50 protein-coding genes (1 of these 50 cut by a window edge) are annotated in these 56,492 nt (G+C 70.9%); 33 read left to right on the forward strand and 17 right to left on the reverse strand.

The genetic code is table 11. The annotated features are described in order from the left end of the window. The 8 genes from ACIA3K_RS21515 to ACIA3K_RS21550 form a co-directional block, all read left to right on the forward strand. Positions 1 to 851: the 3' portion of a peptidase inhibitor family I36 protein gene (locus ACIA3K_RS21515; protein WP_396803191.1), read on the forward strand. The gene continues 34 nt to the left of window position 1, outside the view; the window shows 851 of its 885 coding nt (coding positions 35-885); the start codon falls outside the window, past its left edge; it ends in the stop codon at positions 849 to 851. Between the two features lie 6 nt (positions 852 to 857). Continuing rightward, positions 858 to 1,781 (forward strand): peptidase inhibitor family I36 protein, encoded by a 924-nt coding sequence (locus ACIA3K_RS21520; RefSeq protein ID WP_396803193.1) that lies wholly within the window; start codon positions 858 to 860, stop codon positions 1,779 to 1,781. A gap of 143 nt (positions 1,782 to 1,924) precedes the next feature. After that, the gene (locus tag ACIA3K_RS21525) at positions 1,925 to 2,581 is read left to right on the forward strand and encodes a GntR family transcriptional regulator (RefSeq protein ID WP_396803310.1); all 657 of its coding nucleotides are present in this window, start codon (positions 1,925 to 1,927) and stop codon (positions 2,579 to 2,581) included. Between the two features lie 90 nt (positions 2,582 to 2,671). Then, positions 2,672 to 4,468, forward strand: a complete 1,797-nt coding sequence (gene atzF / locus ACIA3K_RS21530) for an allophanate hydrolase (protein ID WP_396803195.1) — start codon at positions 2,672 to 2,674, stop codon at positions 4,466 to 4,468. A gap of 38 nt (positions 4,469 to 4,506) precedes the next feature. Beyond that, entirely contained in the window at positions 4,507 to 5,196 is a 690-nt protein-coding gene (locus ACIA3K_RS21535; protein WP_396803197.1) for a cysteine hydrolase family protein, read from the forward strand. Positions 5,197 to 5,204: 8 nt separating this feature from the next. Then, entirely contained in the window at positions 5,205 to 5,897 is a 693-nt protein-coding gene (locus ACIA3K_RS21540) for a cysteine hydrolase family protein (protein ID WP_396803199.1), read from the forward strand. Between the two features lie 12 nt (positions 5,898 to 5,909). After that, positions 5,910 to 7,529 (forward strand): regulator, encoded by a 1,620-nt coding sequence (locus ACIA3K_RS21545; RefSeq protein ID WP_396803201.1) that lies wholly within the window; start codon positions 5,910 to 5,912, stop codon positions 7,527 to 7,529. 40 nt (positions 7,530 to 7,569) lie between these two features. Further along, on the forward strand, positions 7,570 to 7,956 hold the full coding sequence (locus ACIA3K_RS21550; protein WP_396803203.1) for an AtzH-like domain-containing protein: 387 nt from the start codon (positions 7,570 to 7,572) through the stop codon (positions 7,954 to 7,956). Positions 7,957 to 8,064: 108 nt separating this feature from the next. Here ACIA3K_RS21550 and ACIA3K_RS21555 read toward each other — a convergent pair whose 3' ends face one another. Both ACIA3K_RS21555 and ACIA3K_RS21560 read right to left on the reverse strand, forming a co-directional pair. Beyond that, positions 8,065 to 8,346 carry a hypothetical protein gene (locus ACIA3K_RS21555; protein WP_396803205.1) on the reverse strand — a complete coding sequence of 94 codons (282 nt, stop codon included), beginning with the start codon at positions 8,344 to 8,346 and terminating at the stop codon, positions 8,065 to 8,067. Positions 8,347 to 8,358: 12 nt separating this feature from the next. Further along, positions 8,359 to 9,168 (reverse strand): hypothetical protein, encoded by an 810-nt coding sequence (locus ACIA3K_RS21560; protein ID WP_396803206.1) that lies wholly within the window; start codon positions 9,166 to 9,168, stop codon positions 8,359 to 8,361. Between the two features lie 600 nt (positions 9,169 to 9,768). Here ACIA3K_RS21560 and ACIA3K_RS21565 point away from each other — a divergent pair. The 3 genes from ACIA3K_RS21565 to ACIA3K_RS21575 all read left to right on the forward strand — a co-directional run bounded on the left by ACIA3K_RS21565 (position 9,769) and on the right by ACIA3K_RS21575 (position 14,298). Beyond that, complete coding sequence (locus ACIA3K_RS21565; RefSeq protein WP_396803207.1) at positions 9,769 to 11,232, forward strand: endo-1,4-beta-xylanase; 1,464 nt, start codon at positions 9,769 to 9,771, stop codon at positions 11,230 to 11,232. Between the two features lie 168 nt (positions 11,233 to 11,400). Further along, entirely contained in the window at positions 11,401 to 13,185 is a 1,785-nt protein-coding gene (locus ACIA3K_RS21570) for a hypothetical protein (RefSeq protein WP_396803208.1), read from the forward strand. A gap of 39 nt (positions 13,186 to 13,224) precedes the next feature. Further along, positions 13,225 to 14,298 (forward strand): glycosyltransferase family 2 protein, encoded by a 1,074-nt coding sequence (locus ACIA3K_RS21575; protein ID WP_396803210.1) that lies wholly within the window; start codon positions 13,225 to 13,227, stop codon positions 14,296 to 14,298. A 16-nt stretch (positions 14,299 to 14,314) separates the two neighbouring features. On the opposite strand, the gene ACIA3K_RS21580 is transcribed toward ACIA3K_RS21575, so the two are convergent. Next, entirely contained in the window at positions 14,315 to 15,250 is a 936-nt protein-coding gene (locus ACIA3K_RS21580) for a hypothetical protein (protein WP_396803211.1), read from the reverse strand. Between the two features lie 103 nt (positions 15,251 to 15,353). Further along, positions 15,354 to 17,102 (reverse strand): cellulose binding domain-containing protein, encoded by a 1,749-nt coding sequence (locus tag ACIA3K_RS21585; protein WP_396803212.1) that lies wholly within the window; start codon positions 17,100 to 17,102, stop codon positions 15,354 to 15,356. A 22-nt stretch (positions 17,103 to 17,124) separates the two neighbouring features. On the opposite strand from ACIA3K_RS21585, the gene ACIA3K_RS21590 reads away from it, so the two are divergent. The 5 genes from ACIA3K_RS21590 (at position 17,125) to ACIA3K_RS21610 (ending at position 22,027) form a co-directional block, all read left to right on the forward strand. After that, a complete protein-coding gene (locus ACIA3K_RS21590; RefSeq protein WP_396803214.1) occupies positions 17,125 to 17,391 on the forward strand; it encodes a hypothetical protein in 267 nt (88 codons plus the stop codon). A 574-nt stretch (positions 17,392 to 17,965) separates the two neighbouring features. Further along, positions 17,966 to 19,531, forward strand: a complete 1,566-nt coding sequence (locus ACIA3K_RS21595; protein ID WP_396803215.1) for a polysaccharide lyase family 1 protein — start codon at positions 17,966 to 17,968, stop codon at positions 19,529 to 19,531. 203 nt (positions 19,532 to 19,734) lie between these two features. Further along, positions 19,735 to 20,424, forward strand: a complete 690-nt coding sequence (locus ACIA3K_RS21600) for a TMEM175 family protein (protein ID WP_396803217.1) — start codon at positions 19,735 to 19,737, stop codon at positions 20,422 to 20,424. Positions 20,425 to 20,506: 82 nt separating this feature from the next. Further along, positions 20,507 to 21,271: a GNAT family N-acetyltransferase gene (locus ACIA3K_RS21605; RefSeq protein ID WP_396803219.1), complete on the forward strand. Its 765-nt coding sequence runs from the start codon at positions 20,507 to 20,509 to the stop codon at positions 21,269 to 21,271. Between the two features lie 27 nt (positions 21,272 to 21,298). Next, positions 21,299 to 22,027 carry a tetratricopeptide repeat protein gene (locus ACIA3K_RS21610; protein WP_396803220.1) on the forward strand — a complete coding sequence of 243 codons (729 nt, stop codon included), beginning with the start codon at positions 21,299 to 21,301 and terminating at the stop codon, positions 22,025 to 22,027. A 15-nt stretch (positions 22,028 to 22,042) separates the two neighbouring features. On the opposite strand, the gene ACIA3K_RS21615 is transcribed toward ACIA3K_RS21610, so the two are convergent. From ACIA3K_RS21615 to ACIA3K_RS21625, 3 genes are read right to left on the reverse strand one after another with little or no spacing between them, the layout of a single operon-like run. Then, entirely contained in the window at positions 22,043 to 22,741 is a 699-nt protein-coding gene (locus tag ACIA3K_RS21615) for an NADPH-dependent F420 reductase (RefSeq protein WP_396803221.1), read from the reverse strand. Between the two features lie 28 nt (positions 22,742 to 22,769). Next, positions 22,770 to 23,801, reverse strand: a complete 1,032-nt coding sequence (locus ACIA3K_RS21620; RefSeq protein WP_396803222.1) for an LLM class flavin-dependent oxidoreductase — start codon at positions 23,799 to 23,801, stop codon at positions 22,770 to 22,772. Then, complete coding sequence (locus ACIA3K_RS21625; protein ID WP_396803224.1) at positions 23,794 to 24,843, reverse strand: LLM class flavin-dependent oxidoreductase; 1,050 nt, start codon at positions 24,841 to 24,843, stop codon at positions 23,794 to 23,796. Before ACIA3K_RS21625 ends, ACIA3K_RS21620 begins: the two co-directional genes overlap by 8 nt. 109 nt (positions 24,844 to 24,952) lie before the next feature. Here ACIA3K_RS21625 and ACIA3K_RS21630 point away from each other — a divergent pair, with 109 nt between their 5' ends. The 4 genes from ACIA3K_RS21630 to ACIA3K_RS21645 all read left to right on the forward strand — a co-directional run bounded on the left by ACIA3K_RS21630 (position 24,953) and on the right by ACIA3K_RS21645 (position 30,782). Beyond that, on the forward strand, positions 24,953 to 25,444 hold the full coding sequence (locus tag ACIA3K_RS21630) for a MarR family winged helix-turn-helix transcriptional regulator (protein WP_396803225.1): 492 nt from the start codon (positions 24,953 to 24,955) through the stop codon (positions 25,442 to 25,444). 83 nt (positions 25,445 to 25,527) lie between these two features. Then, positions 25,528 to 26,718 (forward strand): MFS transporter, encoded by a 1,191-nt coding sequence (locus ACIA3K_RS21635; RefSeq protein ID WP_396803227.1) that lies wholly within the window; start codon positions 25,528 to 25,530, stop codon positions 26,716 to 26,718. A gap of 80 nt (positions 26,719 to 26,798) precedes the next feature. Continuing rightward, positions 26,799 to 27,416, forward strand: a complete 618-nt coding sequence (locus tag ACIA3K_RS21640) for a VOC family protein (protein ID WP_396803229.1) — start codon at positions 26,799 to 26,801, stop codon at positions 27,414 to 27,416. 366 nt (positions 27,417 to 27,782) lie between these two features. Continuing rightward, positions 27,783 to 30,782, forward strand: a complete 3,000-nt coding sequence (locus tag ACIA3K_RS21645; protein ID WP_396803230.1) for a glycosyl hydrolase family 95 catalytic domain-containing protein — start codon at positions 27,783 to 27,785, stop codon at positions 30,780 to 30,782. Between the two features lie 35 nt (positions 30,783 to 30,817). On the opposite strand, the gene ACIA3K_RS21650 is transcribed toward ACIA3K_RS21645, so the two are convergent. After that, complete coding sequence (locus ACIA3K_RS21650) at positions 30,818 to 31,480, reverse strand: response regulator (protein ID WP_396803232.1); 663 nt, start codon at positions 31,478 to 31,480, stop codon at positions 30,818 to 30,820. A 16-nt stretch (positions 31,481 to 31,496) separates the two neighbouring features. After that, on the reverse strand, positions 31,497 to 32,624 hold the full coding sequence (locus ACIA3K_RS21655; protein ID WP_396803234.1) for a sensor histidine kinase: 1,128 nt from the start codon (positions 32,622 to 32,624) through the stop codon (positions 31,497 to 31,499). 144 nt (positions 32,625 to 32,768) lie between these two features. Here ACIA3K_RS21655 and ACIA3K_RS21660 point away from each other — a divergent pair, with 144 nt between their 5' ends. The 3 genes from ACIA3K_RS21660 to ACIA3K_RS21670 are packed head-to-tail and all read left to right on the forward strand — an operon-like array spanning position 32,769 to position 35,956. Further along, on the forward strand, positions 32,769 to 33,758 hold the full coding sequence (locus ACIA3K_RS21660; RefSeq protein ID WP_396803235.1) for a carboxymuconolactone decarboxylase family protein: 990 nt from the start codon (positions 32,769 to 32,771) through the stop codon (positions 33,756 to 33,758). 9 nt (positions 33,759 to 33,767) lie between these two features. Beyond that, the gene (locus ACIA3K_RS21665) at positions 33,768 to 34,220 is read left to right on the forward strand and encodes a DUF6220 domain-containing protein (protein WP_396803237.1); all 453 of its coding nucleotides are present in this window, start codon (positions 33,768 to 33,770) and stop codon (positions 34,218 to 34,220) included. Next, on the forward strand, positions 34,217 to 35,956 hold the full coding sequence (locus tag ACIA3K_RS21670) for a multicopper oxidase family protein (protein WP_396803238.1): 1,740 nt from the start codon (positions 34,217 to 34,219) through the stop codon (positions 35,954 to 35,956). Before ACIA3K_RS21665 ends, ACIA3K_RS21670 begins: the two co-directional genes overlap by 4 nt. A gap of 66 nt (positions 35,957 to 36,022) precedes the next feature. Here ACIA3K_RS21670 and ACIA3K_RS21675 read toward each other — a convergent pair whose 3' ends face one another. Further along, positions 36,023 to 37,069: a glycoside hydrolase family 11 protein gene (locus tag ACIA3K_RS21675; protein ID WP_396803240.1), complete on the reverse strand. Its 1,047-nt coding sequence runs from the start codon at positions 37,067 to 37,069 to the stop codon at positions 36,023 to 36,025. Between the two features lie 453 nt (positions 37,070 to 37,522). Here ACIA3K_RS21675 and ACIA3K_RS21680 point away from each other — a divergent pair, with 453 nt between their 5' ends. Together ACIA3K_RS21680 and katG are read left to right on the forward strand one after the other, a co-directional pair. Beyond that, positions 37,523 to 37,975 carry a Fur family transcriptional regulator gene (locus ACIA3K_RS21680; protein ID WP_396803241.1) on the forward strand — a complete coding sequence of 151 codons (453 nt, stop codon included), beginning with the start codon at positions 37,523 to 37,525 and terminating at the stop codon, positions 37,973 to 37,975. After that, positions 37,972 to 40,248, forward strand: a complete 2,277-nt coding sequence (gene katG / locus ACIA3K_RS21685; RefSeq protein WP_396803242.1) for a catalase/peroxidase HPI — start codon at positions 37,972 to 37,974, stop codon at positions 40,246 to 40,248. Before ACIA3K_RS21680 ends, katG begins: the two co-directional genes overlap by 4 nt. Before the next feature lie 99 nt (positions 40,249 to 40,347). Here katG and ACIA3K_RS21690 read toward each other — a convergent pair whose 3' ends face one another. Beyond that, a complete protein-coding gene (locus ACIA3K_RS21690) occupies positions 40,348 to 40,545 on the reverse strand; it encodes a DUF397 domain-containing protein (RefSeq protein WP_357125562.1) in 198 nt (65 codons plus the stop codon). Beyond that, a complete protein-coding gene (locus ACIA3K_RS21695) occupies positions 40,536 to 41,339 on the reverse strand; it encodes a helix-turn-helix transcriptional regulator (protein WP_396803243.1) in 804 nt (267 codons plus the stop codon). The genes ACIA3K_RS21690 and ACIA3K_RS21695 overlap by 10 nt, the downstream gene beginning before the upstream one ends. A gap of 438 nt (positions 41,340 to 41,777) precedes the next feature. Between ACIA3K_RS21695 and ACIA3K_RS21700 the strand changes: the two genes are divergently transcribed. Together ACIA3K_RS21700 and ACIA3K_RS21705 are read left to right on the forward strand one after the other, a co-directional pair. Next, positions 41,778 to 42,107, forward strand: coding sequence for a hypothetical protein (locus ACIA3K_RS21700; RefSeq protein ID WP_396803311.1), 330 nt, complete (start codon positions 41,778 to 41,780; stop codon positions 42,105 to 42,107). Positions 42,108 to 42,260: 153 nt separating this feature from the next. Beyond that, positions 42,261 to 42,875, forward strand: coding sequence for a dihydrofolate reductase family protein (locus ACIA3K_RS21705; protein WP_396803245.1), 615 nt, complete (start codon positions 42,261 to 42,263; stop codon positions 42,873 to 42,875). 67 nt (positions 42,876 to 42,942) lie between these two features. Here the strand turns inward: ACIA3K_RS21705 and ACIA3K_RS21710 are convergent, their stop codons facing one another. Then, entirely contained in the window at positions 42,943 to 44,331 is a 1,389-nt protein-coding gene (locus tag ACIA3K_RS21710) for a PHB depolymerase family esterase (protein ID WP_396803246.1), read from the reverse strand. 276 nt (positions 44,332 to 44,607) lie between these two features. On the opposite strand from ACIA3K_RS21710, the gene ACIA3K_RS21715 reads away from it, so the two are divergent. Together ACIA3K_RS21715 and ACIA3K_RS21720 are read left to right on the forward strand one after the other, a co-directional pair. Beyond that, a complete protein-coding gene (locus ACIA3K_RS21715) occupies positions 44,608 to 45,600 on the forward strand; it encodes a PaaX family transcriptional regulator C-terminal domain-containing protein (protein ID WP_396803247.1) in 993 nt (330 codons plus the stop codon). A 76-nt stretch (positions 45,601 to 45,676) separates the two neighbouring features. After that, entirely contained in the window at positions 45,677 to 46,573 is an 897-nt protein-coding gene (locus tag ACIA3K_RS21720; protein WP_396803248.1) for an SAM-dependent methyltransferase, read from the forward strand. A gap of 34 nt (positions 46,574 to 46,607) precedes the next feature. On the opposite strand, the gene ACIA3K_RS21725 is transcribed toward ACIA3K_RS21720, so the two are convergent. Next, the gene (locus tag ACIA3K_RS21725; RefSeq protein ID WP_396803249.1) at positions 46,608 to 46,979 is read right to left on the reverse strand and encodes an ArsR/SmtB family transcription factor; all 372 of its coding nucleotides are present in this window, start codon (positions 46,977 to 46,979) and stop codon (positions 46,608 to 46,610) included. 96 nt (positions 46,980 to 47,075) lie between these two features. After that, positions 47,076 to 48,539, reverse strand: coding sequence for a PepSY-associated TM helix domain-containing protein (locus ACIA3K_RS21730; protein ID WP_396803251.1), 1,464 nt, complete (start codon positions 48,537 to 48,539; stop codon positions 47,076 to 47,078). A gap of 273 nt (positions 48,540 to 48,812) precedes the next feature. On the opposite strand from ACIA3K_RS21730, the gene ACIA3K_RS21735 reads away from it, so the two are divergent. Continuing rightward, positions 48,813 to 49,505: a GAF and ANTAR domain-containing protein gene (locus ACIA3K_RS21735; protein ID WP_396803253.1), complete on the forward strand. Its 693-nt coding sequence runs from the start codon at positions 48,813 to 48,815 to the stop codon at positions 49,503 to 49,505. Between the two features lie 43 nt (positions 49,506 to 49,548). On the opposite strand, the gene ACIA3K_RS21740 is transcribed toward ACIA3K_RS21735, so the two are convergent. Then, entirely contained in the window at positions 49,549 to 49,950 is a 402-nt protein-coding gene (locus ACIA3K_RS21740) for an STAS domain-containing protein (RefSeq protein ID WP_396803254.1), read from the reverse strand. A gap of 264 nt (positions 49,951 to 50,214) precedes the next feature. After that, positions 50,215 to 51,258: a polysaccharide deacetylase family protein gene (locus ACIA3K_RS21745; RefSeq protein WP_396803256.1), complete on the reverse strand. Its 1,044-nt coding sequence runs from the start codon at positions 51,256 to 51,258 to the stop codon at positions 50,215 to 50,217. A 1,040-nt stretch (positions 51,259 to 52,298) separates the two neighbouring features. Here ACIA3K_RS21745 and ACIA3K_RS21750 point away from each other — a divergent pair. From ACIA3K_RS21750 to ACIA3K_RS21760, 3 genes are all read left to right on the forward strand, one after another. Beyond that, complete coding sequence (locus ACIA3K_RS21750; protein WP_396803257.1) at positions 52,299 to 54,365, forward strand: PQQ-dependent sugar dehydrogenase; 2,067 nt, start codon at positions 52,299 to 52,301, stop codon at positions 54,363 to 54,365. Positions 54,366 to 54,541: 176 nt separating this feature from the next. Continuing rightward, entirely contained in the window at positions 54,542 to 55,615 is a 1,074-nt protein-coding gene (locus tag ACIA3K_RS21755) for a glycerophosphodiester phosphodiesterase family protein (RefSeq protein ID WP_396803258.1), read from the forward strand. Positions 55,616 to 55,701: 86 nt separating this feature from the next. After that, on the forward strand, positions 55,702 to 56,424 hold the full coding sequence (locus tag ACIA3K_RS21760) for a hypothetical protein (protein WP_396803260.1): 723 nt from the start codon (positions 55,702 to 55,704) through the stop codon (positions 56,422 to 56,424). The last annotated feature ends 68 nt before the right edge of the window (positions 56,425 to 56,492 follow it).

The following is a 56,492-nucleotide window of genomic DNA, read 5'->3' on the forward strand; positions in this document are numbered from 1 at the left end:
TCGCGCTGGCCGCGACCACCTCGATCCTCAGCGTCGCATCGCCCGCCTCGGCGGCGGCCCGGGACGGGATCTGCGACAGCGGCGAGTTCTGCTACTACTACAACAGCGACAACGCGGGATCGATCTCGGACTTCACCGGTTCGCTCGACGACTACGGCACCGAGCAGCCCTCGTGCTACGACTTCAAGGGCGCGGGCGCCGGCAAGGGCCTGTGCATCAAGAACGAGGCCGCCTCGGTCTGGAACCGCAGCACCAAGACGGTGCGCGTCTACTACAACAGCGGCTACGCCGGTTCGTACCAGGACTTCGCGGCCGGTGCGAAGACCAACCTCAACGCCACGCTGAAGAACAACAACGCCTCGCACCAGTTCTCGCCGTCGACGCGCACGAACCTGTCGTACGCCCTGTACCAGGCCAGCGGCGGCAGTGTCACCTGCGGCTTCGACGGTTACACCACCACGCCCGGCCGGCACGAGGGCATCGACATCGCCCGCAGCGTCGGTTCGGACGTGCGCGCCCTGGTCTCCGGAACGGTCACCTACGTCGCGCAGGGCAGCACCGGCAGCGGCGGCCTGTCCACGATCTCGGTCTACAACTCCTCGTCCAACAAGACCGTGATCTACCTGCACACCGCGCCGAGGTCCGGCGTGAGCGTGGGCGACTCCATCAGCAAGGGCCAGATCATCGCCGACGAGTCGTGGCACGGAGTGTCCTCCAGCTCGGGCGCGCACACCCACGTCGAGGTCCGGGCCGGTCGGCAGACCCACGCGGCCGTCAGCGTCGGCGATCCCACCCTGGACAACGCCGACCCGACCGCGTTCTGGAACTCCCAGGGCTACAACGAGAAGTAGGCAATCGTGAATCTCCGCAAGGGCCTCGCCGCCGTCGGCGCCGTCCTCGCCATGTCCGCCTCCATCCTGAGCGTCGCCTCGCCGGCAGCGGCGGCCGAACGGGACGGAACCTGCGACAGCGGCGAGTTCTGCTACTACTACAACAGCAACCGGGCCGGCTCGGTCTCCGACTTCACCGACTCGCTGGACGACTACGGCACGACCCAGCCGACCTGCTACGACTTCAAGGGCGCGGGCGCCGGCAAGGGCCTGTGCGTCAAGAACAACGCGGCGTCGGTGTGGAACCGGACCGGCAAGACGGTGCGGGTCTACTTCAACAGCAACTTCGCCGGCTCATACCAGGACTTCGCGGCCGGCGCGACTGGCAACCTCAACGCCACGTTGAAGAACAACAACGCCTCGCACGAACTGCTGAGCGGGCCGACGGGCTGTAGCACCGACGGCACCAACAGCAAGCTGCCGAGCACCATCCTCGTCTACCGGGTCGGTCTCGGGCGCGTCGACCGGGTCGACTTCAAGACGTACGTCAAGAACGTCCTCCCGAACGAGTGGATCACGAGCTGGCCGGCCGCCTCGCTGGACGCCGGCGCGATGGCCGTGAAGAGCTACGGCTGGTACTGGGCGCTGCACTCGACCCGCAAGACGTCCGGCGGGCAGTGCTACGACGTCCGGGACGACACGGGCGATCAGGTCTACCGGCCGTCGTCGGCGCAGACCTCGACGTCGGCGGCGGTGGACCGGACCTGGTCGACCCGGATGACCCGCAGCGGCAACATCATGCAGGCGCACTACTGCGCGACCACCACCGCGTGCGGCGCCTGGGTGGACGGGGACTGGATGTCGCAGTACGGCTCGCGTGATCTCGCCAACTCGGGCAGCGGCTACCAGGCGATCCTGCGCCACTACTACCGCGACGTGGTCATCTCCTGACGTCCCGCGTCAACCGCGCCGCCCGCCGCACACCCCGCGGCGGGCGGCGCGCCCGTGGGCAGCCCGGACGGGTCGTCCGGCCGCCGGGACGCGCCGACGCCGCTCCGACGGCGACAGGTGGCAGACTCGGCGGAGTGAACGACATGGCCGCACCGACGATGGACGGTGAGCTGGAGAGCGTCAGTCTGGTGGACCTCGCCGTCGCCCGGTTGACCCGGGAACTCCTCAGCGGCAGGAGCGATCCGGGGGAACGCCTCGTCGAGGAGCAGCTCACCCGCCGGCTCGGGATCAGCCGGGCGCCGTTGCGGGAGGCGCTGCGATTGCTGGCCCAGCAGGGGCTGGTCGAGCACGTGCCCCGCCGAGGCGTACGGGTGGCCACCCTCTCCGACCGTGACGTGCGGGAGCTGTACGAGCTGCGGGACGTCCTCGAACGATTCGCGGTGCGGGCGGGGATCCCGGTCGGCCGCGAGGGCGACCTGGCGGGGTTGCGGGCGACGCTCGACGCGATGCGGGAGGCGACCCGGGCCGGCGACCGGATGGCGGTCGCCGAGTCGCACCGGGCGTTCCACGTCGCGCTCGTCGCGCTCGCCGGCAATCGCCAGCTGTCCGACGTGTACGGCTCGATCCTGGTGAAGTTGCAGCTCTACATGGCGATCAACCTGCGGCGTGAGGCGGAGGTGGCGCAGCCCTTGGACGGGGTCCACCGGCACAAGCGGTTGTTCGAGGCGGTCGCCGGGGGAGACCCCGAGGAGGTCCTCGCCGTGCTGTCCGGGCACGGGGCACGCTCCTACCTGGACTGACCGGCGGCTTGCGCGCCCGCCCCGCGCGCCGTCATGTCCCCGTTACAGAGCGAGCCACCCGCTGTAACAGAACGGTCGACAATCGACTGTATGCCAGAGCCAGTCGGATCCATCTCGGACCTGCGAACGGCGTACCGCGACGGTCGTCTGACGCCGGCGGACCAGGTCGAACGCGTCCTCGACGGGCTCGCGGGAAGCGGCGACGGGCCGGTCTGGATCAGCACCGTGCCGGCCGACGAGCTACGGGCCCGCGCCGAGTCGCTGACCCGCCACGGCGACCCCACGTCCCCGCTGTACGGGATCCCGTTCGCGGTCAAGGACAACATCGACGTGGCCGGCATGGTCACCACGGCCGGCTGCCCCGACTTCGGATACGAGGCCGTCGAGGATGCGCCGGTCGTGCGCCGACTGCTCGACGCCGGCGCGCTGCTCGTCGGCAAGACCAATCTGGACCAGTTCGCCACGGGCCTGACCGGCTCCCGCTCGCCGTACGGCAGGTGCGAGAGCGTCTTCGGCGGCGGCCTCATCTCCGGCGGCTCCAGCTCCGGCTCCGCGCTCGCGGTGGCGGCCGGCCAGGTCAGCTTCGCCCTCGGTACGGACACCGCGGGCTCCGGCCGGGTGCCGGCGGCGCTCAACGGGATCGTCGGCCTCAAGCCCACCCGTGGTCTGCTCAGCACGGCCGGCGTGGTGCCCGCCTGCCGCTCGCTCGACTGCGTGTCGGTCTTCACGCCCGACGTGGCGGGCGCCGTCGACGTGCTGCACGCCGCCCGTGGCGTCACCACGGCCGACCCGTGGGGCCGTCCGTTACCGGCGGAGCGGGTGGTCGCCCGCATGCCGGGCACGCTACGCCTCGGGGTGCCCTGGGCAGAAGACCTCGAGTTCTTCGGTGACACCGGGCAGGAAGCCCGCTTCGCCGCCGGAGTGCAACTGCTGCGTACCCTCGTCGGATCTTTGCGGTCGGTGCCGCTCGGCGCCTTCTTCGCGGCGGGTGACCTGCTCTACCAGGGTCCCTGGGTGGCCGAGCGGCTCGTCGGCCTGGGCGACTTCCTGCGGTCGCGCCCGGAGTCGGTGTTGGCGGTCACCCGGGCCGTGCTGGACACCGGCGGGCGCTACGACGCGGTCGACGCCTTCCGGGGGCACCACCGCCTGCGTGAGCTGCGCGCCCAGGTCGACAAGCTCTGGCAGGACGTCGACGTGCTCGTCGTGCCCACCGTCGGCACCACGTTCACGCTCGACGAGATCGCCGAGGACCCGATCGGGCGTAACGCGATGCTGGGCCGCTACACCCAGTTCGCGAACCTGCTCGACCTGGCCGCGGTGACCGTGCCCAACGGCTTCACCCCCACCGGTCGGCCGGCGAGCCTCACCCTGCTCGGACCGGCGTTCAGCGACACCACCCTGGCCCGGCTGGCCGCCGACCTCACCACGGGCGGCGCGGCCAACCTGGACGTCGCGCCGCCGGCTCCACGGCCGACGGACGTGCTGATCGCCGTGGTCGGCCGGCACCTGAGGGGCGAATCCCGCAACGGCGAACTGCTCGGATACGGCGGAGCCTTCGCGGGAGCCGCCCGTACCGCGCCGCTCTACCGGCTCTACCGGATGGACACCGCCGACGGCGAGGGGCTGCCGGGGCTGGTCCGGGTCGCTCCGGACACCTCGGCCGGTCACCCGATCGAGGTCGAGCTGTGGCGGCTGCCCAGCGCCGCGCTCGGTGGGCTGCTGGCCGGCGTGCCGGCGCCCCTCTCGCTCGGTTGGGTCCGGCTGCACGACGGGCGGGACGTGCTCGGCTTCCTCTGCGAGGCGTACGCCGTCAGCCCGCCCGCCGAGGACATCAGCGCCAGTGGTGGGTGGCGGGCCTACCGCCGCTCCGCCGCCACCCGGCGGTGAAGCGGGCCGCACCAGCGATCACGACAGGAGGCGAGAGGATGGGAAGCATCGGGCCGGTACCGGCCAACCCCTACCCGTGGCCGTACGACGGTGTGGCCGACACCGCGCGTACCGCGCTGCTCTGCATCGACTGGCAGACCGATTTCTGCGGGCCGGGCGGATACGTCGATGCCATGGGCTACGACATCGGCCTCACCCGGGCCGGCCTGCCGGCCACCGCCCGGCTGCTGGAGCACGCCCGGTCGCTCGGGATGCTGATCGTGCACACCCGCGAGGGGCACGACCCCGACCTGTCCGACCTGCCGGCGAACAAGCGCTGGCGCTCGGCACGCATCGGCGCGGAGATCGGCGGGGCCGGTCCGGCCGGCCGGATCCTGGTCCGGGGCGAGCCCGGGTGGGAGATCGTGCCCGAGGTCGCCGCGCTGCCCGGCGAGGTGATCATCGACAAGCCCGGCAAGGGCGCCTTCTACGCCACCAACCTCGACCTCGTGCTCCGGACCCGGGGCATCACCCACCTGATCCTCACCGGCATCACCACCGACGTCTGCGTGCACACGACGATGCGCGAGGCGAACGACCGGGGTTACGAGTGCCTGATCCTGGCCGACTGCACCGGCGCCACCGACAAGGCCAACCACGAGGCCGCCCTGCACATGGTCACCATGCAGGGCGGCGTCTTCGGCTGCGTCGCCACATCCGACGACGTCATCGCCGCCACGGCGAAGTGAGGTGAGCCATGCCGACCATCGCCACCGCGCGACCCGGCCCCTACTCCTTCGACATCTCGACCACCGCTCTGCTCGTCATCGACATGCAGCGGGACTTCCTGGAGCCCGGCGGATTCGGTGAGAGCCTCGGCAACGACGTGAGCCAGCTCCGCCGTACCATCGCGCCACTCGCGGCCCTGCTGGCCGACGCCCGCGCCGTCGGCCTGGCCGTCGTGCACACCCGCGAGGGACACCTGCCCGACCTGTCCGACTGCCCACCCGCCAAGCTGAACCGGGGCGCCCCGAGCAAGCGGATCGGCGATCCCGGGCCCACGGGCCGGATCCTGGTCCGTGGCGAGTACGGCCACGACATCATCGACGAACTCGCGCCACTGCCCGGGGAACCGGTCATCGACAAGCCCGGCAAGGGCGCGTTCCACGCCACCGACCTGGACGTCCTGCTCGCCGGGCGGGGCATCCGCAGCCTCCTGGTCGCCGGGGTCACCACCGAGGTGTGCGTGCACACCACCGTCCGCGAGGCCAATGACCGGGGGTACGAGTGCCTCGTACTCGCCGACTGCGTCGGGTCCTACTTTCCCGAGTTCCACCGGGTCGGGCTCGACATGATCGCCGCCCAGGGCGGGATCTTCGGGTGGGTCGCCGACTCGACGCAGGTCCGCGCCGTGCTGCCCACCACATCCGCGTTGCAACCCTCCTCCTGACCGGGAGCAGCCATGGCCTTTACGAAGCCCACCGTCGTCCCGCTCCCGTTCTGGGTGCGCGGTGACACCAACGCGTTCTTCGGTTTCGGCGTCAACGTCCTGGTCAACGTGCTCACCCTGACCGGGCTCTGCATCGGGGTGGTGAAGCTGCCCGAGGGGGAGGTGTTCGGCACCATCCTGCCGGCGCTCGGCATCGCCCTGGTCGCCGGCAACATCTACTACACCTACCTGGCCCGCCGCCTGGCCCGTCGGGAGAACCGCACCGACGTGACGGCCCTGCCGTACGGGCCGAGCGTGCCGCACATGTTCATCGTCATCTTCGTCATCATGCTCCCGATCTACCTGCGCACCCAGGACCCGCTGCGAGCCTGGGAGGCCGGGCTCGCGTGGGCCTTCATCATCGGCGTGATCGTGCTGATCGGCGCGTTCGTCGGCCCCTACATCCGCCGGTACGCGCCCCGGGCGGCGCTGCTCGGCACGCTCGCCGGGATCTCGATCACCTTCATCTCGATGAACCCGGCCGGGCAGATGTGGCGGATGGCCTGGGTCGCCCTGCCGGTCTTCGCGCTGCTGCTGATCGGCCTGCTCACCGACACCAAGCTGCCGTTCAACTTCCCGATCGGGCTCGCGGCCCTGCTCGTGGGCACCGCGATCGGCTGGGCCGGCGGAGCGATGTCGGTGCCGGACGTGACGGCAGCCGCCCGGGACATCGCGGTCGCCGTACCCTCGTTCAAGCTGGACCTGTTGTTCACCGGGCTGTCCGACATGGCGCCGCTGCTGGCGACGGCCATCCCGCTCGGCGTCTACAACTTCACCGAGGGCATGACGAACGTCGAGAGCGCGGCGACCGCCGGGGACAACTACAACCTGCGCAGCGTGCTGCTCGCCGACGGCGCGGGCGCGGTGGTCGGCGCGGCGCTCGGCTCGCCGTTCCCGCCCGCCGTCTACGTCGGCCACCCGGGCTGGAAGGCTGCGGGTGGCCGCAGCGGTTACTCGATGGCGACCGGCGTGGTGATCGCCGTGCTCTGCTTCCTCGGCATGTTCGGACTGCTCGCGGCGATCTTCCCGACGGCGGCCATCGTGCCGATCCTGCTCTACATCGGCCTGCTGATCGGGGCGCAGGCGTTCCAGGCGACGCCCCGGGCGCACGCCGCGGCCGTGGTCGCCGCGCTGGTGCCGAACATCGCGGCCTGGGCGACCGGGCAGATCGACAACGCGCTGGCGGCGGCCGGCACCAGCGCCGCCGCGGTGGGCGACGACGCGCTCAACGGCGCCGGTGTGGTGTACGACGGGCTGCTGGTGCTGGGTCAGGGCGCCATCCTCGCCGGCCTGGTGCTCGGCGCGGTGGTGGTCTTCGTCATCGACAAGCGGTTCGTCCGCGCCGCGATCTTCGCCGGCTCGGGCGCGGTGCTGTCGTTCGTCGGGCTGATACACGGCGAGCGGGTCGAGTGGAACGCCAACGGCCAGGTGGCGCTCGGCTACCTCTTCGTCGCGGTGATCTGCGCGATCTTCGCGCTCGGTCGCCCCACGCCACGCGAACCGGACCCGGCGGAGGCGGAGTTGGACGAGGCGTCCGTGTCGGCCAACGATCGGGCGGCCGACGAGCAGCAGACCGCGGCGGCGCGTGGCTGAGCCGCCGGGCCGACCCGACCGAATGGAGAGGACGGACCGGATGGAGATCGATCGCGGGGACGTGGTCGCCGAGGTGGCGGCGGCGTTCGCCGGATACGAACGGGCGCTCGTCGACGGTGACGCCGAGGCGATCTGCGGGTACTTCTGGGACTCCGACCGGACGGTGCGGTTCGGCCTCGCCGACCATCAGTACGGGCTGGAGGAGCAGCGCAAGTGGCGGGCCGCGCAGCCACCGCTGCCGGCCGGCCGCCGGCTGGTCGAGACGAGGGTCAGCACGTTCGGCGCGGACCTCGCGGTCGTGACGACCCGATTCGGGTACGCCGACAGCTTCGCCACGGGACGGCAGACCCAGACCTGGGTACGCCTGCCCGTCGGTTGGCGGATCGTCACCGCCCACGTCTCCGAGCCCGCGCCGAACCTCGACTGACCGGTCGACGAGCCGGCACCGGCCGGACGTGGTCGCAGCGCCAGCGTGGCAGGCGGTCGACCGCACGACGAAGCGCCCCGTCCGCGGTGGACGGGGCGCTTCGTGGTGTCAGCCGGACGGCGTGCCGGGCGTCGGACGGTCCTCGTCGCCACGGGGCAGCGGCGCGGCCACCTCGATCCGGGGTGACCGGTCCGGCGGAAGGTGGGTGAGGTCGGCGATGACGACCACGTCCACCTCGCCGTCGACCATCTTCTGCTCGACGGTCTCCCACGGTGCGCGGATGATCCCGTTCAGCCGGTAGTCATGTCGGCGCAGGTGGGTCAGACACGTCGCGATGGCGTGTTCCGACGGCTCGATGTCGGCGGGTACCCAGATGATGGCTAGCTCCATGATCTCTCCTGATCAACGTCGCGGACGTGGATGGGTGATCAGGAGCTGCCGGGGTGGCGGGGGACCCCGCTGGACGGGTCGACTGGTGGCGCGACTGTCGAAGGGACCGACGGCGTGCCCTCGGCGCAGCGGCCCGACGGACGGCGGCGCGTCGGTCGCCAACGCCGCCAGGTCGGCGCCCCCGGCGCCGGTGCTGCTGGGCGCGGACACGAATGCCAGCGCCAGCGCAGGTTGCGCCGGTAGCGGACGAGGGATCGGGATCGGCGGTCGTGACGGTTCGGCCGTCATCGCCGCCCGCCTGCGCACCGGCACGCGACGGTCGGCGGCGTCGGCGCGGGATGCCCGCACCGTCAGCGGTGCCGACGACGGCGGGGTGGCGCGCGTGGTCGAGGAGGTGACCGCCGTCCCCGCGTCGGGTGGCGGGGACGATCGCCGGGTACGGGGTGCCCGGGCGGGCGTGGCAGCCGTAGGTTCGCCCGTCGGAGTCGGTGGCGCGGTGAGGATCGGCAGCGGCAGGGAGATGGCGGTCGGCAGAGGGACTGCCGTCGGCACTGGGACTACCGTCGGCACTGGGACTGCCGTCGGCAGGGGCAGGGGGAGCGCCGTCGGCAGGGGCAGGTCGATGGGCGGCGGAGTGTCGAGCAGGTCCCGCGCCCGCGATCCGACGATGCCCGCAGCGGCGGCGGTCTCCACCGGTCCGGTCGGCGTCGGGGTCGGCTCGGCGGAGGCGGGCTCGGCGCCCAGGGCGGCCGCGAGCGCGGCCGCGCCGAGGGCCACCGCGCCGAGGGCCACCGGCGGTGGGCAGTGCTTCGGCGGCGTCACGTGGGTGCCGCCGACCGCCGGGTCGGATCGGCCCCGGCACGTCGACGCCCCCGCCGGAGCGGTCGCTCGTCGACCCGCGGCGTACCACCCATGCACGGAGTGTTGCCCCTCGGGAACTCGGGCTACACCTGTCGCCGGCGGATCGACGTCTCGCACGGTGAGGGGGCGGGGCGGGCTGGCCCTGTGAGCGATAACAAGGATCGCTTCCATCGATGCCGCCGCAGGCTCCGGCGGCTGCGCCCCCGTGGCAGCATCGTCGTGAGTCGATGTGGTCGGGGCGGTGTATGTCCGGCTCGTTACGTCTTGACGAACAGCATGTTATCGCTCACTCTCGATGCAGAGGTCGGCGGCGTCGGTGGCTCACCGGGCGAGTCCCGTGGTCGCGCCTCGACGCACGGCGTCCCTACGGGCAACGGACGCCGTCTCAGGACTCGTGCGGTTCCCGGCGAACGCCGGCCGATTCCGCGTGTGCCGGTGCGAGGTGGCCCAGGATGACCGTCCCGGATTCCTTGGCCCAGCCGGCGCGCGCCGTCGGGAACAGGTCGTCCTGAGCGAAGTGGCACATCACCACCGCCGATGCACCCACTGAGAAGGATCGACATGAGACCTAGAAAAGCTCTGCTGGCGACGGCGACCCTCGCAGTCGCGCTGACCGCGGGCATGACGGTCGCGCTGGCACCCATGGCCAGCGCCGGAACGACGTTGAAGGCGTCGGCGGCCGAGAAGGGCCGCTACTTCGGCGCTGCCGTCGCGACGGGCAAGCTCTCCGACAGCCAGTACACCAGCATCCTGAACGGCGAGTTCAACAGCGTCACCCCCGAGAACGAGATGAAGTGGGACGCCACCGAGCCCCAGCAGGGTCGGTTCAGCTACACCGGGGGCGACCGTCTCGTCAGCCACGCCCAGGCCAACGGCATGAGCGTGCGCGGGCACGCCCTGCTGTGGCACGCCCAGCAGCCGGGTTGGGCGCAGGGCATGTCCGGCACCGCGCTGCGTAACGCCGCGATCAACCACGTCACCCAGGTCGCCACCCACTTCCGGGGCAAGATCTACGCCTGGGACGTGGTGAACGAGGCGTTCGCCGACGGCGGCTCCGGCGGGCGGCGCGACTCGAACCTGCAGCGTACCGGCAACGACTGGATCGAAGCGGCGTTCCGCGCCGCCCGTGCCGCCGACCCGGGCGCCAAGCTCTGCTACAACGACTACAACACCGACGGCATCAACGCCAAGTCCACCGGCATCTACAACATGGTCCGCGACTTCAAGTCCCGCGGCGTGCCGATCGACTGCGTCGGCTTCCAGTCCCACCTCGGCACCACGCTGGCCAGCGACTACCAGGCCAACCTGCAGCGCTTCGCCGACCTCGGCGTCGACGTCCAGATCACCGAGCTGGACGTGATGACCGGCTCCAACCAGGCCAACATCTACGCCTCCGTGACCCGCGCCTGCCTCGCCGTCGCGCGCTGCACCGGCATCACCACCTGGGGCGTACGGGACAGCGACTCCTGGCGCGGTGACGACAACGCCCTGCTGTTCGACCGGTCGGGCAACAAGAAGGCGGCGTACACCTCCGTCCTGAACGCCCTCAACGCGGGCAGTGGCACCCCGACCACCCCGCCTCCGGGCTCGCCGGTGGACACCACCGCCTGGTACGTCCTGATCAACCGCAACAGCGGCAAGGCGCTGGACGTGTACGAGCGGGCGACCACCGATGGCGCCCGGATCGACCAGTGGACCCGCAACGACGGCGCGTGGCAGCAGTGGCAGTTCGTCGACTCGGGTAGCGGCTACTACCGACTGAAGTCCCGTAACTCCGGCAAGGTGCTGGACGTCTACAACCGCTCGACCGCAGACTCCGCGGCGGTCGTGCAGTGGACCGACGGCAACGGCACCAACCAGCAGTTCCGGCTGGCGGATTCCGGGGGCTACGTGCGTCTCATCAACCGCAACAGCGGCAAGGCCGTCGAGGTGCAGGGCGCGTCCACCGCCGACGGCGGCAACGTCGTGCAGTACGCGGACTGGGGCGGCAACAACCAGCAGTGGCAGTTGGTCAGGATCGGCTGACCACCCGTCGATCGAATCGGCGCGGTGGCGCGGACGCTCGTCGTCCGCGCCACCGTCTCCGCTCCCCGCAGCGTCTATTGGTATGCGGCCGTTGCGTCGTGCGCGAGAACACGCCACGCTTCGGACAGCAGATGGACAAGCCCGGCACTATTGGAGAGCATCAATTTCATGATTATCCGGTCCGCCACCCCGCCACCAACCTCGGAAGACGTGACCCCCGACGAGATCCCCGAGGATCGGCCACCGGCCGACTGGGGTCGTTGGAACTGGGCGCGTTCCGAATGGACCGTGGCGGTCGCGGCGAGCCTGCTACTGGCGGTGGTGCTGACCTGGCCGACCCTGCGCCACCCGGCGACCACGATCCCCGGCGACCTGGGTGATCCGCTGTTGCAGGCGTGGCAGGTCGCCTGGTCGGGGCACGCCCTGCTGAACAGCCCGGCCGACCTCTGGAACTCGAACACGTTCTACCCCGAGACGTACACGTACGCCTACAGCGACACCCTGCTCGGGTACGCCCCGATGGGGATGCTCGGCTCCGGCTTCACGGCCGCCGTGATCCACTACAACCTTCTGTACGTGCTGCTGCACGCGCTGGCGTCGTTCGGAGCGTACGCCCTGGCGCGGCAGCTCGGCTCGAATCGGTGGGGCGGCGCGGTCGCCGCCGTCGCCTGGGCGTACGCGCCCTGGCGGCTGGCGCACTCGGGGCACCTGAACATCCTGTCCAGCGGGGCGATCGCGCTGTCGCTGGCCATGTTGGCCCGTGGTCACGGCTGGTCGCTGCGCCACGGGTACCGGCCCGAGCTGCGCAGGCCGGGCTGGGCGGTGGCCGGGTGGCTCGTCGCCGCCTGGCAGATCAGCCTCGGGTTCGGCATCGGCCTGCCGCTCGTCTACTTCCTGCTGGCCGCGGTCCTGGTGGCGGCCGGCTGCTACGGCTGGTCCTGGTGGCGCAAGCGGGAACGCCCTCCGTTCGGCCGGCGTCTGCTGATCGCGGATCTCGTCGGCGGCGGGGTGTTCGGGCTGGTGACGCTGCTGCTGGGCATGGTCTACCTGCGCGTCGTCGACCTCAATCCGCAGGCCGAGCGGACGCTGGACTGGACGAAGATGTTCTCGCCCCCGCTGATCGGGTTCGTCACCGCGCCCGCCGACTCGTGGTTGTGGGGTGAGCGGCACGCCGGCGCGCGCGAGCAGTTGTCCTGGCCCCCGGAGATGGCGCTGCTGCCGGGGATGATGGTGATCGGGCTGGCCGCGGCGGGGCTGTTCCTCTCGGCGTACCCGATGCGGCACCGGGTCGCGCTGGGGCTCGGCGTGGTCGGCACCGTGCTGCTGGGTCTGGGCGCCACCCTCGGCGGTGACGGGGACCCGGGCTACCTGACCCTGTCCACGCTCCTGCCCGGCTGGGACGCGTTGCGGACGCCCGGCCGGATGATGCACTGGACGAGCCTGCTCCTCGCGGTGCTGGCCGCCGGCGCGGTGACCGCCCTGGCCGAGTCGCTGCGGCAGTCCACGCCCCGCCAGTGGGCGCGGACCCTCACGCCGCTGGTCCTGCTGATTCCCCTGACGGTGGTCACCCTGGAAGGCGTCAACTCCACGCCCCACCCGACCGTGCCGCAGCCGCCGGCCGCGATGCGGACGGTGCAGGATCCGATCCTCGTGCTGCCGGCCGGGGGAGTGGGCGACCTGACGTACATGTTGTGGACGACCGACGGTTTCCCCCGCGTGACGAACGGTCTGGCCGGCTTCGAGCCGGTCAGTCAGGCGCAGACCCGTACGGCGGTGGCGTCGTTCCCCGACCCGGTCAGCGTCGCGCACCTACGGGGGATCGGTGTGCGGTCGGTGGTCGTCGTGCCGAGCCGTGCCGTGGGAACGCCGTGGGAGAGCATCGCGACCCGACCCATCGACGGGTTGGGCATCACCCGGGAGGATCTCGATGGCACGCTGGTCTACCACCTCTGACCGCGGGGGCGGCGGATGCCCGGGTACGGGCGGGGTGAGGTGACGAGCATGCGACTGTCCGTCGTGGTGCCCTGCTTCAACGAGGAGGCGTCGGTCGAGCGGCTGCACGAGACCGTGTGCGCCGCCCTCGCCGAGCTGCCCGACGTCGAGGTCGAGGTGGTGTACGTCGACGACGGCAGCGAGGACGGCACTCTCGAGGCGCTGCGCCGGCTCGCCGCCGCCGATCCGACCGTCTGCTACACGTCGCTGAGCCGTAACTTCGGCAAGGAGGCGGCGATGCTCGCCGGGTTGCAGCGCGCCACCGGTGACGCGGTCGTCATCATGGACGCCGACCTGCAGCATCCGCCCCGGCTGCTGCCGGAGATGGTGACGCTGTACCAGCAGGGCTTCGACCAGGTGATCGCCCGGCGGGACCGGCGCGGCGACCGGTTCGTCCGCATGGTCGCCTCCCGGTCCTTCTACCGCGTGATCAACTGGTGGATCGACGTGCGCCTCCAGGACGGCGCGGGCGACTTCCGCCTGCTGTCCCGGCTCGCGGTGGACGCGATACTGGCGATGCCCGAATACAACCGCTTCTCCAAGGGCCTGTTCTCCTGGATCGGCTTCCGTACCGCCGTCGTCGCCCACCCCAACGAGACCCGGCAGGCCGGGCGGAGCAGGTGGACGCTCAGCAAGCTCTTCAACTACGCGTTCGACGGCCTGTTGTCGTTCAACAACCGGCCGCTTCGCCTGGCCATCTACGGCGGCCTGTTCCTCACCCTCATCGCGCTGGCCTACATGGCGTGGGTCGTCGCCGATGCCGTCGAGAAGGGTATCGACGTTCCCGGCTACACGACGATCATCGTCAGCGTGATCGGGCTCGGCGGCATCCAGATGACGATCCTCGGCGTGATCGGCGAGTACATCGGCCGGATCTACTACGAGACCAAACGTCGACCGCACTACCTGGTGCAGGAGACCGAGTACCTCCTGGCCGAGACCGGCGAGGCGTCGCGGCGGCCGGTGCCGCCCGCGCCGCGCTCTCCGGTACGGGGGCAGCGGGTGACGTTGGCCCGGGAGTATCCCCTCTCCCGGCCGGCGTCCGGTCGGCCTGACGACCGCGACCGGAGCTGAGGGGGCCTGCGGCCGATCACCGGCCGCAGGCCCGGCACGCCGTGCGGGTACGCAGGTGGTAGTCGCTCGACGCGACGAGGAGGCCGAGCCCCAGCAGGCAGTACGCCGACATGGCCACCCAGAGGAATGCGTCGGAGAACTCACTGGCCGATCCGGACGCCACCTGCGCCATCCCCATGCCGAAGTAGGCGACGATGGCCGCCCCGAGCCCGAAGCCCGGCACCAGCAACAGCCGACGGGGGATCCTACGGCCGGCGAGCAGGGGCACCCAGCGCGGCCAGACCTCACCCCAGGAGTGCACCAGCGCCAGCGGCAACAGCACCCCGGCCAGCACCAGACCGATCTCCAACCCGATGATGGAGGCGTTCTGCGTGAGGTCGTCGAAACCCACCACGGCCTGTGCCGCGAAACGGGTCACGAGCCCGGCCACCGCCACGTACGCTCCCCAGCGCGCCCATGGCGCGGGTGCCACGCGCCGCCGACCGGGTCGGATCGTCCGGCAGCAGTCGGGACACTCGCCGCGGGTCCGGCGCTGATAACCGAAGACGGCCAGGCCGAGAAGGGCCGCGCCGGTGGCACAGGCGAGCCGACTGGCGAACGCCAGCGGGTTGAAGGACGGGCCGGGCGCGAGCAGCAGCAGGCTTACCAGTTCCGGCAGCAGGATCGCCGCCGCCGCGACCAACGCGCCGGCGACCGTCCAGGCCAGTCCCGCGAGCGCCGGTCGCCAGGTCGTCGCACGGTCCAGGGCGACCGCCACCGCACCTGCGGCCAGGCACAACGCCACCGACCACCAGCCGGTGAAACCGAGCAGGTCCAACCCGAACGGTGGGAACTCCGGCGCCTCACCGACCGTCCACGCCAGACGTAGGCCGCCGTAGGCCACGGCCCAGCCGAGCAGGGCGTACGTCAGGCCGTGGCCGCTGCTGCGGGTGCGGGGCGCCGTCGTCGTCATGCCTGTGATCCTCGCGGCGCCCACGCCGCCGGGCTTCCCTCCGGTCGGGGAAGGCGCTCCCCAACCGGAGGGAAGTGGCTCATGCTGGCCGCCTCGCGACGGGTCAGAGCGTGAACACGAGGGTCGAGATGCTCCGTGCGCCGACGTTGATGGTTGCCTGGCCTCCGTTCACGCTCGTCGGCTGGCTCGCCGCGTTGGCGTTCTGCGAGGTCAGGTAGTACTCCGCCTTGCTGACGTTCTGCGGGGCCTGGATCACGGCGTTGTTGACCGCGCTGTTCGAGCGGTTGAGGATGACCAGCGTGATCTTGCCGTCCCCCTGGTAGGCCGTCACCTCCAGCGGGGACGCCTTGGAACTCTTGGTCAGGGCCACCCGCTGGTAGCCTGGCCGGACGTACTTGGCGTACTGGGAGAACGCGTACCCGCGCTTGAGCGGGGCGCCGGCCGTGGTGCCGTAGGCCGCCTCGCCGTCACCGATGAAGGAGTAGTAGCGCTTGCCGTACCACCAGATGTAGGCGCTCCAGTTGGCCTCCATCGACCGGTGCACCGTCCGCATGATGTCGTCGAGCGTCTCGTTCCAGACGGCCAGGTTGCTGGGGTTGCCCCAGATGTTCGAGCCGCCGCCGTCCGCCGCGTGCAGGTTCCACTCGGTCATCCACACCGGCTTGTTGTACTGGGCGGCCAGGTTGTACGGCGCCAGCCGTCCTGCGGACTCGGTGCCGTACAGGTGGCCGCCGATGTAACCGATGTTGTTGCGGGCGGTCGCGTCGTTCAGGGTGGGGTCGGTGTAGCCGTAGTTCAGGTTGACCGCCTCGGCGACCATCAGCTTGCTGTTCTGCACCTTCGAGCCCTGGTCGCGGACGAAGGTGCGCAGCTCGGTGCCGCTCCAGTCCATCGAGTCGTAGTCGGGGTGCCAGTCCGGCTCGTTCTGCACGGACGTGACGTCGATGGTCACACCCTGACCCCGCATGTACTGCACATAGCTGTTCAGATGGTTCGCGTAGTCGTCGTAGTAGTCGGTCTTCAGCTTCCCGCCGTTGACCCTGCTGTTGTTGGTCTTCCACGCGGCGGGCGCGGTCCACGGCGAGGCGAGGATCTTCACGTTCGACCCGTACGCCTTCGCCGTCTTCAACGAGTTGACGTGGGTCGCCCATTCGCTGGACTCCGGCGAGAGGCCGGTACGCACGATGGACAGGCCGAGCTGGTTGGCGCCCAGCCCGACCAGCGTCTGGGTGTCGGTGGTCGACCAGGCGCTACCCCAGATGGACTGGGCGGCTCCGAACCCGTCGACGGTCTGGTACCTGGTGTTGCTGTTCACCGTGATGTCGGCCGGGCCGGTGGGCGGTGGTGTGGTCGGTGGCGGCGTGGTCGGCGGCGGTGTCGTCGGCGGCGGTGTCGTCGGGGCCGGCGTGGTCGGGGCCGGTGTCGTCGGCGTCGTCCCGCCGGTGCACGTCACGCCGTTGAGCGCGAAACTGGACGGAGCGGGGTTGCTGCCCGTCCACGAGCCGTTGAAGCCGAACGACACGGTGCCGTTGGTCGCGATGGCGCCGTTGTAGCTGACGTTCCTGGCGGTGACCGCGGCGCCGCTCTGGGTCAGAGTCGTGTTCCAGGCCTGCGTGACGGTCTGTCCGGCGCTGTAGGACCAGGTCAGCGTCCAACTGCTGACCGGGTCGCCGAGATTGGTGATGTCGACGCTCGCGCCGAAGCCGCCCTGCCACTGCGATGGCACGGTGTAGTTCACGGCACAGCCGGCGGCTGCGGCGCCGGCGGGCGCGGCCAGTGCGACCGCCGTCGACGCCAGCAGGACAGCGCCCGCCGACACCAGGGCGGCGTTGGTGACCCTTCGTTTTCTCATCAGACTTCTCCCGAGGTGGGTGGTGGCGGCCGACGCGTCCGGGCTGGTCGGTGCGGAGAGCGTCGGGCGGTACGTCAGGCGTCGCCGGGAGCGCTCCCAGGCACGCGCGGCGGGACTGTCGGATCTGCTGTCCAGATCAGCCGGGCCCGTCACCCCCGACCTGCGGTCGCCGAGCCCGACGCCGCGACGATTCGCGGAGGGGGCCACCGGGGGAACGCCGGTGCGGCGGCCGGGAGTCGACGCCGGATCGGCCCTCGCGCCGGCGGTGCTGCTGGGGCGCGACGAGTGACGATGCGACGAGCGGGTCCGGCGGGGCTGCGGCACCCTCCTTTGTCGACCGGCTCGTGGGGCGGCCGCTCTGCTCATTCGCGGCTCGCGGGTGAGTGCCGCACAGCGAACGCGCGAAACAGTTTCTCGTAGCCAGGAATTTATTTCTTTCAATCTCCCTTGTCAACGCCACCCCACCCACCCCCACCCCTCCCCGCCCTCCCTCCCCGCCCCCACCCCGGCGATCATGAAGTTGTTGTCGTGGTTGTCGGCGTGTCGCGGCGATAACTTCATGATCACCGGAGCCTGAGAGGGCGTGCTGCAACAAACCTGCAAACGGTAGGTGTTGCTTCCCGGAAAACGCTTTCCTACGATCGTGTCACGTCGATGTTTCGTCCTCGGACCTATTGGGTGCGCCTCGGGGCGCTGCCGGTCGCGTGCCGCTTGGCCAGCGGCTCCGCCTCCGACGTCAGGGTGGCGGCATTGCCGACAATCGATGCGTAATTGATTGTCGCCTATTCCGGGTTGCGCGACGACGGGTCGTCCGACGCCTTCCAGCATCGACGCGTCACTCGATTCTTCGAAAGTGAGGCGAGATGAGACGAGCACTCGTACGCCGTCTTCCGGCGGCACTCGTGACGGTGGCCGTCGGGGTCGCGGCCGGCGTGACTCTCCTGGGTCCCCGGCCGGCCGCGGCGGTGGGCACCGCCACCGGTTACGCCACCCAGAACGGCGGGACCACCGGTGGCGCGGGAGGACAGACGGTGCGCGCCAGTACGGGCACCGCGATCCACGCGGCCCTGTGCGGACGGGCCAGCAGCAGCACCCCGCTCACCATCGAGGTCACCGGGACGATCAACCACGGCAACACCAGCAAGGTGTCGGGATCGAGCTGCAGCACGGCGGACGGCGTGATCGAGCTGAAGCAGATCAGCAACGTCACCATCATCGGGGTCGGCAGTGGAGCCGTCTTCGACCAGGTGGGCATCCACATCCGCGACTCCCGCAACATCATCATCCAGAACGTCACGGTCCGGAACGTCAAGAAGTCGGGTTCGCCGACCTCCAACGGCGGGGACGCCATCGGCATGGAGAGCACCGTCCGCAACGTCTGGGTCGACCACGTCACGCTGGAAGCGTCCGGCGGGGAGTCGGAAGGGTACGACGGCCTCTTCGACATGAAGAACGACACCCAGTACGTGACCCTGTCGTACAGCATCCTGCGCAACTCGGGGCGCGGTGGTCTCATCGGGTCCAGTGAGAGCGACCTGTCGAACGGCTTCGTCACGTTCCACCACAACCTGTACCAGAACATCGATTCCCGTACGCCGTTGCTGCGCGGCGGCGTCGCCCACATCTACAACAACAGCTACGTGAGCCTGAACGAGTCCGGTATCAACTCCCGGGCCGGCGCCCGAGCCAAGGTCGAGAACAACCACTTCCGCGACTCGAAGGATGTCCTGGGCACCTTCTACACCGACGAGCGCGGCTACTGGCAGGTCAGCGGCAACATCTTCGACAACGTCACCTGGTCCACCCCCGGCAGCGACAACTACCCCGCCGGCCCCAATCCGACGTCCACCACCACCGTCAGCATTCCGTACGCGTACCGGCTGGACGGCGCGAGCTGCGTGCCGAACGTCGTCGGCCAGACGGCGGGCGCCAACACCGGCCTGCGGGTGTCCGACGGAAGCTGCTCGCCGCAGACGCCGGCGCCCACCACGCCACCGCCCACCACGCCACCGCCCACCACGCCACCGCCGACCACGACGCCGCCGACCACGACGCCACCCAGCGGGACGAATCTCAGCCTGGGCGCCGGCGCGGACGGTTCCAGCAAGGCCAGCGGCACCAGCTACGGCAACGTGCGCGACGGCGACATCGTCACCTACTGGTCGCCGGCCGGCTCGACCGGTTCGATCTCGATCAAGTGGGGATCCGCCACACGGGTGTCCCGCGTGATCATCCGGGAGCCCTCCGGGACCCAGGGCTCCATCGGGTCCTGGCAGCTCGTCAACCACGACACCGGTGCCGTCCTGGCCTCCGGTGCGGGCGCGGGTGCGATCACGTTCGCCGCGACGACGCTGAGCAAGGTCACTTTCAAGATCAACAGCTCCAGTGGTACGCCTCGGGTCGGCGAGTTCGAGACGTACGCCGGCTGACCATCGAGTGTCGCGCACGTGGTGAGGGGCGGCATTCCGCAGAGGTATGAATGTGACCCCTGAGGAATGCCGTTCTTCAACCCGTCGCCATGGCGGGCCGGCGACGGCCCGTCGCGGTGCTGAAGACCGACGACCGGCTCAGGCCGGGTGCCGCGACCCGAAACCACGTTCGGTTGTCGCGGCGTCACTGTTAGCATGCGGCAATGTCCGCAGGTCAACGGGGGATCCAGGCAGGCGACGGCGATCCCGCGGTGACCGACGCGGGTCGGCTGGCGGCGTTCAGCGACGGCGTGTTCGCCATCGTCATCACCCTGCTGGTGCTCGACCTGCGGGTACCGGATTTCCACGAGGGCGGGCTGGCCGAGGGTCTTCTCGGCGAAGGGCCGTCGTACCTGGCCTTCGTCGTGTCGTTCATCTACGTCGGGGTGCTCTGGCTCAACCATCACGCCGTGCTCCAGTTGGTGCGGGGCACCACCCCGGCGTTCAGCTCGATCAACCTCGGCATTCTCTTCGGCGTGGTGATCATTCCCTTTCCCACCGCGGTCCTGGCGTCGGCGCTGGCCGACGGCAACACGGACGACCTCCGGGTGGCCGTCGTCCTGTACGCGTTCGCCGCCTCGCTGATGTCGGCGCCCTGGTGGGTGCTCTTCTCCTATGTCCGCCGCCACCCGGCGCTGCGGGCCGACGCCATCGGCCAGGACCAGGTACGGGTGCAGGAGCTGCGCCCGATCGTCGGCCTGGTCCTCTACGGCCTGACCGGTCTGCTCGGCTGGCTGGTGAACCCGTTCCTCGGCCTGATCGGCGTGGTCGTGATGATCATTTTCCACGGGGCCACCAGTCAGGGGCTCCGCTCCGGGCGGTGGTGGCCGGGGCGCGACACCCACCGACGCTGACCCCAGCGCACCTCGATTCGCGCAGGTCGCGGCGTTGCGGCTATGTTTGCGCACGCTCGGGGGAGCGTCAGGGGGAAAGAGCATGAACATCATCGGCGATCGGATGGCGGCGGCGTACGACGAGGCCATCGAAGGTCTCTGCGGGGCGACGCCCAAGGGGCACTACGCGCGGCGGGGCACCGCCCGCGCGGCGGTGACCCAGGCGGGAGTGGCGACGCTGAACGCGGCGTACGACCTGTCACGGGAACCGGATCTCGAAGCCCTGCACGAGATGGCGGTTGAGGTTTCCGGGCAGGTGGAAGCGTGGTCGATCATGGTCCGGGTCGACGCCGACGCCGACGGCGCGGTGGCCGATCTCGCAACCCGCCACGGGCTCACCACGCGCAGAGAGCTGCCCCTGCTGGCCTGCGGGGTGGACGAATTGGTCCTCCGTGCGGACGAGGCGCAGCGCGAGCGCGTACGGCAGGTCGGCGCGGCGGACAGCGATCGGTACACGGACGTCCTGACCAGGGGCTTCGAGGTGCCGGACGGTCTGTTCGGATCGCTGATGGGGGGCGCGGTGCTCGACGCCGAGCGGATCGACGGCTACCTGTACGAGGAGGACGGCCAGGCGCTCGGCACCGGTATGGGGATGCGCCACCGCGGTGTGGTCGGCGTGTTCAACATCGCTGTCGTCCCGGACGCGCGTGGTCGCGGTCTGGGCCGCGCGATCACCGAAAAAGTGGTGCGTGATGCCATCGCCGCCGGCGCGGACGCGGCGTACCTGCAGTCCAGCGCGCTCGGCCGGCCGCTGTACGAGTCGATGGGCTTCCGTTTCCAGGAGAACTGGATCGCCTTCCATGCCTGAGCAGCCGTCCAGCGGGGGAGGCCAATCGTGAGCTTCAGTGACGACGTCCGCTCGGCCTTTCGCCGGGGGGAGAGCGACGCGGTGGTACGGATGAGTACGGCGGAGATCGAGCGTGCTCGGGCCGCCGGCGACGCGGCGGGTGAGGTGGAGGCCCGCTACAGCCTGGCCCGGGTGGCGATTCGTGGCGGCGACCTGGCGCTCGGGGAGACGCGGGCGCGCGAGGCCCTCGACGTCGCGGTGCGCTCGGGTGACCGCGCGCTCCAGGAGCGGCCGAGGCACGTGCTGGCGGCGGTGGCGCGGATGGCCGGCGACCTGGACCGGGCACGGGACCTGTATCGCGAGAGCATCGCGCTGAACGAGTCGCTGGGCCGACCGGAGACGGTGAATTCCGAGACGCACAACCTGGCCTTCTGCGAGCTGGGTCTCGGTAACCTCGCCGAGGCGCGGAGGCTGTTCGCCCTGAGTCGTACCCGGGTGTTCCAGCACGGCTGGGACGACTTCGTGCCGTACGTCTGCGTGGCGGGCGCGGCGCTCGCGTCCGCCGAGGGTGACCATTCGCGGGCGGCGCTCATGGTCGGCCTGGCGGACGCGGCGTTCGCGGCGATTGGTCAGGTTCCGGATCCGGACGACGCGGCCGACCTCGCCGCCGTGCGCGACGCCGCGGTCGGGGCGCTCGGCCCCGCCGCCTACGCCGCTGCGCAGGAGCGGGGTCGGCAGCTCGATCCTCGTACGGCGTTCGACGACGACGAGCGCTGAGACGCCGGGGGGCGGTCAGGCCGACCGGGCGGCGGCCACGGCCTGGCCGCGCTCCGACTCGGGAAAGCGCCGGAGCATGGCCCGTACCTCGTCGGCGCTGACGTTGGCGCCGAACAACTCGCTGCCCGGTTCGAGGCGTACGCCCTCGGCGAGCGGGCCGGCGACGACCGGATCGAAGCCGAGGGCGTCCACCAGCGAGGCCACCGGAGCGAGGTCGGCCTCGTCGTCGCCGGCGATCGCGATGGCCTTGCGTCCGGCCGTGCCGGCCGGCCGGGCCCCGTCCTCGAGATCGTGGTAGCCCATGTGGTTGAACGCCTTGACGACCCGCGATCCGGCCAGGAAGGCCTGGACGATCTCGCTGGACGAGGTGCGCGGATCGGTCAGGTCGTCGCGGATGCCGTCGATTTCCCACCAGTAGTTCATCGCGTCGACGACGAGCTTGCCCCGCAGCGCCTCGGCGGGCAGCGCGCGGTACTTGCCCAGCGGCAGGGCGAGGACGACGATGTCGGCGTCCGCCACGGCGTCGACGGCGGTGGTCGCCACCGCTCCGGGCGTCAGCACCTCGATGGTCAGGGCGATCTTCGCCGGATCGCCGGAGCCGGCGACGAGCACCCGGTAGCCGGCGGCGAGCGCGAGCCGGGCGAGGACGGTGCCCACCTTGCCGGCGCCGAGGATGGCGAGGGTCCGTGGTCGGTCGGTACCGCTGTCGTTCATGTCTTCCTCTCCGATCATCGGCCGGCGGTCAGCTGGCCAGGATGTCGCGGACCATGGGGATCACCCGCGAGCCGTACAGCTCCACGGCGCGCATCCGGGCGCTCACGGGCTGCGCCCCGGCGGTGTAGATGAGGTCGAAACGGCCGACACCGAGACCCTTGATGGCGGCGGCCATCCGGCGGGCCACCGTCTCCGGCGAGCCGATGTAGAGCGAGCCGTGCTCCACCTCCGAGTCGAACTCCTGGCGGCGGATCGGTGGCCAGCCGCGCAGCGCGCCGATCCGGTCGCGCATGACCCGGTAGTACGGCCAGAACAGCTCCTTCGCCTTCTCGTCGGTGTCGGCGACGAAGCCGGGCGAGTGCATCCCGACCGGGTGCGCGGTGGTGCCGAGCTGGTCGGCGGCCCGGCGGTAGAGGTCGATGTAGGGCGCGAAACGCTCCGGAGCGCCGCCGATGATGGCGAGCATGAGCGGCAGGCCGTACCGGGCGGTCCGCACCACCGACTGCGGTGAGCCGCCGACGCCCACCCAGGTGGTGAGGCGTCCCGACTCCGTCTTGGGAAACACGTCGGCGTCGGTGAGCGGGGCGCGGGTGGTGCCGCTCCAGGTCACCGGCTGTTCGTCGAGCAGCTTCGCGAACAGCTCGATCCGCTCCTCGAACAGCACGTCGTAGTCGGCCAGGTCGTAGCCGAACAGCGGGAAGGACTCGGTGAACGAGCCCCGGCCGAGGATGACCTCGGCCCGACCGTTCGACAGCGCGTCGACCGTGGCGAAACGCTGGAAGACGCGGACCGGGTCGTCCGAGCTCAGCACGGTGACGCCGGAGGAGAGCCGAATCCGCGAGGTACGGGTGGCGATGCCCGCCAGCACCGTCTCCGGCGTCGACACCGAGTACTCGGGTCGGTGGTGCTCGCCCAGGGCGATGACGTCGACGCCGAGGTCGTCGGCCAGTACCGCCTCGTCGACGACCTGCCGGATGGCGGCGGCGTGGGAGAGGGGCTTGCCCGAGTCGTCCTCCGGTACGTCACCGAAGGTGTCGAGGCCGAACACGAGCTCAGACATTTGTGGGCTCCTTCGCCAACAGCTCCCGGACCCGTGGCGCGACCTCGCTGCCGAGCAGCTCGATGGTGCGCGCCCGCGCCTCGCGAGGCAGGTGCATGATGTCGTACTTCAGGTCGAACCGACTCAGCCGCAGGTCGCGGGCCATGGTTGCGATCTTGCGAGCCACCGTCTCCGGTGACCCCACGAACAGCGCGCCGTGGTCGATCTCGGCCTCGTAGCGCGCGCGGTCCGGCTTGTAGAAGCCGCGCTCCTCGGCGAGCCGCGCCACCGTGGGCTGCCAGTACCGCCACCACGTCTCGACGGCCTCCTCGTCGGTGTCCGCGACGAGGCCGAGCGAGTGTTGCCCGACCGGTTGCGCGGCCTGCCCGAACTGTTCGAGCGCCCGATGGTAGAGGTCGACGTGGCCGGCGAACCGCTGCGGGCGTCCACCGATGATCGCCAGCATGAGCGGGAGCCCGTGTCGGGCGGCGCGGATCACCGAGTTGGGGCTTCCTCCGACGCCGATCCAGGTGGGGATTCCGCCCGGGCGCATCCGCGGATGGAGTCGTTGCGCGACCAGGGGAGCGCGTACGGTTCCCGACCAGGTGACCGTTTCGTCACGTTGGAGCTGGAGGAAGAGGTCCAGCTTCTCCTCGAACAACCGCTCGTAGTCCGCCAGGTCGTAGCCGAACAGGGGGAACGACTCGGTCGCGGATGCCCGTCCGAGGACCAGTTGGGCCCGGCCGTCGCTGACCGCGTCCAGGGTGGCGAACTCGTGGTAGAGCCGTACCGGGTCGTTCGTGCTCAGGACGGTGACCGAGGTGCCGAGCTTGATCCGGTCGGTCGCGGTGGCCATGGCCGCGAGCAGGACGGGTGTGGCCGAATCGTTGTGCCCCTCCCGGTAGTGCTCGCCCAGGCTGAACACGTCGAGCCCGACCGACTCGGCGAGTCGGGCCTCGTCCACCAACAGCCGGACGGTCTCGGCGTCACTCAGGGTGCGGTCGCCGTCGGTGGCCACCTCGCCGAACGAGTTGAGCCCCAGTTCGAAGGGTGCGGCGGACATGTCTCCTCCTCGGCGTTCCTCGCCGTCGACACGCGGGAAGCGGCCTTCCCGGTTGACGTGTCAATGATGCTAACCTGCCGATTGACACGTCAATTCCCCGGAGGGTTCGATGGTCGACACCACACCCGAGCGGCGCGGGGGTCGCCAGCTGCCGACCGCGGAGGAGCTGCGGGTCTGGCGGGACTTCGTCGAGACGACGGAGATGCTCACCTCCCGGGTCGGGTCACGTCTCCAGGTCGACTCTTCCCTCTCGCCAGGTGACTACGCCGTCCTGCTCGCCCTCAGCGAGGCGACGGATCGGCGGATGCGCTCCTCCGCCCTGGCCGCACAGATCGGGTGGGAGCGGAGTCGACTCTCGCACCACCTGGGTCGGATGGAACGACGCGGGCTGGTCCGCCGCGAGGAGTGCGCGACCGTCCCGCGCGGGGCGGAGGTGATCCTCACCCCGGCCGGGGCCGAGGCGTTCCAGCGGGCCACCTACCCGCACCTGCGCACCATCCGGGAGCTGTTCGTCGACGCTCTCACGCCGGATCAGCTCCGCGCGGCCGGCGACATCGCGCGGGCGCTGCGCGAGCACCTGGGGTCTGGCGCCGACGAGTAGTCGGCGCATGGAGGACGGCACATCGGGTACGCGCCTGCGGCCGTCGAGTCCGACGAGCGCCGCAAAGCCCGAGGAGCACCGACATGTCGATCGCGGGGCGGGTACGACTCGCGCCGAACGTCTCCCTGGTGCTGCTGGCGTCGATCCTCGTGTCGTTCCTGGCCGCCTCGGCGGCCCCGACCCCGCTCTACGGGACCTACCAGGAGCGCTGGCACTTCTCACCGGTCACGACCACCGTGGTGTTCGCGGTCTACGCCCTCGCGGTGCTGGCGTCGCTGCTCACCTTCGGCAAGCTCTCCGACCACGTCGGCCGGCGTCCGGTCCTGGCCGCCGCGATCGCCGTGCAGATCCTGTCGCTGCTGGTGTTCATCCTCGCCAACGGCGTACCCGCGCTGCTGGCCGCCCGCCTCGTGCAGGGGCTCGCGGCGGGCGCCGCCACGGGCGCCGTCGGCGCGGCCCTGCTGGACATCGACCGCGCTCGCGGGACGCTCGCCAACTCGATCGCGCCCGGTCTCGGCACCGGCAGCGGTGCGCTCCTCTCGGCGCTGTTCATCCGCTACCTGCCCGCGCCGACCCGCCTGGTGTACGTCGTCCTCGTCGTGGTCCTGCTGATCCAGGCCGTCGGGGTCGCGTTGATGCCGGAGACCGTCACCCGGATGCCGGGCGCACGGCGCAGCCTGCGACCGGAGATCAGGCTGCCGCGCCCGGTACGCGGGCCGGTGCTGGTCGTCGCTCCGGTGCTGTTCGCGGTCTGGGCGCTGGCCGGCTTCTTCGGCGCCCTCGGCCCGGCGCTCGTACGCAGTCTCATGGACACGTCGATCGTGGTCGCCGGTCTGGTGCTCTTCGTCTTCGCGCTCTTCGGGTCGGTCGCCGTCCTGCTGTTGCGCGACACCGCCGCCCGGACGGTCATCCTGACCGGGATCGTCGCCCTCATCCTCGGCATGGTCGTCACGGTGGTCGCGGTCATGGCCGAGTCCGTACCCGGGTTCTTCGTCGGTCTCGCGCTCGGCGGCGTCGGCTTCGGCGGCGGGTTCCAGGGCAGCCTCAAGACGATCATGCCGCTGGTCGAGGCGCACGAACGCGCCAGCGTGCTGTCGCTGCTCTACGTCGTCTGCTACGTCGGTTTCGGCCTCCCCACCGTGATCGCCGGCTTCCTCGTGGTGTACGCCGGGGGCCTCCCGCAGACCGCCGACGAGTACTCCGTCGCCGTCATCCTGCTCGCGCTGGTCGCCCTGTTCGGGCTGCGCAGGGCGACGAGGGCGGCGCCGGGCTGATGCCCCGAAGGCCGCACCTCACCGGTGCGCAGGACGTAGCGTGGTCGTCGAGTGTGGGGCGAGAAACCCAGGAGGTCGCGATGAGTCCGAAGGCCGGCCGGGGCGACCCGGGCCTCGCGAGCCTCGACGTCAAGGTCGAGGTGATCGTCATCGCGGTGTCGGACGTCGACCGCGCCAAGCGGTTCTATCAGGGCCTCGGCTGGCGACTCGACCAGACGCCGCCCGGGATCGTCCAGCTCACCCCGCACGGCTCCGCGTGTTCGGTGCAGTTCGGCGAGCAGCTCACGTCGGCGACGCCGGGTTCGGCGACGGCGTACCTGGTCGTGTCGGACATCGAGGCGGCTCGTGACGCGCTGGTGTCCGCGGGCGTCGAGGTGGGCGATGTCTTCCACGTCACCCCGGACGGGCCGGCCGACGGCCTCGACCCCGAGCGCCGCAGCTACGTCTCGCGCGCCACGTTCCGCGACCCGGACGGCAACACCTGGCTGATGCAGGAGATCACGACCCGCCTGCCCGGGCGCGTCGAGGGCGACCTGACGTCGTACCGGTCGGCGACCGACCTGGCGGACGCGTTGCGGCGCGCGGCGGCCGCCCACGGCGAGCACGAGGAGCGCACCGGCCAGCGGGACGACAACTGGCCCGACTGGTACGCGAAGTACATGGTGGCCGAGAAGTCCGGGGCGACGCTGCCCGAGTGAGCGAAGCCCAGCCGCGCCTGCCGGTCCACTGCGGCCGATGCGGGCGCGGCTGGCGTAATCATCGGATCTATGCCCGACCGATTGTCGGACGTGTGCACCTCTCCTGATCGTCGATCCAGGCCCCGCTTTCGATCCGGCCGCGCGCCGACCGACACATGCCATCCGAGGCAGCGGTGATCCGGCAGCGATCGACCGTTGCCTATTGCGTGACACCGGAGTAATCTTCCCGAAACACATCGGACGTTTCGCGTCCGAGGGTCTGCCAACCGGCCTGCGCAGCGGGGCCGGTGTCACCGCGCGGATCCACTATCGGGGGTCGTCGTTGTCGCGCTTGGGTGGCCGCACCGGTCACCGTTTGGAGGATCGATGTCAGACCTGACCCGGCGGCAGGCCCTCAAGATCGGTGCGGCCGGCGCGGCTGGCGCCCTGCTGCCGCTGCCGTGGACGGCGACCGCCAATGCCGACTCCGTCGCGCCGCCGCAGGTGCTGGCGGCCAACGACCTCGCCCTCTGGTACGACGAGGGCGCCGGCACGGACTGGCTGCGGGCCCTGCCGATCGGCAACGGCCGGCTCGGCGCCATGGTGTTCGGCAACGTCGACACCGAGCGGCTTCAGCTCAACGAGGACACCGTGTGGGCCGGCGGCCCGCACGACCCCAGCAACACCCGGGGCGCGGCGGCCCTGCCGGAGATCCGGCGGCTGGTCAACGCCAACCAGTGGACCCAGGCCCAGGACCTCATCAACCAGACCATGATGGGCAACCCCGGCGGGCAGTTGGCGTACCAGACCGTCGGCAACCTCCGGCTCGCCTTCGGGTCGGCCAGCGGCGCGTCCCAGCACAACCGCACGCTCGACCTCACCACCGCGACGGCCACGACCACCTACGTCCTGAACGGCATCCGCTACTCACGTGAGGTCTTCGCCAGCGCGCCCGACCAGGTCATCGCGATGCGGCTGACCGCCGACCGCGCCACCTCGATCAGCTTCACCGCCACCTTTGACAGCCCGCAGCGTACGACGGTGTCCAGCCCGGACGGCACGACGATCGGCCTCGACGGGGTCTCCGGCAGCCAGGAGGGCGTCACCGGGCAGGTCCGCTTCCTCGCCCTGGCCAACGCGACCGTCACCGGCGGCAGCGTGTCCAGTTCGGGCGGCACCCTGCGGGTCACCAACGCCACCAGCGTCGTTCTGCTGATCTCGATCGGCTCCAGCTACGTCAACTACCGCAACGTCGGTGGCGACTACGGGGGCATCGCCCGGCAGCGCCTGAGCGCCGCCCGCGCCTACAGCTACGACCAGTTGCGCAGCCGGCACGTCGCCGACTACCAGGCGCTCTTCGGACGGGTGAGCCTCGACCTGGGCCGCACCTCCGCCGCCGACCAGACGACCGACGTACGCATCGCCCAGCACAACAGCGTCAACGACCCGCAGTTCTCCGCGCTGCTGTTCCAGTTCGGGCGGTACCTGCTGATCTCGTCGTCGCGGCCCGGCACCCAGCCGGCGAACCTTCAGGGCATCTGGAACGACTCGCTGACCCCCTCCTGGGACTCGAAGTACACGATCAACGCCAACCTGCCGATGAACTACTGGCCGGCCAACACCACCAACCTGGCCGAGTGCCACAACCCGGTCTTCGACATGGTCCGGGAGCTCGCCGTCACCGGGGCGCGCACCGCCCAGGTGCAGTACGGCTCCGCGAGTGGCTGGGTCACCCACCACAACACCGACGCGTGGCGGGCCACCGCGGTCGTGGACGGCGCGTTCTGGGGCATGTGGCAGACCGGCGGCGCCTGGCTGTCCACGTTGATCTGGGACCACTACCTGTTCAACGGTGACATCGAGTTCCTGCGGACGAACTACCCGGCCATGAAGGGCGCCGCGCAGTTCTTCCTCAACACCCTCGTGACCGAGCCGACCCTCGGCTACCTGGTGACCAACCCGTCGAACTCGCCGGAGCTGAGCCACCACTCGAACGCCAGCGTGTGCGCCGGGCCCACGATGGACAACCAGATCCTGCGGGACCTCTTCGACGGTGTCGCCCGGGCGAGCGAGATCCTCGACGTGGACAGCACGTTCCGGGCCCAGGCACGCGCCACCCGGGACCGCCTCCCCCCGATGAAGGTCGGCTCGCGCGGCAACATCATGGAGTGGCTCTACGACTGGGTGGAGACCGAGCCCAACCACCGGCACATCTCGCACCTGTACGGGCTCGCGCCCAGCAACCAGATCACCAAGCGCGGCACCCCGCAGTTGTTCGAGGCCGCCCGCCGTACGCTGGCGCTGCGCGGCGATGACGGCACCGGCTGGTCGCTGGCCTGGAAAATCAACTTCTGGGCGCGGATGGAGGAGGGCAAGCGGGCCCACGACCTGATCCGCTACCTCGCCACCACCGCCCGGCTCGCCCCGAACATGTTCGACCTGCACCCGCCCTTCCAGATCGACGGCAACTTCGGCGCCACCGCCGGCATCGCCGAGATGCTGCTCCAGAGCCACATCGGTGAGCTGCACATCCTGCCCGCGCTGCCGCCGGCCTGGCCCAGCGGCCGGGTGTCCGGCCTGCGGGGTCGTGGTGGGCACACGGTCAGCATCACGTGGGCGAGCGGCGCGGCCACCGAGGTGCTGGTGCGACCCGACCGCGCCGGCACCGTCCGCCTGCGGTCGCGGTTCCTGACCGGCACCGTCAGCGTCGTCGACACCGCCGACGGCACGTCGCGCCAGGTCACCCGGGTCGAGTCCGACCTGGTCGAGGTCACCGTGCAGGCCGGGCGCACCTACCGGGTCACCAGCACGGGCGCCACCACGCCGACGTTGGAGCAGAGCTTCACCAACGCGGGCATCACCAACGACAGCAACACAAACGTCGGCAACTTCGACGGCAACGGTGCCACCCTGTCGGCGCAGGCCCTGGCGCAGGCCGGCGCGAGCCCGGGCGGCACGGTGAGCCGCAACGGAGTGAACTTCCGCTGGCCCAACGTCAGTCCCGGAACGGCCGACAACGCCATCGCCTCGGGCCAGACCCTCGGCATCAGCGGCACCGGCAGCACGCTCGGCTTCCTCGTGACCGGCACGTACGGGGCCGTGTCGGGCACCGGCACGGTGGTGTACGCGGACGGAACCCGCCAGACGTTCACCCTCAGCACGCCCGACTGGTACGGCGGCCCGGTGTCCGGCGCGACCGCCGCCATCGTGTCCGCGTACCAGAACCGGCCCAACAACGGTCGACAGGCCACGGCCGCGTGCGTCTACTACGTGGGCGTCACCCTGCAGAACAAGGCGGTGACCCAGGTCGTGCTGCCCAACATCAGCGCACGGGCGGCGGCGAACGTGCCGACGATGCACGTCTTCGCCATCGCGATCGGTTCCTGACACCGACTCGCGTCGCGCCGCCGGTGACGGCACGGTCACCGGCGGCGCGGCGTGATCAGTCCCGACTCGTACGCCCACACGACCAACTGGGCGCGGTCCCGGCAGTGCAGCTTCGTCATGGCCCGGTTCACGTGCGTCTTGGCGGTCAGCGGGCTGATCACCATGCGCTGGGCGATTTCGTCATTGGTCAGTCCTCGCGCCACCAGCTCGACGATCTCCTGCTCCCGGGCGGTCAACACGTCCCGACCGGCCGTCGGCACGGTCGGCGGTGGCCCGGCCACGAACTCGCTGATCAGCGTACGGGTCACGGCCGGCGCGAGCAGCGCGTCGCCACCGGCCACGACGGCGACGGCCTGCAACAGGTCGGCGGGGTCGGCGTCCTTGAGGAGGAAACCGCTCGCGCCCGCGCGCAGGGCGGCGAAGACGTACGAGTCGAGCCCGTAGTTGGTGAGGATGAGGACGCGGGTGGCGGCGAGGTCGGGATCGGCGGCGATGCGCCGGGTCGCCTCGATCCCGTCGAGGCCGGGCATCTGCACGTCCATCAGCACGACGTCCGGGCGCAGCCGTCGTGCGAGCTGCACGGCCGACGCGCCGTCGGTGGCCTCGCCCACGACCTCCAGGTCGTCCTCGGCCGCCAGCAGGGCCCGGAAGCCGGCCCGCATCAGCGCCTGGTCGTCGGCGAGCAGGACCCGGATCATCGGTGCGACCATCCGGTCATGCCGGCTCGTCCAGCGGAAACGTGGCCCGCACCGTGAACCCGTGGTCGTCGTTGGCGGTGGCCAGCAGGGTGCCGCCCAGTCCGGTGACCCGCTCCCGCATACCGCGCAGTCCCACCCCGGGCGTCGGGGGACGGGCCGCCGACGCCTGCCCGTCGTCGCTCACCGCGACGGTCAGCCCGGCCGGCGCGTACCCGACGTGCACGCGTGCGGTCGCGGCGCCGGCGTGGCGGGCCACGTTGGTCAGGGCCTCCTGCACGACCCGGTAACCGGCCTGGTCGACCTCGTCCGGCAGACGCCGGGGCCGGCCGGTGACGGTCACCTGGACCGGCACGCCGACCGCACGGGTCCGTTCGGCGAGTTCGTCGACGCGGGCCAGCCCGACGCGGTCGTCGTCGGGCGCGCGGAGGACGTCGAGGGTGGTGCGGAGTTCCCGCATCGCGGCGGCGCTGGCCTCCTGGATCGCCAGTAGCGTGGCCGAGGGCTCGTCGCCCTGCTTGCGGGCCAGGTGCACGGCGATCCCGGCCTGCACCTTGATCACCGAGATGCTGTGCGTCAGGGAGTCGTGCAGGTCACGGGCGATGCGCAGCCGCTCCTCGCCGGCCCGCCGCAACGCCATCTCCTCGCGGGTGCGTTCGGCCTCGACGGCCCGCTGCTCGACCTGCTCCAGGTAGGCGCGGCGTTGCCGGCCGATCAGCCCGGCGACGTTCGCCGCCACGAACCATCCCAGCAGCAGGGCCGTCCGCTCGGCGATCAACTGGTTGGGACGGTCGACCGGCGCCACCGAGACGTCGCGCGCCAGAAAGCCACCGAGGAAGGCGACGCTGGCCACGACGGCGGCGATCCGGTGCCCCCGCCAGGCGGTCACGTAGACCACGCCGAGGACGGGGAAGGCGGCCGACACCCCCGAGTGCACCCGGACGTGCAGGGCCAGCATGGCGACGGTCACCACGCCCAGCGCGAGCACCGGATGCCGCCGGCACACCCCGAGCGCCGCGGCCATGGCGAGGACCAGAGCGACGTCGAGCGCCCCGACCGTCGCGGCGTCCGGTGCGAGCGCGGCGTTGCCGAGCAGGAGACCGCCGAGGGCGAGGCCGCTGAGGACGTACGGCAGGTCGCGGCGCATGGTCGCACTGTAGAACGGCCGTCGTTGGTGGAGCATCCCGCGCGCGCGGTAGATCAGGCGTACCACGGTCGTGGTATTCCGGCGGCGCGAAGTGTCTGCGCCGGCACGACGCCTTGACGGGCCGTCGCCACGAGCATCGATCGCATGACATACCGCTTCTTCACCCCCGTACCCACGAGGGCGGCCACCGGTCGCACCGCGGAGGTCTACCAGCAGCTACGCGAGGACTTCCTCGGACCGCTGCCCACTTTCCAGGCGCTCTCGGCCGTGCCCGAGGTGCTGGCCGCGACCTGGTCGCTGATGCGCGAGGCCCTGCTCGCCGGCGACACGTCCCGCGTCGACCGCGAACTCGTCGCGGCGGTGGTGTCCCGGGCCAACGGCTGTCAGTTCTGCCTCGACGCCCACGTGCTGCTGCTGCACGCCCTGGGCGAGCACGGGTTGGCCGAGGTCGTCGCCCGGGACGAGACGCCGTCCGACCCGGCACACGCCGAACTCGACCGCTGGGCCCGGGCCAGCCGCAGCCCCCGCACCGGCGACTGGACCAGCCCGTACGGCCCGGAGCTCACCGGCACCCTGCTCGCGTTCCACTTCGTCAACCGGGTGGTCTCGGCGCTGCTCGACCCCGACCTGCTCCCCGGCGGCCTGCAACGCGCCCCGCTGGTGCGGTCGGTCGGTGGCCGGCTGTACGCCAGGTCCGCCCGGGAACCGAAGGAGCCCGGACGCAGCCTCGGGCTCCTGCCGTCCGGTACGACCCCGCCGCCGGCCTGGGCGGGGGACAGCCCGGTCGGGGTCGCGTACGCGTCGTTGCGGGACGCCGCCAACCGGGGCGGCGAGCTGCTGGGCGACGTCGCCCGCCAGACCGTGACGGCCACCGTGCGCTGGGAGGACGGGCGGTTCCCGACCCGGCCTGCGGACTGGGCCGTCGACCTGGTCCGGGACGTGCCCGGCCGGGACCGGGTCGGAACGCGGATCGCGTTGCTGACGGCGTTCACGCCCAGCGCGGTCAGCCCGGGCGACGTCGCCCTGTGGAGGTTGTCGCACCCCGCCGACGCCGACCTCGTCCGGATCGTCGCGTACGGCGCGATCACCGCCACCGACCACGTCGCCCGGGCGTTGACCTCGGCGCAGCTCTAGGAGCCCAGCATGCGAAAGGCATTCGTCATCAGTAGCGGCGTGCTGCTCACCGCGTTCGCCCTCCAGTTCGTCTTCGCCGCCGTCGGCGGGTTCACCAAGCCCGCCGGGGACGACGCGTACGCCCTGCACAGCGTCAACGGCATGGCGGTCATCCCCGTCCTCACCCTGCTCACCGTCCTGTTCGCGGCGCTGGCCAGGGCGCCCGGTCGGCTCGTCGGGCTGGCGGTCCTGCCGCTGGGCCTGGTCGTCGTGCAGGCGCTGCTGGCCATGCTCGCCAACGCCGGCACCGACGCCGTCGGCGTCAGCACGCCGTTCGGCCTGGTCATCGGCGGGCTGCACGCGGTCAACGGCATCGTCGCGGTGCACGTCGTGGTCGGCGTCATGCGGGGAGCGCGCCGGCTGGCCGCCGGGACGCCGACGGGCGACGCGGCTGTCGTCGTACCCCAGGGGGAGCCGGCATGACCACCGCCTCGCTGCTCGCGGCGGACCTCCTGCTGGCGGTGCTGGCCGCCGCCGGATGGCTGGGTGGTGGGGTCGCGGCGGCCGCCCGGCGGCGGCCGCTGGCGCTCGCGCTGGCCACCGTCGCGCTGCTCGCCACGCTCGCCCGCGCGCCGACCGTGCTCGCGCTCGCGCGCGTCGGCTGGTGGTTCGCCGCGGAGAAGGTCGTCGTCGGCGCGCCGCTGTCGCTCGCGGCGGTCGCCGTCGCCGGGCCGCGGCTGCTGCGGGCCGCGGGCGACATCCGGTCCGTCGCGGTGCCGCTCCTCTTCGCGGGGTACGCCCTGAGCGCCGCCCTGCTCGTCACGGTCCTGCACGGCTATCCGGTGTCGGCGTCGGTGGGGCTGCTCGCGGTCGCCGGGGTCGTGGCGGCGACGGCGGTCTCGTGGCGTCTGCTCGACGCGCGCCCGTCCCGGGCGGTGTCCCGGGCGGCGGTCGCGGTGGCGGTGGCGGCGCTGCTGGCCGGCACCGGGTTGGCCGTCACCCCGGGCCCGGCGCCCGCCGCACCGCACGACCACGGATACCCGCAGGCCCGGATCCCCGACGAACCCACCCGGCGGTTCACCCTGACGGCCGGCACCGCCACGGTGCGTGTCGGTGGACACGACGTCGCGGCGTGGGCGTTCGACGGGCAGGTACCCGGGCCCGAGTTGACCGCCACCGTCGGCGACGTCGTGGCGGTGACGCTGCGCAACCGCGACATCGGCCGGGGTGTCACCCTGCACTGGCACGGGTACGACGTGCCGAACAGCCAGGACGGAGTTCCCGGGGTGACGCAGTCGGCGGTGCTGCCGGGCCAGGAGTTCGTCTACCGGTTCCGCGCCGACCAGGCCGGCACGTACTGGTACCACACCCACTCGGTGTCCGACGTCGGTGTGCGGATGGGCCTCTACGGCGTCCTCGTGGTGCGTCCCGGGCCGACGAGCGGCCTCGACGTGACGGTGCCGGTGCACACCCTCGGGGGGCGTCCGCTGCCGGACGCGCGGGTGGAGCAGGTCGAGGCCGGCATTCCGGTCCGGCTGCGGTTGATCAACACGGACAGCACCACGCACCGCTACGCGCTGGCCGGCACCGACTTCCGGGTCGCCGCGATCGACGGCTACGAGCTGGGCGGTCCGACGCCGCTGCGGGACACCGCCGTGCTGATCCCGGCCGGAGGCCGCTACGACCTGGTGTTCGGTGCCCCGGCCACACCGGTGGCGCTGTACGTCGACGGACGCCGGGTCTACTCGACCGGTGCGCTGCCGACGGCGACCGACGGGTGGCCCGTACTGGACCCGCTCACCTACGGCCGGCCGGTCCCGACGCCCTGGTCCCGGTTCGACCGGACGTTCACGCTCGTCCTCGATCGCGGCCTCGACCTGCGCGGACTGCTTCCGCGCTACGCCCACACCGTCAACGGCGCGGCCGACCCGGACATCCCGCCGCAGGTCGTCCACCCCGGCGACGTCGTCCGGTTCACGATCGTCAACCGGTCGCAGACCGTGCACCCGTGGCACCTGCACGGCCATCACGTGCTCGTGCTGTCCCGCGACCGGCGGCCGGCCACCAGAAGCCCACTCTGGTTGGACTCGTTCGACGTCCGGCCGGGGGAGGTGTGGGAGGTGGCGTTCCGGGCCGACAACCCGGGGATGTGGGCCAACCACTGCCACAACCTGGGGCACGCCGACGCCGGGATGATGCTGCACCTCGTGTACTCGTGAGCACCGGGCAGCGCCCGGCCCCCGTCGCGTGGCGGCGGGGGCCGGTACGTGGTGCGGTGGTGCGGGTCAGCTCGTGCGACAGCTGATCGTCGGCCAGGTCCAGTTGCCGTTGGCCATGATCGTGATCCCGAAGTTGTTGCCGTTGCCGTTCGGTCGGGCGGTCACCGTCCCGCTGGTGCCGCTGACGGACGCGTTCCAACTGTTCTGGATGGACTGACCGCCGTTGAGGTTGAGGCTGACGATCCAGTTGTTGGTGCCGCTGACCGCGACGTTCAGGTTGAACCGGTCACCCCACTGCTGGCCGGCGGAGAGCGTCGCGTTGCAGTTGCCGCCACCGGGGTTGCCGGTGGTGGGCCCGGAGGTCGGTCCGGAGGTCGGGTTGCCGCCGCTGCCCTCGGACACGGTGACGTCGGAGCTGCCGGCGCTCTGGTAGCCCTCGGTCGCCATGATCTGGTACGCGTGGTTGGTGCCGAGGTTCAGGCCGGCGCGGGCCCAGGCGTCGAAGTGGTTGGCCGTGGTGATGGTGCCACTCGAGCGCTTGTTCTGGCGGACGCTCCAGTACTGGTAGAACGTCTGGTTGCCGTCGATCGACGGGGCGTTGGTCCGCAGGCTGCGCAGGATGTCGTAGGTGCCGCCGTCGGTGGTGACCGTGCCCAACCGGGTGGCGCCGTTGCTCGGGTTGTAGCTGCCGAAGTTCTCCACCACGTAGTACTCGATGAGCGGGTTGCGCGTCCACCCGTACAGAGCGAGGTAGGTGTTGTTGTTCCCCGGGTTGTAGTTGGCCGAGTAGGTGATCGTCCGCCGCGAACCGGTGGCCCAGCCCTTGCCGCCCACCCAGTTGTTGGTGCTGCGGTCCCAGCTGCTGGAGTACCGGCCGTTCTCGCGCAGCGTCATGCTGGCGTTGCCGCTGTCCTTCCAGAAGGAGAAGTAGTAGCCGTTGTGCGTGCCGGTCAGGTTCGAGGTGAGCGTCCGGTCGGCCTCGGCGTACGCGCTGGTGGCCGTGACCGCGACCGTGCCCGTGACGGCCAGGACGACCGCACAGGCGGCGCCGAGGAGCAGCCGTATCCGGCCGCGCCGCGGTGCTGCGGTGGGAGTGGGGTCGGTGTCGATCATGTAGGTGTTTCCTCCTCGTCACGGCTGGCGCGGGGCCAGCGGTGCGGTGCGACCCGGCGGGCTGTCGGCCACGGAGTCGTACCGCGTGGTGGTGGTAGACCGGATGTTCCGCACGACGACCGGAGGCGGCAGTCGCGGCGCGGACGGTGGCGGCGATTGAACGCCGTCGATGGGGACGGTATTGAGCCGGTCGTCCACTTGTCAACATTTTCCGGAAGGTATGCGGCGGCGGCCAGCGCGCCGCCATGCTCGAAGGTGTACGCATCTTCCGAGGTCAGTGATCGATCAGGGGTGGCCGTGGAGAGGGTGGTCACCGACCGGTCGCCGGACAACATCCGACGAATGTGGGCCGGAACTTCCGGAGACTTTCCGGACCTTCGGACGCCACGCCGAGGCGCCGGGATGGCGAAAACTTGATCCGTTCCAAAAAAGTGAGCTAGTGTGCAGCGCGTGATGTCCGACCTCGAAGCGCAGCTGAGAGGGGTCTCGTTACGAGTGACGCGACCCCGGCTGGCCGTGCTCGCGGTGCTGCGGGACCACCCCCACGTCGACACCGACACGGTGATCGCGCTGGTCCGGGCGGACCACCCCGCCATCTCCCACCAGGCGGTGTACGACGTGCTGCGCGCGCTCACCGACGCGGGTCTGGTGCGGCGCATCCAGCCGGCCCGCGCGACCGCCCGCTACGAGTCGCGGGTGGGGGACAACCACCACCACGTGGTGTGCCGCTCCTGCGGCGCCATCGCCGACGTCGAGTGCGCCGTCGGCCACGCACCCTGTCTCACCGCCTCGAACGACCACGGCTTCGTGGTCGACGAGGCGGAGGTCGTCTACTGGGGCACCTGCCCCGGTTGCGCGGCCGACCGCACCTCCCAGCGATCCGCCAGTTCGGAAGGAAGTACATGAGCGACACCCAGGACAACGTCCCCACCAGCGCACAGGGCGTGGACCAGAAGGCCGCGGCCGGCTGCCCGGTCGCGCACGACTCGGTGACCGCCCAGGGCAGCGAGAGCGAGAACCCGGCGATCGACTCGCCGACCCCGAAGACCGGTGGTCGCCCGCGCACCAACCGGGACTGGTGGCCGAACCAGCTCGACCTCTCGGTGCTGCACGCCCACTCGCACAAGGGCAACCCGCTCGGACCGGACTTCAGCTACGCCAAGGAGTTCGCCAAGCTCGACGTCGAGGCCCTCAAGCGGGACATCACCGAGGTCCTCACCACCTCGCAGGACTGGTGGCCGGCCGACTTCGGCCACTACGGCGGCCTGATGATCCGCATGAGCTGGCACGCCGCGGGCACCTACCGCATCGAGGACGGCCGTGGCGGCGCCGGTGACGGTGGTCAGCGGTTCGCCCCGCTCAACAGCTGGCCGGACAACGCCAACCTGGACAAGGCCCGCCGCCTGCTGTGGCCGGTCAAGCAGAAGTACGGCCAGCAGATCTCCTGGGCGGACCTGCTGGTGCTCGCCGGTAACGTGGCCCTGGAGTCGATGGGGTTCAAGACCTTCGGCTTCGGCTTCGGTCGCGAGGACGTGTGGGAGCCCGAGGAGATCTTCTGGGGTCCGGAGGACACCTGGCTCGGCGACGAGCGGTACGCCTCCGAGAAGGAGATGGCGGCCGGCGTCGGTTCGACCGAGATGGGCCTCATCTACGTCAACCCGGAGGGCCCCCGCGGCAACGCGGACCCGGCCGCGGCGGCGCACTTCATCCGTGAGACCTTCGGCCGGATGGCAATGAACGACGAGGAGACCGTCGCCCTCATCGCCGGTGGCCACACCTTCGGCAAGACCCACGGCGCCGGTGTCGCGGACAACCACGTGGGCCCGGAGCCCGAGGGCGCCCCGATCGAGGCCCAGGGCCTCGGCTGGCTGAGCACCCACGGCAGCGGCAAGGGCGGCGACACGATCACCAGCGGTCTCGAGGTGACCTGGACCGACGTGCCGACGCAGTGGAGCAACCGCTTCTTCGAGATCCTGTTCGGCTACGAGTGGGAGCTGACCACCAGCCCGGGTGGCGCGAAGCAGTGGGTCGCGAAGGACGCCGAGGAGATCATCCCGGACCCGTTCGACCCGTCGAAGAAGTACCGGCCGACGATGCTCACGACCGACCTGTCGCTGCGCGTCGACCCGGCGTACGAGAAGATCTCGCGCCGTTTCCTGGAGAACCCCGACCAGTTCGCGCTGGCCTTCGCCAAGGCCTGGTACAAGCTGCTGCACCGCGACATGGGTCCGATCGAGCGCTTCCTCGGGCCGTGGGTCGCCGAGCCGCAGCTGTGGCAGGACCCGGTGCCGGCCGTCGACCACGAGCTGGTGGGTGACGCCGACATCGCCGCCCTCAAGGCGAAGGTCCTCGACTCGGGCCTCACGGTCGAGCAGCTGGTCTCCACCGCCTGGGCCTCCGCCGCGAGCTTCCGCAACACCGACAAGCGCGGTGGCGCCAACGGCGCGCGCATCCGCCTGGAGCCGCAGCGCAACTGGGAGGTCAACCAGCCGGAGCAGCTCGCGACGGTGCTGAGCGCGCTGGAGGGCATCCAGCAGGAGTTCAACGCCGCCGGTGGGGCGAAGATCTCGCTCGCCGACCTGATCGTGCTGGCCGGCTCGGCCGCCGTCGAGAAGGCGGCGCGCGACGGGGGCGTCGAGGTGACCGTGCCGTTCCGGCCGGGCCGCACCGACGCCACCCAGGAGCAGACCGACGTCGACTCCTTCCGGGTCCTCGAGCCGCGCGCGGACGGTTTCCGTAACTACCTGCGCGCCGGTGAGAAGACCCAGCCGGAGGTGCTGCTCATCGACCGTGCCTACATGCTGAACCTGAGCGCGCCGGAGATGACCGTCCTCGTCGGCGGCCTGCGCGCCCTCGGGAACAACGTCGGGGGTGCGTCGCACGGCGTCCTCACCGACCGGCCGGGCGTGCTCACCGGTGACTTCTTCGCCAACCTGCTCTCCCCGGGCACCCGTTGGAAGGCGTCGGAGACCGACGAGCACGTGTACGAGATCCGCGACCTGGCCACGGACGAGGTGAAGTGGACCGCCACCGCGGTCGACCTCATCTTCGGCTCCAACTCCCAGCTGCGCGCCCTCGCCGAGGTCTACGCCAGCCAGGACGCACGCGAGAAGTTCGTGCGTGACTTCGTGGCCGCCTGGACGAAGGTCATGGAGCTCGACCGGTTCGACATCGCCTGATCCCGCTTCACCCGACGAGCCCCGCAACGCCCTGAATTTCAGGGAGTTGCGGGGCTCGCTGGAACCCGCAGGGGACCGGTGGTCTCTGCCTAGTACTGGTCAGGTCGCGGGGTGAGTCTTTGCCATGTCGACGAACGCCCGCCAAGCCGTCGGACTGAAGACCAGTGCGGGACCTGCCTGGTCCTTCGAGTCCCGGACGCCAACGACGCCGGGCAGGTTGTCGGAGACCTCCACGCAGTTGCCGCCGTTCGTTCCGGACTTCGTCGACTTACGCCAACGGGCGTGGGTCATGTCCATGTCTTCGCCGTTTCCTTGATCAAGTCTCGGGTGGATCTGCGCGGGAGGGCGTCGCGGAGGATCGCTTCCCACGTCTTTTGAAGCGTAACAATCTCGGCCGTGCCGCTGACGGTCTGAGACCGCACCTGGTAGTCCGTGTGCCCGACGACAGAGCCATCCGGCATCGTGGCGATGATGAACCCGCCCTGTAGGCCAGGGTAGAGCCCCGCGTCGTCCGGCACGACATGAATGTGGACGTGCGGAAGCTCGGCGACCGCCGCGAGGTGCTCGACCTGTTCCCGCATCAGCGTGCGGTCGTCGTCCACCGTCCGGCGCAGCACCGCGACGTCGAGCACGATCATTACGTGGGGAGGATCGTCGCGGGTGAGGATTGCCTGCCGCTCCATTCGCGACCGTACCCGCTGCGATATCTGCTCGGTGGTCAGCAATCCGCTCGCTTGAAGCGTCGCCCGTGCGTACGCCTCGGTCTGTAACAGGCCCGGCACGAAGGCCGGTTCGTACCAACGGAACGCCCGAGCTTGTTCCTCGAACTTGATCCACTCGCGAAGCCAGACCGGGGCCGTGTCGAGCGCCGCCAGCCGCTCTACCAGCCGCGCGAACATGCCGCCGGTCGTCAGCGCCTTGTCGATTGCCGTCGCGTAGTCACTGGTCGGCGGGCGAGTGCCGGTCTCAACGGCGCTCACATGGGTGCCGGAGTAGCTGATGAGTCTGCCGAAGTCGTCTTGATTCAGTCCCCGTGCCATTCGGGCGTGGCGCAACTCGTCGAGCAGGATCTCCGCCGCGGTCATGCTCATGTCCCCAACTCCTCCCCACCTCCGGCCCTCGCGTCCCCCAAGTCCCCTCACCAGGGCAATCGTTGGCCGTCAGGGTCTCTCCAACGTGGTCGAACACCTTCCGACACTAGGCGGTCACGGAACAGAGTGTCACCAGACGGCGCGGCCGGTGGAGGACCCGAACCCGGCGGACGCGTTCGTACCGGGGCCGCCCCTGTCCGGCGAGTAAACACGGGGGCGGCCCCTCCGACGACAGCGCGAAGGAGGCACCATGCGCTTCACGTTCTGGCGCAGCGAACCCGCTCCGAAAGTGCCTGTGCGTGGCCCCGCCCCGCGGCCTGCCCCGCGACTTTCGGCCTGGGTCACGTCGCACACCGAGGCGTTCCGCGTGAACGAGATCGGGCGAACAGGTCACCTGACCCCGGCGCAGGAGTTCCGGGCGAGCGGGGGTCGGACGTGATATCCACGCAGGTTTCCGTCCCTGAGCGGGGACCGGTCGCGGACCGTCCGCGTCAGCACCGCCAGGGCCCGCCGCACACGCCGTTACGGCCGCACTGGGCGTGCCGCGCCGACGGTCAGCCGTGGCCGTGCGCGACGGCCCGGCTCATGTTGAAGGCCGAGTACGAAAACTCAATGCCGAGCCTGTCGATCTACCTGGCCGGCCTGCTGTACGAGGCGATGCGCGACCTGTACCACCTGAACCCGCACGACGGGCCGAGCCCGCGAGCCCTGTTCGACCGGTTCGTGGGCTGGGGCCCGTTCCGTAAGCCCATCGTCGAGGCTTCGTGATAGCCGCACCGCCCGCCCTCGGATCTCCATCTCCCGTGGAGTGGTCGGGGCTCGTCCGCGTTTTCGCTCGCAGAGGGCGGTAACCGTCGTACGAGTTTGCGATGCTGTGCCCGTCTATGAGCCCGACAGCACCACACGTGAAGGAGCACCGCGATGGCGAAGGTCATCTCCACGCTGTTCATCTCGGCCGACGGCGTGGCCGAGATCGACCCGGACTGGCACTTCCCGTACTTCGACGAGAACATGGGCCGCGCGGTCACCGAGGACTACGACACGTCCGACGTGCTGCTGATCGGCCGGGTGACCTACGACAGCTTCGCCGGGGCCTGGCCCGACCGGGAGGCCGCCGGTGGCGAGGACGCCGGGTTCGCCAAGCAGCTCGGCGACGTCCGTAAGGTCGTCGTCTCCCGCCAGCCGTTGGACTTCTCCTGGCGCAACTCGGAGCTCGTCGCCGGCGACCTCGCCGAGGCCGTCGCGGCGCTCAAGGCCGACCCCGGGATCAAGGGCATCCTCATCCCCGGGTCGATCTCGGTCGTCCAGCAGCTCCTCGCCGCCAGGCTGGTCGACGAGCTGCGTCTGCTGGTGCACCCGGTGGCGGCCCGCAAGGGGCGCCGGCTCTTCGACGACGGCGACACGCCGTACCACCTGCGGGTCAGCGCGACCGAGGTGTTCCCGACGGGCGTGCTCCGCGTGATCTACGCGCCGACGGCGGCGCCCGGCGCGGTCGGCTACGACGAGGTCGTCGACCAGGTCCCCGCCGGGAACTGAGTCGAACCGGCCCCGTCGCCGTGGGCGACGGGGCCGGCCCGATCTCGTCGGAACGGATCGCTGTCGGTCAGGCGATCGCGCAGGTCGCGCCGTTGAGGGTGAACGCACCTGGCCGGGCGGTGTTGCCGGTGTGCGTGGCCTGGAAGCCGATGGTCACCGATCCGCTCGGCGGGATGCTGGCGTTGTAGGCGGCGTTGCGGGCCGTCACCTGGCCGGACGTGGGCGAGTAGGTCGCGTTCCAGCCCGAGGTGATGCTCTGACCGCCGGGCAGGGTGAAGACGAGCGACCAGCCGTTGACAGCGCTGGTTCCGGTGTTGGTGATGGTGATGTTCTCGGTCAGCCCGTTGTTCCAGGCGTTGATCGCGACGCCCACCCGGCACGCGCCCGAACTCGGCGGCGGCGTCGTCGGGTTCGGCGGCGGGGTCGTCGGGTTGGGCGGCGGCGTCGTGGGGTTCGGCGGCGGCGTGGTCGGGTTGGGCGGCGGCGTGGTGGGGTTGGGCGGCGGGGTGGTCGGGTTCGGCGGGGCGGTCAGGCCGAAGAACGCAACGGCGGCAGCGGCCATGCCACCGGCCGGCAGGCTGTGCCCCGCGCCCTGGATGCTGTACGCCTCGACCTGGACGGTCCCGCTGGCGTCGGCGTACCGGCGGCGGTTCCAGTTGGTCTGCGGCGTGTCGGTGGAGGTGGGTGTCTGGCTGAGCCCGAACACGTTGGTCCACTGCTCGATCGTCTCCTGCAACAGCGAGAACGGAACGAGCGTGTCGCTGGTGCCGTGCCACAACTGCACCCGTGGACGGGGACCGGTGTAGCCGGGGTACGCCCCGCGCACCGCGTCACCCCACTGCTGCGGGGTCCGGTTCATGTTCCCGCCGGTGCACTGGCTGCTGCCCGGCGGGTAGTCGGCCGCGTTGGCGAAGCAGTTGTAGGGGACACCCATGAACGCCGCGCCGGCCTTGAAGACGTCGGGGTAGAGGGCCAGCATGTGGTTGGTCATCATGCCGCCGGACGAGCTGCCGGTGGCGTACACCCGGTCGGGGTCACCGCCGTACTGCTGCTGCGCGTAGCGGATCATCGAGATGATCGACACGGGGTCGCTGCCACCGCCACGGCGCTTGGCGGCGTCCGACCAGGTGTCGAAGCAGTTGCCGAAGCCGGCCTGCTGGGTCGCCGATGGGTAGATCACGATGAACCCGTACCGGTCGGCCTGGGCGGCGAACTCGCTGCCGGAGTAGAAGCCGGGACCGGACCCGCCGCAGCCGTGCATGGCCACGACGATCGCCGGCCTGGTCGGGCGGGTGTCCGGCACGTAGACGTGCATGCGCATCCGGCCCGGGTTGTCGCCGAACGTGGTCACCTCGGTGAGGGAGGCGGCGTACGCGGGTTGGAGCGCGGGGGCCACCAGGCCGGCCGCCACCAGTGACGTGACCAGGCCGAGCAGCAGTTTCCTTCGGATTTTCACGGGGATGGCTCCTTCGATCACCTGTGCGGGGTGGGTGTGGGGTCGCGCGCTGTGCGGTCACGGGTGCGCCCGACTCCCGTGGTGATCGCGCCTCGCCCACTACGTGTGCTCGCCCTGTGCCCGGCTGCGTACGGCGTCGCGTAGCAGATAGTGTTCCTCGCGGTCGCCGAAGTGTCAATCGATGCATCTCGATCGGAAGGCGTTGGTGTCGACGCCGCCGCCCGCGCGGTCCGTCTACAGTCGGTGCACCGTCCCTGAGCCGAGCCGGGAGCGCCTGTGGCAAACCCCTTCCCGATCGAGGAGATCTATCCCGACGACGGGGACGAGCCGCCGCGACTGCCCCGGCGGCAGGCCGGCAGTTCCCCGCAGGACCTCGCGGTGACCCTGCTAGCCGACTACACGCTGCGGACCCGTGCGCGGGTCCCGTCCGCGGCCCTCGTCGCGCTGCTCGCCGAGTCCGGCGTGAGTACGGCCGGCGCGCGTGCCGCGATCAGCCGGTTGGCCCGGCGCGGCGTGCTGGAGGGCAGCCGGGAGGGTCGACGCAGCGCCTACCGGCTCAGCCGGGCCGCCGCCGCGAACCTGTCCAGCGGCGGGAGTTGGATCCTGGCCGCGACCACCGAGGTGGTCGCGTGGGACGGCTGCTGGACCATCGTCGCCTTCTCCCTGCCCCAGGATCGTGGCGCGCAGCGGCGGGCCCTGCGCGGCCAGCTCCGCTGGCTCGGGTACGCGCCCCTGTACGACGGGCTGTGGATCTCGCCGTACGAGCTGAGCGCACCGGGCAGGGCCCAGATCGCCCGGTTCACCCGGGGCGCCGTCACGGTGTTCCGTGGACGGCAGGCCGACCTCGACGCCATCGCCCAGCGCTCTCCGATCGACGCCTGGGACATCCAGGCGATCGGCCGGCACTACGAGGAGTTCCTCCGGCGGTGGACGCCCCTGGTGCCGCAGGCGCGGTCGGAGCGCGTCGACGGCGCGGCGGCCGTGCGCACGCGTACCGAGGTCATGGACACCTTCCGCCGCTTTCCGACCCTCGACCCGCGGCTGCCCCTGGACCTCCTGCCGGCCGGATGGCTCCGGCGGCCGGCGCGGGAACTCTTCGAGGCCATCTACGACGGCCTCGCCGCGCCTGCCGAGCGGCACGTCCGAGCGGTCGTCGCCCGGTTCGCCGAGGAGGCGCAGTCCGGCATCCGGGCGCACACCGCCGCCGACATCCTCGCCGGCGTACGCGGCGTCGAGCCGGCCGAGGCGGGCGAGGGCTGCGTCTCCTGAGCGCGGCGTCGGCGGGCACCCGCCCCGCCGTCGACGTGTGTACCTTGTGGAGGATGCGCGGCGAGGGGGAGGTCGGATGACGTCGCACGGCGGACACCCGGCGGCCACCGACCGGATCGACACCTCGGTCGCGCACCCGGCGGCCACCGACCGGATCGACACCTCGGTCGCGCACCCGGCGGCCACCGACCGGATCGACACCTCGGTCGCGCACCCGGCGCGTAGGTACAACTACCTGCTGGGCGGCAAGGACAACTTCGCCGCCGACCGGGCGTCCGGTGACGCCCTCGCGGCGGCGATGCCCACCATCCGGCTCGCCGCGATCGAGAACCGGATGTTCCTGCAACGCGCGGTGCGCTTCCTGGCCCAGCGCGGGGTCCGGCAGTTCCTGGACATCGGGACCGGCATCCCGACCGCCGACAACACCCACGAGGTCGCGCAGGCCGTCGACCCGTCGGCCCGTGTCGTCTACGTCGACAACGACCCGATCGTCCTCGCGCACGCCCGCGCGCTGTTGTCCAGCACGCCCGAGGGGCGGACGACGTACCTCGACGCCGACCTGCGCGCGCCGGCCGAGATCCTCGCCCATCCCGACCTGCGCGCGACGTTGGACCTGACCCAGCCCGTCGCGTTGATGCTGGTGGCCATCCTGCACTTCGTCCGCGACGACGAGGACCCCAAGGGCATCCTCGACCGGCTCGTCGCCGCGCTGCCGTCCGGCAGCTACGTGGTCGCCTCGCACGTGACCTGGGAACATCTGCCACCCGCGGTCACCGCCGGGCTGGCCGCCAACAACCGCGACGGCCGCTTCCAGGCGCGCAGCACCGAGCAGTTCGCGGCCCTGTTGGACGGGCTGGAACTCGTCGAGCCGGGCATCGTCTCGGTGGCGCGCTGGCACGCCGACGACGCGCCGCAGCCACGTCCGTCCGTGCAGGACGTGTCGTTCAACGGCGCGGTCGCCCGCGTTCGCTGACGACCGGCGTCACCGTCGCCGACGAGGCGACCGCTCAGCGGGTCTTTTTGGTCGGCCTCTTGCGGGGCGGGGTCAGCAGGTCGGCTATCGCCGCGATCGCCGAGGGCACGATGCGGTAGTAGGCCCAGACCCCACGCTTCTCCCGCTCGATGAGCCCGGCCTCGGTGAGGATCCGCAGGTGATGGCTCACGGTCGGCTGAGAGAGGTTGAGCGGCGCGGTGAGGTCGGTGACCGAGGCCTCGCCGTCCGGGGCGGCCTGGATCAGGCTGAGCAGGCGCAGTCGGGCCGGATCGGCGAACGCCTTCAGCACCCCCGCAAGCCGTTCGGCGTCGGCGCGCTTGATCGGCTCACCGGCGAGGGGCGAGATGGCAGGCATGGCGGTATTGGCAGTTCCCACGACAGTCATCGTTCCACCAAATTGACGGTTCGAGTGGCTGAACCGGACAAATCGCCGGACCGATCATGTGCTTCGCGCGACACCGACGCGCTCGGGTCCGACGGGTCAGCTCCCGGCCGGCGCCGGGGAGACGGGCATGGTGCCGGGACGCCGACGCCGGGACACCACGCCCGCGACGACGTCGACGGCTCCGAAGGCGAGCAGGCTGAGGCCGAACAGCGGTAGGGCCCAACCCACCGCCACGGTCACCGCCGCGCCGAGCAGCACCGCCCACCGGGGCAGCCGACGTACGCCTCCACGGGCCGGCGGTGCGCCGACGAGCGCGCGACGGTCGGCGCGGGTCGGCCGGCGCTGCCACCACATGCGGTAGCCCCAGACGACGACGCAGAGCAGCCCGAGGGCGAGCGCGGCGAGCAGGATCTGGTTGACCGGGCCGAAGAGGACACCCATGTGGGCCTGGGTGCCGAGGCCGCTCAGTTTCGCCAGGAGAGGCCAGTCGGCGAAGTCGCTGCGGGCGGTGATCGTCGCGCTGGTGGGGTCGACGGCGACCCGGTCCTTCGCGACCGGCCACGTGTTGTCGATCTGCGTGACGGTCCACGCGGTGCCCGGCTCTGCCGGGGTCATCTCGACCGGACCGGAGAGGTCGGCCGTACGAGCAGCCGCCAGGACCCGGTCGAAGGCCGCCGGGTCGACGACCCCTTGCGCCGGGGCGTCCCCGTGGTGGTGGCCGCCGCCGCTCTCGGCGGGAACGGCGGTGAGGCTGGTGGAGATCTCCGGGGAGCGCGCGTCGAGGGCGTCGAGGCCGGAGCCGAAGTTGGCCCCGGCGTAGCGGGACCAGGTCAGGCCGGTCACCGAGAGGAACAGCAGACCGACGACCAGCCAGACGCCGGTCGTGGCGTGCCATCCCCGGGTACGGCGGACACCCCTGCCGGTGGACAGGTTCGGCACGAACAGGTGCCGGGCGGCGGACCGGGAGGCCCCGCGTCGTCGCCACCACAGGAGCAGGCCGCCGAGGGCCAGCACCCAGAGCCAACTCGCCGCCAGCTCCGAGTAGTGCCGGCCCACCACGCCGAGGTGCAGGTTGCGGTGCAGGTCGTCCAGCCAGGTGGTGGCCGGCGTGGAGCCGAACCAGGTGGTGAGCTGACCTCGGACCTCGGCGGTGTACGGGTCGACGTAGACGGTGTGCACCTTCTCGCCGAGTTCGGGCAGGGAGAACGCCACCCGGGTGGTCCGGTCGCCGTCCCCGGGCTGGACGGTGGCGATGGTGCCGGTGGGGTGCGCGGCGCGGGCGGCGGCGATCTGGTCGGCGAGGGGGAGTGGACGGTCACCGCGCGCGGCCACGGTCAACTGGTCGCCGTAGAGCGCGCCGTCCAGTTGCGGCGCGACCGTGTAGGCGAGCCCGGTCAGCGCGGCGACCACGAGGAACGGCGCGACGAGGATGCCGGCGTAGAAGTGCAGCCGGACCAGCAGCGCGCCGAACGGCGAGGTGCGCCGGGTCGGCTGGGTCGGGAGTTCCGCCGGGGTGGACTCCTCCGGCGTCGGCGTGCCGGACAGCTCGGTCAGTGACATGTCTGGTAGTCGCGACATCGGCCGGTGTGGTTCCCGCCACTTCCGGATCGGATCGGGGTCGCGGCGTTTTCAAGAGGAGCCAATCTTCTTTCGCCTCGTTGTGGAGCTCTCCTCTGGTGCGGCCCGGGCGCCGGTGCGGGCGCGATCCAGCTCGAGTGGCTGCCTACCAGGATGAAGCGGGCCGCGCCGCAGGCCCTCGTCGTCGCTGACTGACCGTCGTCGCCCACCGTGAGTCGGGGTGTGAGCTGCTGACACGCCGGGTAGGGGACTGCCATGGATGCCTCCGACACGCTGGCTGAGCTGGGCCGGATCAGACTCGACGAGACCAGCCTCGACGACATGCTGGGCCGGGTCGCCGACCTCGCCCGCCAAGCCGTCGCCCCGGCCCGGGAGGTGTCGGTGACCCTGCTGCGCGGCGGCACCGCCTGGACGGCCGCGTTCACCTCGGAACTGGCCCGTGACCTCGACGACTGGCAGTACGAGTTGGGCCGGGGCCCCTGCCTGGATGCCTCCGCCAGCGGCGACACCCTCTCCCTGCCCGACCTGGCCGACGACCAGCTGTGGCCGGCGTGGGCCACCCGGGCCCACGCTGCCGGCGTGCGAAGCTCCCTGTCCATCGGGCTGCCGATCCAGGCGTCGGTGGTGGGTGCGCTCAACGTCTACGGCGGTACGGCGAACGCCTTCGATCCGGCCGCGATCGTCGTCGCGGAGCGCTTCGCGTCGTACGCGGCGGTGGCGATCGCCAACGCGCACCTGTACGACAACGCGACCACACTGGCCGAGCAGATGCGGCAGGCGATGCGCAGCCGCGCGGTGATCGAGCAGGCCAAGGGAATCGTCATGGGAGAGCGACGATGCTCGCCGGAGGAGGCGTTCGCGCTGCTGTCGAAGGTCTCGCAGGACAGCAACCTCAAGGTCCGCGAGGTCGCGGAGGGCCTTGTCGCGAAGGCGGTCCGCCGGGAGTGAGACACACCGACGTCCCCGCTATGCCGCCGGGCGACCTCGGAGCTCAGGTCGCCTGGGCCGGGCCGCACTCGCACCTGAGGCGTCCGGGGCGTGCCGGTGGCGGAACCAGGGAGGTCAGTGGGGGAGTGGCCGGGGACGTCGGGCCGTCGAGCCCCAGATGCGGCAGCACCCGGCAGGCGGCGAGGACGCGTAGCACGAACGGAGAGGGATCGCGCAGCGTCAGCCGACCTCCGGCCGATACGACCAGCTCACGGGCTCGCAGCAGGGCGCTCACGCCGCGGGCGCCACAGAAGCGGACCTCGGACAGGTCCAGCGCGATCATCGGCGCGGGAATGGCGCAGAGTGAACCCACCAGTTCGGTGAGCAGGTGGGCGTTACTCATGTCGATCTCGCCGCTCACCGCGATCGACAAGGTCGGACCGTCGTCCCGCAGCACCAGGGACATCAGGGGCGGGCGAGGTTCGATCCACTGCGGAGAGGGGAACTCGTACGGCTCGGACCGAAGCGGGGGACGCTGACCGATCACATGACACCTCCACCCGTCAAAGGGTTGGTTCGCCGTCCGCGACTCGTGTCGTCGCGCGGTCGACCACTGGAGGGCACCTGTCTTGACCCGGAACTCACCCTACCCTGTCGCCGACAAACCCGCACAAGGTGACGTGTCCCGCGTGGCGTTGCCGTGGCCGCCACGCGGGACTCGTCCGGGGTGTCAGCCGGCGCTACAGGAGCGGATCTGTGGCCGGGCGCTGCTGTTGCCGTTGAACATCGTGGTGAAGCCGAAGGTGTTGCCGCTGCCGTTGGACCGGACGGTCATCACCGTGCCGCTGCTGTCCCAGCTGGCGTTGCCGTTCCAGACGCTGGAGACCCGCTGCGGGGAGGTGAGGGCCACGACCACGGTCCAGGTGTTGCTGCCGCTGACCGTCACCGAGGTGTTGTAGCGGTCGCCCCACACGTTGGGGGTCGACGCGGTGGCGGTGCAGGATCCGCCGCTGGGCGGTGGGGTCGTCGCGCTGGGGGGCGGCGTGGTGCCGCTCGGCGGCGGGGTGGCCCCGTCGGGCGCGACCGCCCGGCCGGTGGACGGCGAGATCATGCCCGGGCAGAGGTTGCGGCTGGTCAGGTTGGCCATGATCTGCCCGATGGCGTCCCGGGTGTTCTGGATGCCGTCGTGCATGAGGATGACCTGGCCAGCCTGGAGGCGACTGGCGTTCGACACGATCTGACTGACGCTGGCGCCATTCCAGTCCTGGGAGTCGACGTCCCAGATCACCTGCCGCATCCCGAGCGAGGAGGCGACCGACTGCAGGGTGGAGTTGGTCTCCCCGTACGGAGGCCGGAACAACTGGGGTCGGACGCCGGTCGCCGACTGGATGGCTGAACTCGTCTGGGACAGGTCGGACTGCATCTGGGACTGACTCATCGACGTCATGTGGGCGTGGTTCCAGCTGTGGTTACCGACCCACATGCCGGCGGACACCTGCGCCTGCGCCGCCGACCGGTTGTTCTGCACGTTCTGCCCGACGTTGAACATGGTGGCCCGTACGCCGTTGTTGCGCAGCACGTTCAGCAGAGCGCTGGTGCTGCCGGTCGGGCCGTCGTCGAAGGTGAGACCGACGTAGCCGTTGCAGGTGGCGGCGTTCGACGGGGTGGCGGTGGCCGCGACGACGGCGCATGCGGCGGCGGCGGTGACGAGGATGGACAGCGCCGCCCGTAGTGGCCTGGACCGTACGAGCGTGCCAGCGGAGACAGTGCTCATCTGTGCCCCTTCTACCGGCCCGGTCCCGTCCCGGTGTGGAAGGAGAGCACGGTCCGGACGTGGTGGGTGGTGGGTGGGGAGATCGAGGCGACCTCGCGGACACCGGGTGCATCGATCACGGTGGATCGGAGTATTGCAGCGTAAATTCGAGGCCGTCAATAAGTTCCGGAAGTCCTCCGAGAGTGCTGCGGGGTCGTCACAGCGTGGTCATCTGGGTGCGGAGCAGTGGCGATCCACCTGCGACGACGCGCGGACCGTACGCGTGTCGGCCACCGAAGGTCGAGCGTCGGTCTCGATGATCCGGAAATTCATCGGAACTATCGGCATTAATCCGATCGCCTGGCGAGGTCCTTCAACGTCGGTTGCGAGTTCAATCTCCTGGCCAGTGTCGGGGCCAGCGAAGACGACTATTGGTTGGCGTGCCTGTGCCGTCTGACCTTTCGCAAAGTTTCCGAGAAACGTTGACATCGCAGTTCCGCCGTACCAATACTTTCGCCACCGACGGACCTCGATGAGCGTCGATCAGGGTCGTCCACGGCGACCCGAAACGCCGGCCGCCGATGGCGGGGCGGGTCGGCCGACGCCATCGCGTCGCACGACGTCGGTGCGCGCAGCGATCCATCCGCCGGGAGGCCCGCCCGGTCGGGGAGAGGCTGCGCTGCGGGGCCGCCCGGAGCGGCGGACCGGGCGGTCCGGCTCGGCGCCGACAAGGCGCTGGTGGCGCGGCGGTTGCTGGGCCGCCGCGCCACGCCGCGCCGCCATGCCGGCCCACCACACCGCACCGCCCGGCGCAGGCCCACCACGCCGCGCCGCCGCGTAGTCCCCGCCACGCTGTGTCGCTACACCATTACGCCGCATCGAGGCCGATCCGTGGAGAGCTGGCTTTGTTGACGTGGTTTGTCCTCGATCGATCGAGATCGTTGACATGTGCCGGAATTCCATCTTGGATGGTCGATGTTGTCTTCTCGTCGGTCTGGTCGGGCGCGTTGGGTCGCCCGACGTGGGGTCGGGCCGGCCGACGCCCCGACCTTGGAGGACGGATGAGCATTTTCGCGCGACTCAGACCACGACGGCTCCTGCCGCCGATCACCGTGGCAGTGCTGGTGGCCGTGACGCTCGGCGTGCCGGCGTCGGCGGCCGGCCCCTCGACGATCGTCGGCGCGGCGTCCGGCCGATGCCTGGACGTGGTGGGCGGCGGCCGGACCGCCGGCACCGGGATCAATATCTATGACTGCGGCGGACAGGCCAACCAGGCGTGGACGCTCACCGCGGCCGGCGAGTTGCGGGTGTACGACGCGACGATGTGCCTGGACGTCGTCGGTCAGGACACCAGCGCGCCGGCCGCCGTCCAGATCTACGGCTGCACCGGTGGGGCGAACCAGCGCTGGCAGATCAACAGCAACGGGACCATCGTCGGCGTCCAGTCGGGACTCTGTCTGGACGTGACGGGTGGCGGCACCGCCAACAGCACGACGGTCGGCCTCTGGACCTGCAACGGACAGGCCAACCAGCGGTGGACGTCGTCGTTCGGCAGCGCCGACAGTCAGCCACCCACGCCGCCCGGCAACGCCCGGGTCAGCGCTCTGACCTGCAACTCGGTGACGTTCGCCTGGAACGCCTCGACGGACAACGTGGCGGTGGCGTACTACGACATCTACCACGACGGCCAGCAGATGACGTCGGTGAGCGGAAGCACCCTGTCCGCCAACCTCACCGTCGTGCCCGGCGCGACCTGGGGCCTCTACGTCAACGCGCGGGACGCCGCCGGCAACGTGTCGCAGGCCAGCTCCACCGTGACGATCACCCCGCCGCAGTGCCAGGCCGACACCGTGCCGCCGAGCACGCCGACGCAACTCACGGGCAGCGCCTCGGGCACCACCGTCACACTGCGCTGGACCGCTTCCAGCGACAACGTCGGGGTCCGGGCGTACGACATCTACCGGGGTGGCGTGAAGATCGGCGCCGTGACGGGCGCTCCGCCGGTGACCACCTTCACCGACAGCGGCCTGGCGGCGAGCACCACCTACCAGTACCAGGTGGCCGCCCGCGACGGGCAGGACAACGTCTCTTCGCGCAGCGCCTCCGTCGCGGTGAGCACCGGTGCCAGCTGCGCCAACCCGGTGTGCACGGTCCGCCAGGTCACCACCGACACCGACGTCCCGTGGGGGCTGGTGACGCTGCCGGACGGGACCGTCCTCTACAACCGCCGCGACGCGCACGACATCATCCAGCTCAACCCCGCCACGGGGGCGAAGACCAATGTCGGCACCGTGCCGAACGTGCAGAGCACCGACGGTGAGGGTGGCCTGATGGGCCTCGCGATCTCGTCGAGCTTCGCCAGCGACCGGTGGCTCTACATCATGCACACCTCGCCGACGGACAACCGGATCGTGCGGATCAAGCTGGAGAACGGTCGGCTCACCACGGCCGGCGAACAGGTCCTGCTCACCGGGATCCGGCGCAACAAGTACCACAACGGTGGTCGGTTGCGGTTCGGCCCGGACGGGAAGCTGTACGCGAGCACGGGCGACGCGCAGAACGGCGCGTACGCCCAGGATCGTGCCGCTCTGGAGGGCAAGATCCTGCGACTCAACCCGGACGGCGGCGTCCCGAGTGACAACCCGTTCGGCAACTACGTGTGGAGCTACGGGCACCGCAACCCGCAGGGGCTCGCGTTCGACTCGCAGGGCCGACTGTGGGAGCAGGAGTTCGGCAACTCGATCATGGACGAGACGAACCTGATCACCAAGGGCGGAAACTACGGCTGGCCGGCCTGCGAAGGCACCAGCGGCACCTGCGGCACTGCCGGCTACATCGCGCCGGCGCGCACCTACCCGACCGCCGAGGGCTCCTGCTCCGGCATCACGATCGTGCGCGACGCCCTCTACGTCGCCTGCGCTCGCGGCGCGCGGATGTACCGGGCCGTGATCAGCGGCAGCAGCCTGACGAACGTGCAGACGTACTTCAGCGGCACCTACGGCCGGCTGCGCACGGTCGAGCCGGCGCCCGACGGCGGGTTGTGGCTCACGACCACGACCACCGGTGACAAGGACAGCATCCCGAACAACAGCAACGAGCGCGTCCTGCACGTCACCCTCGGCGGTTAGCCGCAGGGCGTTCGCCGACGGTCACCGCATCGACATGGTGACCGTCGGCGGACGGCAGGCGCTTCTGAGGTTCGGCGAGCGTTCACGTTCCGCTCGCGGCGAGGTCATCGGGGCCGACCGACTCCCACCTAGCGTGGCCAGGGCATCTGCACCTGAAGAGCTGAGGTTCTCGCACCATGTCCCTGCGTCACATTCTGGCGGGCCTCGTGGTCCTGCCCGCGCTCGCCGTTCCGGTGGCCGCGCACGCGTCGACCGTCGACAGTGCCCATGCGCTGCTCCCGCAGAAGACCCACTTCGACCTCCAGGCGCACCGCGGTGGCATCGGCATGACCACCGAGGAGTCGCTGGAGGGCTTCGCCAAGGCCCTGCGCCTCGGTGTCACCACCTTGGAGATGGACACCCAGATCACCAAGGACCAGAAGGTCGTCGTCAACCACGACCGCCAGGTCAGCGCGCAGAAGTGCGCCGACACCGCGCCGGTCACCGCCGGTGACCCGATGTACCCGTACGTCGGTAAGTACCTCAAGGACCTCACCCTCGCCCAGGTCAAGACCATGGACTGCGGCTACCAGCAGCTCCCGGGCTTTCCCGAGCAGGAACAGGTCAAGGGCTTGCGCATGGTCGAGTTGAAGGACGTCCTCGACCTCGTCAAGAGCTACCAGGCGAAGCAGGTCACCCTCAACATCGAGACGAAGGTCGAGGCCGGAGCGCCCGAGCAGACCGCGCCTCGCGAGCTGTTCGTCCGGCGCGTCTTCGAGGAGATCCACGCCTCCGGCATCGAGAAGCAGGTCACCATCCAGTCGTTCGACTGGGGCGCGCTCCGCCAGATGCACCGGCTCGCGCCGAAGTGGCCGCTGGTGGCCCTGACGAACTACGACTTCCTCCAGGTCGGCCAGCCCGGCGCGTCCCCCTGGCTCGGTGGGATCGACGCCGACGACTACGACGGTGACTTCGTCAGGGCGGCCGCCGCCATCCCCGGCATCACCGCTCTGTCGCCGAACTACGGTTTCCCGCAGAACGGCACCATCGGCGACGCGAACTTCCGCTTCTATCCCGACGCCACCATGGTCGCCGAAGCCCACGCCCGTGGCCTGAAGGTCATCCCGTGGACCTGCGACGACCCGGCGACCGTGTCCGCGCTGATGGACATGGGTGTCGACGGGATCATCACCAACTATCCCAACCGGGTGCGGGCGATCATGGCCGAGCGCGGCATGCGCCTGCCGAAGAGCTACCAGCCCCGCCACTGATCTCGGGTCGCCCCGATCCGTGAACCGTTACCCGGATCGGGGCATCCAACTTCGTGACAGGTGAAAATCACGGAGAAGGGACCCCCATGCGCTACGCGACGCTCACCTCGATGGCACTGAGCCTGACCATGGCCACCGGCTGCGCGCCGGAGACGGAACGGCTCGACGGCGACGCGGCACCCGCCGGCTCACCCCGGGCGAGCGCGAGCACCGCAGCGCCCTCGGCGTCGAGTGCTGCCGCGACCGGCAGCCCGCGGCCGAGCGGGTCCGCCAGCCGCACCGCCGGGCCGACCGCGTCTGCCACCCGTACCTCGGGGCCGAGTGGGTCGAGCGCCCAGTCCAGCGCGATCCGGCAGACCGACTGGCCCAACGCCACGATCAGCAACCTGGGCTTCTGCGGGCAGTCCGACGACACCGTCCGATTCCGCGACGGCTCGAACGGCTTCGACGTGCCCTGCACGATGCTGCCCGGCGGCGCGCGCCCGGTCTACGCCGAGTTCGTGGTCGAGGAGCCGGCGAACGCGCCGTCGACCGAGGACGCGCTGGTGTTGGTGGAGCTGGGCAATCCCGGTGCCGCACGGCGGCAGGCGCTGGTGCCGGTTCAGCTCTCCGACAACGGTCGAGGGCGGTACGCGTGGCCGGTCATCCAGGGGGACGCGCCGGCTGCGGGTGGCGCGCAGGTCATGACCTTCACGTCGTACCGGGTGGTGGGGCAGACCGTGGAGGCCACCGTCCGTCGCACGGACGGCGGCAGCGAGACCCGGCGGTGGCGCAAGGCCGACGGCTCCGGCAACTGGGAGCGGTTTTAGGCCGTGTGTCGAAGTCCCTGGCCGGCCTGCGACTTCGCCTCGGCTCGACCGAGGACTTCGGCACACGG

Origin of the sequence: Micromonospora sp. NPDC051543 (assembly GCF_044454415.1) — a bacterium.
Lineage (GTDB): Bacteria > Actinomycetota > Actinomycetes > Mycobacteriales > Micromonosporaceae > Micromonospora.

Excerpts from the sequence above, each read along its gene's own strand:
- ACIA3K_RS21625 (WP_396803224.1), bottom strand. The coding sequence starts at position 24,843 with ATGTCCGCCGCACCCTTCGAACTGGGGCTCAACTCGTTCGGCGAGGTG.
- ACIA3K_RS21600 (WP_396803217.1), top strand. The coding sequence starts at position 19,735 with ATGTCCGCAGGTCAACGGGGGATCCAGGCAGGCGACGGCGATCCCGCG.
- ACIA3K_RS21605 (WP_396803219.1), top strand. The coding sequence starts at position 20,507 with ATGAACATCATCGGCGATCGGATGGCGGCGGCGTACGACGAGGCCATC.
- ACIA3K_RS21650 (WP_396803232.1), bottom strand. The coding sequence starts at position 31,480 with ATGATCCGGGTCCTGCTCGCCGACGACCAGGCGCTGATGCGGGCCGGC.
- ACIA3K_RS21640 (WP_396803229.1), top strand. The coding sequence starts at position 26,799 with ATGAGTCCGAAGGCCGGCCGGGGCGACCCGGGCCTCGCGAGCCTCGAC.
- ACIA3K_RS21570 (WP_396803208.1), top strand. The coding sequence starts at position 11,401 with ATGATTATCCGGTCCGCCACCCCGCCACCAACCTCGGAAGACGTGACC.
- ACIA3K_RS21620 (WP_396803222.1), bottom strand. The coding sequence starts at position 23,801 with ATGTCTGAGCTCGTGTTCGGCCTCGACACCTTCGGTGACGTACCGGAG.
- ACIA3K_RS21745 (WP_396803256.1), bottom strand. The coding sequence starts at position 51,258 with ATGAGCACTGTCTCCGCTGGCACGCTCGTACGGTCCAGGCCACTACGG.
- ACIA3K_RS21670 (WP_396803238.1), top strand. The coding sequence starts at position 34,217 with ATGACCACCGCCTCGCTGCTCGCGGCGGACCTCCTGCTGGCGGTGCTG.
- ACIA3K_RS21760 (WP_396803260.1), top strand. The coding sequence starts at position 55,702 with ATGCGCTACGCGACGCTCACCTCGATGGCACTGAGCCTGACCATGGCC.
- ACIA3K_RS21695 (WP_396803243.1), bottom strand. The coding sequence starts at position 41,339 with ATGAGCATGACCGCGGCGGAGATCCTGCTCGACGAGTTGCGCCACGCC.
- ACIA3K_RS21660 (WP_396803235.1), top strand. The coding sequence starts at position 32,769 with ATGACATACCGCTTCTTCACCCCCGTACCCACGAGGGCGGCCACCGGT.
- ACIA3K_RS21645 (WP_396803230.1), top strand. The coding sequence starts at position 27,783 with ATGTCAGACCTGACCCGGCGGCAGGCCCTCAAGATCGGTGCGGCCGGC.
- ACIA3K_RS21585 (WP_396803212.1), bottom strand. The coding sequence starts at position 17,102 with ATGAGAAAACGAAGGGTCACCAACGCCGCCCTGGTGTCGGCGGGCGCT.
- ACIA3K_RS21730 (WP_396803251.1), bottom strand. The coding sequence starts at position 48,539 with ATGTCACTGACCGAGCTGTCCGGCACGCCGACGCCGGAGGAGTCCACC.
- ACIA3K_RS21525 (WP_396803310.1), top strand. The coding sequence starts at position 1,925 with ATGGCCGCACCGACGATGGACGGTGAGCTGGAGAGCGTCAGTCTGGTG.
- ACIA3K_RS21705 (WP_396803245.1), top strand. The coding sequence starts at position 42,261 with ATGGCGAAGGTCATCTCCACGCTGTTCATCTCGGCCGACGGCGTGGCC.
- ACIA3K_RS21750 (WP_396803257.1), top strand. The coding sequence starts at position 52,299 with ATGAGCATTTTCGCGCGACTCAGACCACGACGGCTCCTGCCGCCGATC.
- ACIA3K_RS21580 (WP_396803211.1), bottom strand. The coding sequence starts at position 15,250 with ATGACGACGACGGCGCCCCGCACCCGCAGCAGCGGCCACGGCCTGACG.
- ACIA3K_RS21540 (WP_396803199.1), top strand. The coding sequence starts at position 5,205 with ATGCCGACCATCGCCACCGCGCGACCCGGCCCCTACTCCTTCGACATC.
- katG (WP_396803242.1), top strand. The coding sequence starts at position 37,972 with ATGAGCGACACCCAGGACAACGTCCCCACCAGCGCACAGGGCGTGGAC.
- atzF (WP_396803195.1), top strand. The coding sequence starts at position 2,672 with ATGCCAGAGCCAGTCGGATCCATCTCGGACCTGCGAACGGCGTACCGC.
- ACIA3K_RS21545 (WP_396803201.1), top strand. The coding sequence starts at position 5,910 with ATGGCCTTTACGAAGCCCACCGTCGTCCCGCTCCCGTTCTGGGTGCGC.
- ACIA3K_RS21595 (WP_396803215.1), top strand. The coding sequence starts at position 17,966 with ATGAGACGAGCACTCGTACGCCGTCTTCCGGCGGCACTCGTGACGGTG.
- ACIA3K_RS21675 (WP_396803240.1), bottom strand. The coding sequence starts at position 37,069 with ATGATCGACACCGACCCCACTCCCACCGCAGCACCGCGGCGCGGCCGG.
- ACIA3K_RS21740 (WP_396803254.1), bottom strand. The coding sequence starts at position 49,950 with ATGTCCCTGGTGCTGCGGGACGACGGTCCGACCTTGTCGATCGCGGTG.
- ACIA3K_RS21720 (WP_396803248.1), top strand. The coding sequence starts at position 45,677 with ATGACGTCGCACGGCGGACACCCGGCGGCCACCGACCGGATCGACACC.
- ACIA3K_RS21635 (WP_396803227.1), top strand. The coding sequence starts at position 25,528 with ATGTCGATCGCGGGGCGGGTACGACTCGCGCCGAACGTCTCCCTGGTG.
- ACIA3K_RS21630 (WP_396803225.1), top strand. The coding sequence starts at position 24,953 with ATGGTCGACACCACACCCGAGCGGCGCGGGGGTCGCCAGCTGCCGACC.
- ACIA3K_RS21655 (WP_396803234.1), bottom strand. The coding sequence starts at position 32,624 with ATGCGCCGCGACCTGCCGTACGTCCTCAGCGGCCTCGCCCTCGGCGGT.
- ACIA3K_RS21550 (WP_396803203.1), top strand. The coding sequence starts at position 7,570 with ATGGAGATCGATCGCGGGGACGTGGTCGCCGAGGTGGCGGCGGCGTTC.
- ACIA3K_RS21615 (WP_396803221.1), bottom strand. The coding sequence starts at position 22,741 with ATGAACGACAGCGGTACCGACCGACCACGGACCCTCGCCATCCTCGGC.
- ACIA3K_RS21725 (WP_396803249.1), bottom strand. The coding sequence starts at position 46,979 with ATGACTGTCGTGGGAACTGCCAATACCGCCATGCCTGCCATCTCGCCC.
- ACIA3K_RS21535 (WP_396803197.1), top strand. The coding sequence starts at position 4,507 with ATGGGAAGCATCGGGCCGGTACCGGCCAACCCCTACCCGTGGCCGTAC.
- ACIA3K_RS21735 (WP_396803253.1), top strand. The coding sequence starts at position 48,813 with ATGGATGCCTCCGACACGCTGGCTGAGCTGGGCCGGATCAGACTCGAC.
- ACIA3K_RS21665 (WP_396803237.1), top strand. The coding sequence starts at position 33,768 with ATGCGAAAGGCATTCGTCATCAGTAGCGGCGTGCTGCTCACCGCGTTC.
- ACIA3K_RS21680 (WP_396803241.1), top strand. The coding sequence starts at position 37,523 with ATGTCCGACCTCGAAGCGCAGCTGAGAGGGGTCTCGTTACGAGTGACG.
- ACIA3K_RS21565 (WP_396803207.1), top strand. The coding sequence starts at position 9,769 with ATGAGACCTAGAAAAGCTCTGCTGGCGACGGCGACCCTCGCAGTCGCG.
- ACIA3K_RS21755 (WP_396803258.1), top strand. The coding sequence starts at position 54,542 with ATGTCCCTGCGTCACATTCTGGCGGGCCTCGTGGTCCTGCCCGCGCTC.
- ACIA3K_RS21690 (WP_357125562.1), bottom strand. The coding sequence starts at position 40,545 with ATGGACATGACCCACGCCCGTTGGCGTAAGTCGACGAAGTCCGGAACG.
- ACIA3K_RS21555 (WP_396803205.1), bottom strand. The coding sequence starts at position 8,346 with ATGGAGCTAGCCATCATCTGGGTACCCGCCGACATCGAGCCGTCGGAA.